We start from the raw sequence: 44,009 nt of genomic DNA on the forward strand, positions 1-44,009 counted from the left end.
TTTCTGGCTAGGATGCAGGAGGGGTCGGTTCCCCAAGGTGTCTCAAATGTGGTGGCCAATTACACCTTCTTGACGCTTCCCAGGGCCTCCTGCTATAGTGCCTAGTGCGGTCGGTCCGCGGTAGCTCAGCAGGTAGAGCGGCCGGCTGTTAACCGGTTGGTCGCAGGTTCGAGTCCTGCCCGCGGAGCCATATGGGGGCCTTAGGGCCCCCTGGGTCTTTTTTTAGGGGAGGCGAAAGGGTATAATCTTAACTCGTGCGGCCTGCCCGGCCCGGAAAGGAGGTGTGGATGCGCAAGTACGAGGTGAACATCATCCTGAGCCCCAACCTGGACCAGACCCAGCTTGCCCTGGAGAAGGAGATCATCGGGAAGGCCCTCGAGGCCCATGGGGCCCGGGTGGAAAAGGTGGAGGAATGGGGCCTTCGCCGCCTGGCCTACCCCATCGCCAAGGACACCCAGGGCTACTTCCTCTTGTACCAGGTGGAGATGCCCGAAGACCGGGTGAACAACCTGGCCCGGGAGCTTCGCCTGCGCGATAACGTGCGCCGGGTCATGGTGGTGAAAACCCAGGAGCCCCTCCTCACCAAGGCGTAGACTGTTCCCATGGCAAGAGGCCTGAACCGCGTTTTCCTTATCGGTACCCTTACCGCCCGTCCGGACATGCGCTACACCCCGGGGGGTATGGCCATTCTGGACCTGAACCTGGCGGGCCAGGATGCCCTCCTGGATGCCTCCGGCCAGGAACGGGAGGTGCCCTGGTACCACCGGGTGCGCCTTTTGGGCCGGCAGGCGGAGATGTGGGGAGACATCCTGGAAAGGGGGCAGCTGGTCTTTGTGGAGGGCCGGCTAGAGTACCGGCAGTGGGAGCGGGAAGGGGAGAAGCGGAGCGAGGTCCAGATCCGGGCGGACTTCATTGACCCCCTGGAGGGGAGGGGCCGCGAGACCCTCGAGGACGCCCGGGGCCAGCCCAGGCTCCGCCACGCCCTAAACCAGGTGATCCTCATGGGCAACCTCACCCGCGATCCCGATCTGCGTTACACCCCCCAGGGGACGGCGGTGGCCAGGCTGGGCTTGGCGGTGAACGAGCGCCGCCCGGGCCAGGGGCCGGACGGGGAGAGGACCCACTTCATAGAGGTTCAGGCCTGGCGCGACCTGGCCGAGTGGGCCTCCGAGCTCAAGCGGGGCGAGGGGCTTTTGGTGATCGGCCGTTTGGTGAACGACTCCTGGACGAGCTCTACCGGGGAGAGGCGCTTCCAGACCCGTGTGGAAGCCCTCAGGTTGGAGCGACCCACCCGTGGGCCTGAAAGGACCGGCGGAAGCAGGCCCCAAGAGCCAGGGCGCTCTGTCCAGACGGGTGGGGTGGACATCGACGAAGGACTGGAAGACTTCCCGCCGGAGGAGGATTTGCCGTTTTGAGCACGAAGAACGCTAAACCCAAGAAGGCGGTAAAAGAGGCGCAGAAGCGCCCTTCCAGGAAGGCCAAGGTCAAGGCCAGCCTGGGGGAGTTTGACCTTAAGGATTACCGCAACGTGGAGGTGCTGAAGCGGTTCCTGTCGGAGACGGGGAAGATCCTTCCCCGCCGCCGCACGGGGCTTTCCGCCAAGGAGCAGCGCATTCTGGCCCGCACCATCAAGCGGGCGAGGATTCTTGGGCTTCTTCCCTTCACGGAGAAGCTGGTGCGCAAATAGGGGGTGGACATGAAGGTCATCCTGCTGGAACCCCTGGAGAACCTGGGCGATGTGGGCCAGGTGGTGAACGTGAAGCCCGGCTACGCCAGGAACTACCTCCTGCCCCGGGGCCTGGCGGTCTTGGCCACGGAGAGCAACCTGAAGGCCCTCGAGGCCAGGATCCGTGCCCAGGCCAAGCGCCTGGCGGAGAGGAAGGCGGAGGCGGAGAGGCTTAAGGAGATTCTGGAGAACCTCACCCTTACCATTCCGGTGCGGGCGGGGGAGACCAAGATCTACGGCTCCGTGACCGCCAAGGACGTCGCTGAGGCCCTTTCGCGTCAGCACGGCATCACCATCGATCCCAAGCGCCTGGTGCTGGAAAAGCCCATCAAGGAGCTGGGGGAGTACGTCCTCACCTACAAGCCCCACCCCGAGGTGCCCATCGCCTTGAAGGTGAGCGTGGTGGCCCAGTAGGGGCCATGGGCCCGGCAGGCTGCGGGGACCCCTGGCATCCCAGGGGTCCTTAAGCTTTACCTATGGGGGCTGTGCTGATCACGGGAGCGGGTAGCGGCATCGGCCTGGCCACGGCCCGGCTCTTGGCGGAAAGGGGTTTTCGGGTCTATGGCGGGGTGCGCAAATCTGAGGATGCGGAGGCCCTTCGCGCCCTGGGGGCGGTGCCCCTTTTCCTGGATATAACCCAGGAGGAAAGCCTTGTGCAGGCCAGGAGGCTTCTGGAAGGGGAAGGGTTGGGGGGATTGGTGGCCAATGCGGGGGTGGCGGTGGCGGGGCCCTTGGAGCTTATTCCCCCTTCCGCTTTCCGCCAGGTGCTGGAGGTGAACGTCCTCGGGGCCTTCGCCACGGTGAGGGCCTTTTTGCCCCTTCTCCGAAAGAGCCGGGGGCGGGTGGTGCTCATGGGCTCGGTTTCCGGCCTGGTGGCCCTGCCCCTCATGGGGCCCTACGCCGCCAGCAAGTTCGCCCTCGAGGCCCTGGCGGATGCCCTGAGGGTGGAGCTCCTTCCCTTTGGGGTGAGGGTGGTCTTGGTGGAACCAGGACCCGTAGCCACCCCCATCTGGGAACGTTCGGAACGCTGGGCGGAAACCTATTTGGAACCGCCTCCCCCCGGTACGGAAAGGGTGTACGGCCGCTACCTGGAGGTGGTCCGCAGGGCGGCCCGGGCCAGCGCCAAAAGGGGCCTGCCCCCCGAGAGGGTGGCGGAGGTGGTGCTTAAGGCCCTCCAAGACCCAAGGCCCAGGGCCCGCTACCTGGTGGCCCCTAGGGGGTGGCAGACCCTTCTTCTCCGCCGCCTCCCTGAGGCCTTACGGGACCGGCTCCTGGCCCGCTTTCTGGCCTAGGCCAGCTCCAGGCTCACCAGAAGGATCAGGTGGCCCTCCTGCCGCTTCAGGATGCCCTCGAGGCTCCGTACGGGAAGGTGCTTGCGGAAGACCGCCAGCACCTCATCCATGAGCCCCTCCGCCAGCCCAGGGTCCAAGGCCTCGGGGTCAAGCTCCAAGAGCATCTCCAGCTGGGTTTCCGGGTTCATGGCCCTAGCCTAGGTCCCTCGGGTCAGAAGGCGGTCATGGCGGCTTTGCCCCATGGGCAAACAGGTTGGCGGCGCTGTGAGACCCCATACTTTAAGGGGGCTTTTCCCTGGCGTATGCTTAGGGACGTGGAGTTTCTGGTGGAGGACCTGGGCCTTTTGCCCTACTCCCAAGCCTGGGAGTACCAGAAAAGGGTGCACAAGGAGGTGGTGCGGGGCGAGCGCCCTCCCACCCTGCTGCTTTTGGAGCATCCCCGGGTGATCACCCTGGGCCGGAAGGCCACGGGGGAGAACCTCCTTTTCCCCGAAAACTGGTACCGGGAAAACGGCTTTGAGGTCTACTGGGTGGAGCGGGGTGGGGACGTCACCTACCATGGGCCCGGGCAGCTGGTGGGCTACCCCATCTTTCCCGTGGGCCGGGAGGTGCGCCGCTTCCTTCGGCAGATAGAGGAGGCCATCGTCAAGGTGGCGGCCTCCTATGGCCTAAAGGCCTACCCTACCCCGGGGTACGCGGGGGTCTGGGTGGGGGAGGACAAGCTTTGCGCCATCGGGGTGGCGGTGAAGGAGGAGGTGAGCTTCCACGGCTTTGCCCTCAACGTGAACACCGACTTAAACGACTTCTCCGTCATCATCCCCTGCGGGCTAAAGGGGAAGGGGGTCACCTCCCTGGAGCGGCTTTTGGGCCGCAAGGTCCCTATGCCGGAGGTGAAGGGCAGGGTGGTGCGGGCCTTCGCCGGGGTTTTCGGAATGGAGCCCCGTGTAAAGGAGGACCATCGTGAAGCCCAAGTTTGAAACCGTGGAGCTCCTTGCCCCCACCGGGGAGGTGGTGGAGCTCAAGGTGGTGAAGCACGGCCTAGCCCAGGCCCGGCCCGAGCCCGTGGACCGGAATAAGCCCGCATGGCTTAGGGCCACCCTGCCCACGGGGGCCAAGTACCAGGCCCTGAAGGCCACGGTGAACGAGCTCAAGCTCCACACCGTCTGCCAGGAGGCCCTTTGCCCCAACGTGGGGGAGTGCTGGAGCCACGGCACCCTTACGGTGATGATCCTGGGGAGCATCTGCACCCGGGCCTGCAAGTTTTGCGCCGTGGATACGGGAAACCCCAGGGGCATTGTGGATCCGGAGGAGCCCAGGAGGGTGGCCGAGGCCATTGCCCGGCTCCATATCCGCTACGTGGTCCTCACCAGCGTGGACCGGGACGACCTTCCCGATGGCGGGGCGGCCCACTTCGCCGCCACCATTCGGGCCATCAAGGAGAAGGCCCCTGGGGTCTTGGTAGAGGCCCTCACCCCCGACTTCCAGGGGGACCTTAAGGCAGTGGAAACGGTTTTGGATGCCGGTCCGGAGGTCTATGCCCAGAACCTGGAGACCGTGCGCCGCCTCACCCCCAGGGTGCGGGACCCCCGGGCGGGGTACGACCAGACCCTTGGGGTCCTGGCCCACGCCAAGCGCTACCGGCCTGACGTTCTTACCAAGAGTAGCCTCATGCTGGGCCTGGGGGAAACGGAGGAGGAGATCCTCGAGGCCATGCGGGACCTGAGGGCGGCCGGGGTGGATATCCTCACCCTGGGCCAGTACCTGCGCCCCACCCCCGCCCACCTGCCCGTGGAGCGCTACGTGCCCCCGGAGGACTTCAAGCGCTACGAGGCCTGGGGGTACGGGCTGGGCTTTAAGGAGGTCTTCGCCGGGCCCCTGGTGCGGAGCTCCTACCGGGCGGATAAGGTCTTCCTGGAGGCTTCAAAGAAGTAGAGGGCCTTTCCACCTGGTAGGCTAGAGCCATGACCGGAGGCCGCACCGCTGGCATGCCGCTTTTTCTTCTAGACCTCTTGGCTCTTCTCCTCTTTGCCGGAACCGGGCTTCTTTCCCATGGGCTTCCCATCACCCTGGGGGGCCTGGCCCGGAACGTGCTCCCCGTGCTTTTCGTCTGGCTCCTCCTTGCCCCCTTCCTCGGCACCTACCGCAGGCCCACCTGGGCTAACCTCCTCCTCACCTGGGCCATTGCCTTCCCCGCGGGGCTTTGGCTTAGGCAGATGGTCCTGGGCGGGGGCTTTGGGGTGGGGTTTTTCGTCTTCCTGGGCGTGGCCATGGCCTTTGGCCTTCTCTTCCTCCTCCTTTTCCGGGGCCTCGCCAAGCTTGTAAAGGTCTGGTAAAAAGGGGGCATGGAGAAGCTGGCCTTCCTCGGTCTTGGGGCCGTGGGCTACCCCATGGCCGGCCATCTGGCCAAGAGGTTTCCCACCCTGGTCTGGAACCGCACCTTCGCCAAGGCCTTAAAGCACCAGGAGGAGTTCGGCTCCCAAGCGGTCCCCCTGGAAGGGGTGGCGGAGGCCCAGGTGATCTTCACCTGCCTGCCCACCACCAAGGAGGTAAGCCAGGTGGCGGAGGCCCTCCTGCCCCACCTCCGGCCCGGCACCTACTGGGTGGACGCCACCAGCGGGGAACCCGAGGGAAGCCGCAAACTGGCGGAACGCCTTTTGGAAAAGGGCGTGGTTTACCTGGACGCCCCGGTATCCGGTGGGACCATGGGGGCGGAAAGGGGCACCCTCACGGTGATGATGGGGGGGCCCGAGGAGGCAGTGGAGAGGGTGAAGCCCTACCTGGCCTACGCCAAGAAGGTGGTCCACGTGGGGCCCGTGGGGGCGGGGCATGCGGTGAAGGCCATCAACAACGCCCTTTTGGCGGTGAACCTCTGGGCGGCGGGGGAAGGACTCCTCGCCTTGGTGCGGCAGGGGGTTTCCGCGGAGAAGGCCCTCGAGGTCATCAACGCCTCCAGCGGCCGCTCCAACGCCACGGAGAACCTGATTCCCCAAAGGGTTGTCACCCGGGCCTTCCCCAAGACCTTCGCCCTGGGCCTGTTGGTGAAGGACCTGGGGATCGCCATGGGGGTTTTGGATGGGGAAAAGGCCCCAAGCCCCCTACTTCGCCTCACCCGGGAGGTGTACGAGATGGCGGGGAGGGAGCTGGGCCCGGAGGCCGACCACGTGGAGGCCTTGAAGCTTTTGGAGCGCTGGGGCGGGGCGGAGATCCGCTAAGAATGAGGGAAGGCCTGCGGGCTGCCTGGCCTATTCCACGGCCCGGCCCTGAGGCCCTACCTGAAAGGAGGCCCTCCGGAAGCCTTTTTCCTCACCGACGAGCTCTTCGCCCTGGCCTTAAGGACGCTTCCTGGCCTTTCCCCGGAAAAGAGGCGGGGCTACTTCCTGGGCTTGGGTTTGGGAGCGTGCCTTTCCTGGAACCTGGGCACCGCCTTGGGGGCTAAGGGGCTTCTGGCCTGGCCCCGCCTGGGGGAGGCCCTTGCCTTTGCCCTTCCCGCCCTTTTTCTCCTCCTGGCCCTGCCCCATCTGCGGAACCCGGTGGCCCTTTTGGCGGGCGGAGTGGCCCTGGGGTTTCACCTCCTGGGCCAGACGGCCTGAGGTCTATTCCTGGCAGGGGTGGTGGGGCTTCTTTGGAAGGAACCCTGGAAAGGGCGAAAGGCATGACCCTGGTCCTTCTCCTTCTGGATTTGGGCACCCTTCTCCTCCGCTTCCTGCCCTGGCGGAGGGCAAAAAGCCTGAAGGCGGGCCAGGCAGGGCCCGCCTTGGTGGTGGCCCTTTTCCTGGTCTCCGCCTTTAGCCCGCCTCCTTCTTCCGAGTGGGTCCGGGCGGCCTTGGCCCTTCTTTGCACCTATCTGGGGCTTAGGCTCACCGGGAACCTAGGTGTGGCCGTCTTCCTGGGGGCAGGGCTTTACGGGCTCCTCGGGGCCCTGGGCTTTTAAGGGCCCGGTGGGGCAGAAGCCCCACCGGGGACTCCCAAAGAACCTGGTTGGGTCAACGGTTCAGGATGTGGATAGCCTGCTTGTGGAGGGCTTCTGCCGCCTCCATGAGGCCCTCGGAGAGGGTGGGATGGGGGTGGATGGTGAGGCCCAGGTCGGAGACCGTGGCCCCCATCTCCAGGGCCAAGGTGGCCTCGGCGATGAGCTCCCCCGCCTGAGGACCCACCACGAAGACCCCGAGAAGGAGGTCGGTTTCCGCATCCCCCACCACCTTCACCAGGCCCTCCGCCCCACCCAGGGTAAGGGCCCGGCCGCTGGCGGAAAAGGGAAACTTCCCCACCTTGACCTTATACCCCGCCTTCTCCGCCTCCTCCTCCGTGAGCCCCACCCCGGCCCATTCGGGGCCGGTGTAGACCACGCTGGGCACCTGGAAGTCGAAGAGGGCGTTTTTGCCGGCGGCGTTCTCGGCGGCCACCAGGCCCTCCTTCATGGCCTTGTGGGCGAGAAGGGGCGGTCTGGCCACGTCCCCGATGGCGTAGACCCCGGGGGCCGAGGTTTCCATGCGGGCATTCACCTGGATGAAGCCCCGTTCGTCCACCTTCACCCCGGCCTTCTCCAGGCCGAGCCCTTCCGTGCGGGGCCTGCGGCCCACGGCCACCAGGACCTTGTCCACTACGATCTCCTCTTGGTTTCCTCCCTGGGCGGCCTCGAGGAGCACGTGGAGGCCATCCTTTTTCTTCTCGTAACCCACCGCCTTGGTGCCCGTGCGTACCTTAAGGCCTTCCTTCTCCAGAGCCCTGCGCAGGAGGGCAGCGGTTTCCCTATCCCCTGCGGGGAGGATCTCCGGCATGTATTCGATCAGGGTCACTTCCGAGCCCAGGCGGTGGTAGATCTGGCCAAGTTCCAACCCCACCGCCCCGCCCCCGATCACCAAAAGGCGCTTGGGGATGCCCTCTTCCACCCTTAGGGCCCGGGTGGAGTCCCAGACATCCTCCCCAAAGGGAAAGCCCTTTAGGGGTTGAGGCTCGCTTCCCGTGGCGAGGATGAGAGCTTTGGCCCCATAGGTTTCCCCGTTTACCTCGATCTCCTTGGGCCCCTTGAAGCGGGCGAAGCCCCGCAAAAGCTCCACCTTATTGCCCTTGAGAAGCCCGGCTACCCCCCCGGTGAGCTTTTTCACCACGCCATCCCGCCAGGAGCCAAGCTGATTGAGGTCCAGCTCGGGCTTGGCCTTAAGGCCAAAGCCCTCGGCCTCCTTGAGGTGGCGTACGGTTTCCGCGGCGTGCAAAAGCGCCTTGGTGGGAATGCAGCCCACGTTCAGGCACACGCCCCCCACCTCGGCGGCCTCCACCGCCAGAACCTTAAGCCCGAGCTGCGCTCCCCGGATGGCGGCGTGGTAGCCGCCGGGTCCGGTGCCGATCACGATGAGGTCGTAGGTCTTCATGGGGTCTATCCTACATTTCCAGAAGGAGCAGGTCGGGGTTTTCCAGGAGCCGGATCACCTCCCGGGTGAAGGAGGCGGCCTCCGCCCCGTCCACCAGGCGGTGGTCAAAGGAAAGGGAAAGGTACATGATGTCCCGCGCCTGGATGGAGCCATCCGGCATCACCCAGGGCCGCTTCCGGATGGAGTGCACCCCCAGGACGGCGGCCTCGGGAACGTTGATGATGGGAAAGCTCATCAAAGCCCCCACGGAGCCGATGTTGGTGACGGTGAAGGTAGACCCCGTGACCTCCTCGGGAGAGAGCTTTCCTTCCCGGGCCTTGGTGGAGAGCTCGGCGATCTCCTGGGCTAGCTCCAGGATGTTTTTGCGGTCCACGTCCCGCACCACGGGCACGATGAGCCCCCTTTCCGTGGCCACCGCCAGGCCCAGGTGGTAGTAGCGTTTGTAGACGATCTCCTGCCTTTCCTCGTCCAGGCTGGTGTTCAGCATGGGGAACTTCTTCAAAGCCCGCACCACCGCCTTGAAGATGAAGGGGAGGTAGGTGAGCTTCACCCCCTGGCGTTCGGCCTCGGGCTTCAGGCGCTCCCTCAGGGCCACCAGCTCCGTGAGGTCGGCCTCGTCCACGTTTAGGGTGCGCACGGTGAAGAGGTGGCTCTGCCAAAGCCCCTGGGCGATGGTGCGGCGGATGCCCCTTAGGGGGATGCGCTCCTCCAGGTGCTCGTAGCCCTTGGGGGGGGTGTAGCGGGGTGGGGGCGGGAAGCCCGCGGGCAGGGGTGCTGGGGCCTCCTTGGGGCTTGGGGGTGGGGGTGCGGCCTGGGCCTTAAGCTGTTCGGCATAGGCCCGCACGTCCTCCACCCGGATGCGGCCCATGGGGCCGGAGCCGGGGATGGCCTCGAGGGGAATCCCCAGTTCCCGGGCCAGCTTCCGGGCGGCGGGGACCGCCAGCACCCGGCCTTGGGGCCTGGCCTCCTCTTTGACCTGGCTTTCCTGGAGGAAAGGGTTTTTCACGGCCACCTGGGTGGTGTCCGGTTTGAAGAGGGAGAGATCCTCCTTTTCCTCTTTTGGGGGAAGGCCGGGCTCCACGATGGAGCGCTCCTCCACCGCTTGCACGGGCGGAGCCTCCTCCTTTACCTCCTTTACCCCAGCCACGGCCTCCCCGGGCTCCGCCAGAAGGGCGATGGGGGCGTGGACCTTGACCACCTCCCCTTCCTTGGCCAGTTTTTTCAAAAGCACCCCCTCGTAGGGGGAGGGTAGCTCCACCGTGACCTTGTCGGTCATCACCTCCACGAAGGGCTGGTCCTTCTTGAGGTAGTCCCCTTCCTCCACCAGCCACTTGAGGATCTCGCCTTCCACCACGCTTTCCGCCAGTTCGGGCATGAGGATTTCCTTGGGCATAGGCCTCCTTACAGGTCTAAAAGCTTAAGAAGCTCTTCCCGCGTTAGGTTTCGCGCCTCCGCAATCTCCCATGGGATCCCCGCCAGGGTGGCCAGCTTAAGGGGATGGTGGCGGGGGATGGTGAGGTGGTGCTCCTGGCCTCCTTCGTTCCAGGTGGGGCGAATGTGGCTTCCCGTCTGCCACACCGCCTGGTAGTCCAGGCGGGACAAGCGCTTTGCCGGCTCCCCCCCATGGAGATCCCGGAGAAGCTTCACGGGGCCAGAACCTCCTCCCGGACGAAGAGCAAGCGGATGACCCTGGGGGCTTCCCCTTCGGGGAAGGGGCAACGCACGGCATCCTGCACCATCTCCTTAAGCTCCTCCCAGGTTTTCCCCTGGGTCAAGATGGGTTCCTCGAGGGCCCGGGCCACGTAGCCTCCCTCCTCCGCTTCCTCCACCATAAGCTCCTTGGGCATATCAGTAGTCTAACGCCCGCTTGGCGGCGTTGAGGATGCGGGTGACGGTGGGCAGGTACAGCTTGTCCTGGGCGTAGGGGTACGGGGTGTCAAACCCCGTCACCCGGATGGGAGGGGCGAGAAGCATGTCCAGGATGTCCTCGGCGAGGGTGGCCGCCACCTCGCTGACGAAGCTGGCGTGCCGGGGGGCGTCGGATACCAGCACGGCCCTTCCCGTTTTGGCCACGGAGTTCATCACCGCCTCGTAATCCCAGGGCATGAGGGTGCGGAGGTCCAGAACCTCGGCGGAAACCCCCGCCTTCTCCAGCTCCTCCGCCGCCTGGAGCACCTCGGGCATGACCGTGCCGTAGCCGATGAGGGTGAGGTCCTTCCCCTCCCGCCTGATGGCGGCCTTGCCCAGGGGCAGGACGTAGTCCTTCTCCGGCACCTCCTCCTTCACCGAGCGGTAAAGCCTTTTGGGCTCCAGGAAGACCACGGGGTCCTCGTCGCGGATGGCTGCCTTTAAAAGGCCCTTGGCGTCATAGGGGGTGGAAACCGCCACCACCTTGAGCCCGGCGGTGTGGACGAAAAGGGCCTCCGGGCTTTGGGAATGGTGGTGCCCTCCCTTGACCCCGCCCCCGGAGGGCATCCGCACCACCAGAGGGGCGGTGAACTGCCCTCCCGAGCGGTAGCGGAGCTTGGCCACCTGGCTCACCAGCTGGTCGAAGCCGGGGAAGATGTAGTCCGCAAACTGGATCTCGGCCACGGGCCTTAAGCCGTGGGCGGCCATACCCAGGGCGGCCCCCACGATGGCCGCCTCGGAAAGGGGGGCGTCCATAACCCGGTCGGGGCCGTACTTCTGCAAAAGGCCTTCCGTCACCAGGAAGACCCCGCCCCTCTTGCCCACATCCTCTCCCAGGACCACCACCCGGGGGTCCAGGGCCATCTCCTCGTCCAGGGCCCGGTTCAGGGCTTGCACCATGGTCATGAGGGCCATGGGGACCTCCTTAAAGCTCTTCCTTGAGAAGGGCCTCCTGGCGCTTTAGGTGCCAGGGCTTTTCCGCAAGGACGTCGTCGAACATCCACTCGGGGGGTACGGCGCCGGCCTCCTCGGCTTCCTTCAGGCCCCGCTCCAACTCGGCGCGGATCTCCGCCCTCAGGTCCTCCTCCCATTCCAGGTTCCAGAGGCCCCTTTCCTCCAGGAAGCGCTGGAAGCGGAGGATGGGGTCCCGTTTCCGCCAGGCCTCCACCTCCTCCTTGGGGCGGTAGCGGCTGTCGTCGTCCGCGGAGGAGTGGGGGCCATAGCGGTAGACCCTGAGCTCCACCAGGCTCGGGCCCTCTCCCATGCGGGCCCGCTCCACCGCCTCCTTCACCACGTAGTAGGAGGCCAGGACGTCCATGCCATCCACCAGATAGCCGGGGATGCCGAAGGCATGGGCCTTGTCGGCGAGGGTGGGGCTATGGGTCTGGCGGCTATAGTCCACGCTGATGGCGTAGAAGTTGTTCTCGGCGATGAAGACGGCAGGGGCGCCCTGCACGGCGGCGAAGTTGATCCCCGCATACCAGTCCCCCTCGCTGGTGGCCCCGTCCCCGAAGGTGCAGACCACCACCTGGCCCGTGCGCAAGAGCTTCATGCTGATGGCCGCCCCGGCGGCGGGGGGTACGTGGGAGGCGATGGGGCTGGCCACGGTGAAGTAGTTGAGGGCCTTGGACCCCGGGTGCTCGGGCATCTGCCGGCCCTTGTTGGGGTCGGCCTGGGTGGCCAGCATCTGGCCGAAAAGCTCCTTGGGCGGCAGGCCCAGGGCCAGGGCCAGGCCGTGGTCGCGGTAGTAGGGGAAGACCCAGTCAAAGCCCCTTCGAATGGCGTGGGCGATGCCCACCTGGGCGGCCTCGTGCCCGGCCGAAGGGGCGATGAAGCTGGTCTTGCCGGTGCGGATGAGGATGGTGTAGCGCTCATCCAGCATCCGGGCCGCCAGCATGTCCCGGTACAGGCGGCGTAGCTTATCCTCGTCCAGATCCAAGGGGAAGTCCCCCAGCCACTCCCCCTTCTCCCCGAGGAGCCTTATGGGCTCGGGGGTGAAGGGCTGAAGCCGGTGGGTGTCCTTTACCATAAAACCCTCCTTTTTCGGCGCTTTTGGCGCCCTTAGAGCCTGCCCTGGGTAAGGGCCTGAGGCTCCTTTATCGGGGTGGGCGAGGTCCCACTTTCCCTTCGCCTTGAGTATACCGGTCCTAAAATGGGGAGGTGCGCCTTAGGGTGGTGGCGGTGGGCAAACCCAGGTTGGATTACGCCCGGATGGGGGTGGAAGAGTATGCCATGCGCATCCGGAAATATGCTCCCCTCGAGGTCCACTTCGTCAAGGAGGCCCAGGACCTCCTGCCCAAGGCGGAAGGCCACCGCAAGGTGGTCCTGGACGAAAGGGGAAGGCTCTTCACCACGGAGAGGCTTCTGGAAGAGTTGAGGCGCTGGGAGGGGGAACGGTTGGCCTTTTTGGTGGGGGGCGCCGAAGGGTACCCTGAGGGGGTACGTGAGGGAGCCGACCTCCTCCTTTCCCTTTCCCCCCTTACCCTGCAGCACGAGCTGGCCCTTCTGGTCCTCATGGAGCAGCTTTACCGGATCCTCACCTTAAGGGCCGGGCATCCCTACCATCGGCCATGACCTACGAGGCCTTTGTGGCGTTGGTGGAAAGGCTTTGGGCGGAGATCCCCGAGGCCTTCAAGCGGGAGCTTCAGGGGGTGCACGTGTTTCCCCAAGCCAAACCGGAGCCTGGGCTAAGAGGGGTGTGGCGGCTTGGGGAGTACCTGGACCCCGGCCCCCCTTCCACCTTCCGGGGATTTGAGGGGCTCGGGCGGCACATCGCCCTCTACTATGGCTCCTTCCGAAGGGTGGCGGGCCCGGGGTTTGACTGGGAAGGGGAGGTCTGGGAAACCCTCCTCCACGAGTTAAGGCACCACCTGGAGTCCTTGGCGGGCCAGGACGACCTGGTGCGGGAGGACCTTATGCGCCTGGCCGAGTTTCGCCGGGGCGGGAGGCCTGGGGGAGAAGGCCGTTAGTTTCTCCCTTTAAGGGGCGCCGCTCGGCAAACCCCCCCGCCAGGGGATGGTAGTGGGCCACCTCAGGCTCGCCCTCCTGCCAGCAAAGGAAGACCACCTCGCCTCCAACCCGGGCGGGGAAGTCCACCAGGCCCCGGTCCAGGTCCTTGAGAAAGACCCCTAAGGAGGCCAGGTAGCGGGCGTCCGCCTCCAAGGAGCCCAGGAGAAAGCGCGCTTCCTCCTCGAGGTTCCTGCGCTCCAGCCCCCGGGCCTCGGGAAGCCGGGCCTGCACCTCGGAAAGCTCCTTCCGAGCCTGCCGCATCTGGGAGAGGACCCGCTGGATCTCGGGCAAGAGGGCGTCGGCCTCTTCCTTGGTGAAGATGCGGGCAAACATACCTGGCCTTATCCTAGCACAACCATTTTGAAAAATCTAAGCCTGGGATACTCAAGCATCGGGGGCCTGGGGTAGGAGGTCCACCTCCCCCGCCCCCACCCGTACCCCTTCCACCTGGAGGCTTCCATCGGGGAGTACGTCTTCCGCCACGCCCTCCACGAGGCCCCTTGCGGTGTGGACCCGCACCCTTTGGCCTAGGGTGTAGGAGGCCTTCCGGTAGAGGGGGAGGAGGGTTTCCGGGCTTTCCAGAAGGGGGAGGAGGCTTTCCAACTGGAGCAGGAAGCCCAAAAGCACCTCCCGCCGGGAAAGGGGAGCGAACTCCCTCAAGGCGGCGGCACCCTCGGGGGCCCAGTCCACGTTCACCCCTACCCCCAGGAGGACGTAGGCCACCTCCTCCCCCTCGGTCTTGGCCTCGAGGAGCACCCCGGCCAGCTTCCTGCGGTCGGGGGAGAGGAGGTCGTTGGGCCACTTGAGCCCCCCCACCCCCACCGCCCGCCAAAGGGCCAGGCCGGCAAGAAGGGGAAGGAGGCCCACGGAGGAGAGGGGAAGGGTGGGGCGGAGGAGGAGGGAGAAGGTGAGGCTTTCCCCCGGGCTGCTTTCCCAGCGCCTTCCCCGCCTTCCCCGGCCCCTTTCCTGCACCTCGGCCAGGACCAGGGCTCCCTCCTCGACTCCTGCCTCCGCCCAGGCCCTTAGGACATCCTGGGTGCTCCCCACCCGCCCCAGGTAGCGGTAGGGCCGGCCCAATCGCCCCAGGGGATGGAAGAGGTGGGGCAGGGGGGTACCGGGCCGGATGCGGTAGCCCTTCCGGCCCATCTCCACGGGGAAGCCCTCGGCGAGAAGCCTTTTCGCCTCCTTGGAAACCGCCTGGCGACTTACCCCAAGCCTTTGGGCTAGGGCCTCGCCGCTTTGGTATGCCTCGGTGAGAAGGTCCAGAAGGCCCGGCATCAGGCCAGTTCCACCTGGGAGAGATCCCCCAGGATCAGGCGGTGGGCCCGGGGGAGGCCATCGCGGTTTTTCACCTGGGCCCCTACCCCCAGGATGCTCTCCTGCAGGCGTAAGGCCACGTCTTCCAGGATGGCGTGGTCCTCGAGGATGGAGTACTCCACCTCCGAGCGCACCACCTTGGCGCCTGGCCCCAAGGAGGTGAAGGGCCCGATGTAGGCTCCTTCCACCACCGCGCCCTCCCCGATGAAGGCGGGGCCGATCACGGTGCTTTTCCGTATCCTAGCCCCTCTCTCCACCACCACCCGCCCGGTGAGCTGGCTTTCCACCACCTCCCCCTCCACCCAGGGTTCCAGTTCTTCCAGGATGAGGCGGTTGGCCTCCAGGAGGTCTTGGGGGCGGCCGGTGTCCTTCCACCACCCCTCCACCTCCACCCCCACCACCCTCTTCCCCCGGTCGATGAGGCCCTGGATGGCGTCGGTGATCTCGTACTCTCCCCGGGCGGAGGGCTTGAGCCCCTCGATGACCTCCAGCACCTCCGGGGTGAAGACATAAACCCCGGCCACCGCCAGGTTTGAGGGGGGCTCCTGGGGTTTTTCCAGAAGGCGCACGATCCTTTCCCCTTCCAGCACCGCCACCCCGAACTGGCTGGGGTTTTCCACCCGCACCAGGGCGATCACCGCGCTCACCCCCGGGGTAAAGGCCTGGAGAAAGCGGGCGATTCCCTTCTGGAAGAGGTTATCCCCCAGGTAGAGGACGAAGGGGCTTGGGCCCAGGAAGTCCCTGGCCACGGCCACCGCATGGGCCAGGCCCTGGGGCTCCTCTTGCAGGATGTAGCGCACGTGGTAACCCGAAAGGGCTTCCTGGATGTCCTTTTCCGTTTCCGGGGAAACCACCACCCCGATCTCCTCTATCCCCGCTTGCAGGAGGTTTTCCAGGCCGTAGTGGAGGATGGGCCTCCCCGCCACCCGGATCACCGGCTTGGGCCTTGTGTGGGTGAGGGGACGGAGCCTTGTGCCCCGTCCGGCAGCCAGAATGAGTCCTTTCACGCTAGGGAGTATACCCGTAAAATAAGGAGAAGGATGCCCAAGGCTTCCGTACGCATGGCTTACGCCTACGACCGCCTCCGGGCCTACCCCCCGGAGGTGGCGGGCCGCATCGCCACCGCCATAGGGAATGCCCTGGGGGTGCGGGGGGAGGAGGCGGTGCTCCTGGAGCTTGGGGTGGGTACCGGGCGCATCGCCCTGCCCCTCATCGCCCGGGGATACCGCTACCTGGCCCTGGACAAGGATCCCGGCATGCTGGAGGTCTTCCGCCAGAAGGCGGCGGGGGTTATGCGCAAGGTGCGCCTTATAGAGGCCGATGCCCGGGCCATTCCCCTGCCCGATGAGAGCGTGCACGGGGTCATCGTGGTCCACCTCTGGCACCTCCTCCCCGACTGGCCCAAGGCCCTGGCGGAGGCCTTGAGGGTGCTGAAGCCGGGAGGGGTGCTCCTGGAGGGCTGGGACGAGATGGAGGCGGAGGAGGAGCGCCTGATCCAGGAAAGGTGGCGCTCCCTGGTGGAGGCGGAGGGCGTGGGGGTGGTGCGGGGCTTGCACAGAAAGCGCCTCGAGGAGGTGGAGGAAGCCCTAAAGCGGCTTGGCCTCAGGCCCAAGGCGAAGCCGGTGGTCCAGTGGCGGGAGGAGCGCACCCTGCGCCAGGCCCTCGAGGCCCTGGAGGAAAGGCTTTACTCCTTCACCCAGCTGGTCCCCGAGGAGGTGCACGAGCGCATCATGCCCGGGCTCTGGGCCTGGGCCCAGGGGGAGTTTGGCGATTTGGACCGCTCCTTCACCCTGGAAAGGAGCTTTACCTTGCGGGCCACCCGCATGGCCTGATACCACCCCATGGCAGGGCCACGCTTAAGCTCTTGCTTAAGAGATTTACCTTCTTGGCCCGATAGGCTTAAAGGATGAAGGCCATTCGCATTTCCACCCCCAAGGAAGGTTTGGTGAACATCACCCGCCAGGTGGAGGAGGTCTTGGCCGGGCACACCGGCTTGGTTTACCTCTTCGTTCCCCACACCACCTGTGGCCTTACCGTGCAGGAGGGGGCGGATCCCGATGTGGCCCACGACCTTCTCGCCCGCTTGGAGGAGCTCGCTCCCAGGGTGCATCCCAAGGACCGGCATGCGGAGGGGAACTCCCACGCCCACCTGAAAAGCCTCCTCACCGGGGTGCACCTCCTCCTTCCCGCCGAGGGGGGGAGGCTTAGGCTTGGCCGCTGGCAACAGGTGTTCCTGGCGGAGTTCGACGGACCGAGGCTGCGGGAGGTGTGGGTCAAGCTCCTCTAGCTGGGCCCGCTTAGACCCAGCGCACTTCCTGCACGCTTTTCACTCCCCTTAGGGCCTGGACGAGGAATTCCCGCTCCCCGTCCTGCACGGTGAGGCGGAGGCGGATGCGGGCCAGGGGCCCGAGGATCCGGGTCTCCGAGCCCAGGGCGCTCTTGCCCGCCTCGGCCACCACCTGCATCACGTCCCTCAGGAGGCCCGCACGGTCTTGGGCCAGGACCTCGAGGGTGACCACCTTGCCCCCCACCCCCTCCCAGTAGGCCCCAATGACCCGGTCGGCCTCCGGCCCCTGGAGGATGCGGCGCAGGTTGGGGCAGTCCGCCCGGTGGATGGTGACCCCCCGGCCCCGGGTGACGAAGCCCAGGATGGCGTCCCCCTTCATGGGCTCGCAGCAGGAGGCCAGGCGGATGGGCGCCTGGAGGTCCTGCTCCAGGCGGATCCCCCATTCGTTCTTGGGGATGGCCTTGGGTTTTTCCGGCTTGAGGAGGGCCTTGGGGTAAAGCTTCTCCGCCACCTGCTTGGGGGTGATGCGGTTCAGGGCCAAGGCCAGGTAGAGCTCCTCGGGAGAAGGGGCGATGCCCAGCTTTTTGGCGGCCTCCTCCAGCTGGCTGTCGCTGGGCTTGGGGAGGCTGCGGCGCTTCAGGTAACGCTCCAGGAGGTTCTGTCCCCTCTCCAAGGTTTCCTGGCGCTCCTGGGTGCGGAAGTACTGGCGGATCTTGCTCTTGGCGCTCCGGGTTTTGGCGAACTCCAGCCAGTCCTTGGAGGGATGGGCGCTTTTGCTGGTGAGGATCTCCACGATCTCCCCGTTTTGTAGCTCGTAGGAGAGGGGAACGATCCGCCCGTTCACCTTGGCCCCCACCATGTGGTGCCCCACCTCGGTGTGGATGTGGTAGGCGAAGTCCACGGGGGTAGCCCCCTTGGGCAGATTGATGATCCGCCCCTTGGGGGTGAAGACGAAGACCCTGCCCCCGAGGAGGTCCCGGGTCACCGCCTCCACGAACTCCCGGGAGCTGCTAAACTCCTGCTGCCATTCCTGGATGCTTTTAAGCCAGGAAACCCGCCTTTTTAGCTCCTCGGGGTCGGTGAGGCCCTCCTTGTAAAGCCAGTGGGCGGCGATCCCGTACTCGGCCACGCGGTGCATCTTTTGGGTGCGGATCTGCACCTCCAGGGGAAGCCCCTCCAGGGCGATGACCGTGGTGTGGAGGGACTGGTAGCCGTTGGGCTTGGGCACGGCGATGTAGTCCTTGACCCTTCCGGGGATGGGTTGCCAAAGGGCGTGGACCAGGCCCAGGACGTGGTAGCAAACCTGCTTTTCCCTTAAGGCCCTGCCCTCCTCCGTGGGGGCGGGCCTGGGGTCCAGGATGACCCGGACCGCAAGAAGGTCGTAGATCTGCTCCAGGGCCTTTCCCTCCCGCTCCATCTTCTTCCAGATGGAGTAGAGGTGCTTGGGGCGGCCCGTCACCTCCAGGCCTTGTAGCTGGGCCTGGAGGAGCTCGTCCTTCCTTAGGGCTTCCTCCAGGGTCGCTATGGCCTTTCGGATGATCTGCTCCCGAGCCTCCTGGGTTTCCTGGATGCGGGAGAGGAGGGCGTGGTAGGCCTCGGGGTGGAGGTAGCGGAAGGAGAGGTCCTCCAGCTCCCACTTGAGCTGCCCCATCCCCAGGCGGTGGGCCAGGGGGGCGTAGATCTCCAGGGTTTCCTGGGCGATGCGTCTTTGCTTCTCGGGGGGCATGTGCTCCAGGGTACGGAGGTTGTGAAGGCGGTCCGCCAGCTTCACGATGATGATGCGCACGTCCTCCGCCATGGCGATGAACATCTGGCGGAGGTCCTCGGCCCGTTTCTCCTCCCCCTCGAGGTTGGCCAGCTTGTAGAGCTTGCTGACCTTGGTCTCCCCCTCCACCAGCCTGCGCACCCCTGGCCCAAAGCGCCTTTCCAGCTCCTCGGGGGCCACCCCGCAGTCCTCCAGGGTGTCGTGGAGGAGGCCCGCCATCACGGTATCCGCATCCATGCGCAAGGAGGCCAGGATCTCCGCCACCGCCACCGGGTGGGTGATGTAGGGCTCCCCGCTTCTCCTGAGCTGGCCCCGGTGGGCCTCCTCGGCGAAGAGGTAGGCCTCCCGCACCTTCTCCCGTTCCCCCGCTGGGAGGTAGTCTAGAAGGGGTGCAAGTTTGTCCCAAAGAGCCGAAACGGATACCACCATTCTTTAGTGTAGCACGCTTAGGAGGTGAGTTCCAGGAGGAAGGCGGATAGGCTGGTTTTTCCCAGCACGGCTACCAGGGTGCGGCCTTTGTGCGGGGCCAGGACCAGGGCCTGTTCCCCCAGGAGGATGGCCGCAGGCCCCCGGGTCTGGCCCAGGCTTTTATCCAGCTGGTCCAGGGCCTGGACCAGGGCCTCCAGGGGTTCCCTGGGCAGGGGCAAGGCCTCCCCCAAATAGCCCAGCACCTCCACCCCGGGAAGGCGCAAGGGGGCGAGGTCCGCCTCCAGGTCCATGGGAGAGGGGGCCTCCGGTGCCTTTGCCTGGGCTTGGGCCCTTCCCTGGTCGAAGACCCCCAGGAGAGCCTCGAGGTCCTCGCCCTTGATCTCCTGGAGCACAGCCTTGGCCGCCTCTTGCTCCTTTTCCAGCTCCCGGAGAAGGGCCTCCGCCTGGCCCAGGGTCTTCTCCACCTGGAGGAGGCCTTGGGGTCCCAGGCGGGGAAGCTTTTCCTGGGCGCTTTTCAGCACCGGCAGAAGGGGCCTCAGACGGCGGTTCGTTTCGCTTTGGAACCCCTCGAGGCGGGGGTAAGCCTGGAAGAAGGCGGTGAGGCGGGTGGTGAGCTCCTCCCGCTTCGCCTCCATCCGCCGCTTTAAGGCTTCCAGGGCCCGGGCGATGGGGGTGGGGTCGGGGAGGGGCTTGCCCTTTTCCTCGGCGATGGCCCGCAAGACCCCCTCCCCCCCGAAGCCGCGGAAGCGCTCCGCCAGGGCCTGGAGGCGGGAAAGCTCCAGAAGGGCTTCCTGCCGGGCCTGGGCCTTGGCCTCCTCCAGGCTCTTCCGTAAGGACCCCAGATCGGGAAGGCCTCCCTGGGCCAGGAGGGCCTCCGCCTCCGCCACCTTTTCCTTTAGGCCCAGGGCCAGGGCCTCGGGCTTTAGGGCCTCCAGGGCCTGGGCTGCCTCGGTTAGCTTGGCCCTTAGGGCGTCCTCCTCCCCTTGGGCCTTGAGGAGCTCGGCATATCGGGCCCGCACCTCGGGAAGCCTTTGGGGAAGGGCCTCCAGGGGGAGCGCCCTCAGTTCCTCCATGAGGGGGCGGAAGGCCTCGCCCTTTTCCCTTAGCTCCGCCATTAGGGCTTCCTTTTCCTGGAGGAGGCGCTTTTCCTCCTCCGCCCTGCGCTGGGCCTCCGCCTCGAGGCGCCTCAGCTCCTCCTCCAGGGGAAGGAGGTCGGGGTAGCCCCCCTCCTCCAGGGTTTCCTCGGCCAGCTTTAAGGCCTGCCTCAGGGGGTGCTTGGCTTCCTCGGGCAGGGAGAGGAGGCGCAGGGCCTCCTGAAGCTGGATCAGGCGGGCCCGCTTCTCGGCCCTGAGGTTTCTCTCGGCCTCCTGGAAGGCTTCCTCCAGGGCCTTTAGCTTCTCCCCCACAGGGGTGCCCGCCTCCAGGAGGGCCTGGACCTCGGCGAGCAGGGGGCTTACCGTGGCCCTTTCCACCAGGGGCGCATAGCGGCTTAAGAGCTCCTCCAGCCGGCGCTTCTCCTCCTCCACCTCTAGGGCCAGGATCCGCTGGCTGGCCTCCTGGGATAGGGCCTCGAGGTCCACCAAAAGCTCCCCTTCCAGCTCGGAGGCCTCCTCCACGGTGAGGAAGACGTCCGTGGGGTGGGAGGAAGGGGTTTCCGGGGGTGTTTCCTGGGTTTCAAAGACGATCTCCGGCAAGGTGGGGGCCCTGACGGCGCTGGACTCCAGGAACTTCCTTAGCTCCAGGGCCAGGCTCCGGGCCCGCTCCGCCTCCGCCTGGGCCAGGATGCCCTCCTTCTGAGCCTGGCGGATGGTTTCCACCAGGCTCTCCAGCCGCCGCACCTTGGGCCCTCCCAGGTGGCGCACCCTTTCCAGGGCCTCCTCCAGGTGGGCCAGGTCCTGGGCCTGGCGCAGGAGGGCCTCCTCTAGTTTCTCCTCCAGGGTCTCCAAAAGCTCCTCCCCCTCCGCCAAAAGCCCGGGGTCCGGGGCCTGGCGCAGACGATTGACCAGGGCTCGGAGGCGGGCCACCTCCGGCCAGTCCACGTAGAGCCCGAAGCGCTTCAAGCCCTGTTCCAGCTTGGCCAGCCTAGCCCCTTGGCCCTCTATCTGGGCCAGCACCCCCTCCACCAACCGCCTGGCCTCCTCCGGGCGCATGCGGACCTGGAGTTCGCGGTACACCAAGCCCTTCAAGAGGTGGGCCCCATCCGCCGGGGTGAGCTCGGAAGGCCGTCTGCCCAGGCGCTTTAGCCCCTCCTCCAACACCGCCTCGGCCCGGGCGCCCAGGTGGGGGCGGATGGCCTCCAGGATGGTTTTGTAAACGTCTGGCATCCTTACGCTCCCTTTTCCAGCTTAAGGGGTTCGCCAAAGTAGAGCTTCTGGTGGGGGTAGGGGATCTCGATCCCCTCCCGGTCCAGGCGGTTTTTGATGCGGCGGCGGAACTCCCGGGCCACCGCCCACTGCTGGGCGGGCTTGGTGCTGAAGAGGACCCGGATCACCACGGCGCTTTGCCCCAGGTCCTGCACCCCCAGGACCTCCGGGGCTCCGGTGAACCGGTCCTGCCATTCCGGGTCCTGGTGGAAGCGGGCCACCTCGTCTTGGAACACCGCCAAAACCCGGTCCAGGTCCTCCTTGTAGGCCACGCCCACGTCCACCACCGCCCGGCTCCACTCCTGGGTGAGGACCGTCACCTGGCGGACCTCGGAGTTGGGGAGGAAGTGGACTCGGCCCTCCAGGTCCCGGAGGACGGTGAGGCGCAGGTTGAAGCGCTCCACCTGTCCTCCCACCCCGTTGATGAGCACGATATCCCCCACCCCGTACTGGTCCTCTAGGAGGATGAAGAACCCGTTGATGAAGTCGCGGATCAGGTTCTGGGCAGCGAAGCTGATGGCCAGGCCCACCACCCCGGCCCCGGCCAGCAGGGCGGTCACGTTAAAGCCTAGGTTGGAAAGGAGAAAGAGGCCGCCGATCACCAGGATGCCTACCCGCAGCACCGACTCCACCACTGCTCTCAGGGTTTTCCGCCGCACCGCCTCCCGGGTCAGCTCCCCTTCCGGCTCGGGCAGCCGGGCAAGGAGGAGGGGGATGAGGCGGTAGCCCACAAAAGTGAGGCCCAAGATTACCAGGACGGCCAGGCCCCGGCTTCCCAACCACTGGGTGAGGGCCTTCCCCCAGGTGGCCAGAGGCTCCAGGGGCCAGGCGAGGGCGTGGGCCAAGTAGCTTAGGGCCAGCAGGGCCACCACCCCCCACCAGAGGAAGCCCAGGGCCCGGAAGAAGCGGTCATCCCGCTCCGTGGGGGTGAGGCGCCCCAGGGCGTTCAGGGCCTTGGCCCCATAGCGGCCTAAAAGCCAAGCCAGGAAGAGGGCTAGGGTTACGTGTAGGGCCACCATGGTGGGAGTATATCCCCGAGTATATTGGGGGCATGGAAAGCCATGTTCCGGAGCCGACCTTTACCCTCGAGGGCTGGCACATCCTTCACGACTTCCGCCGCTTGGACCATGCCGCCTGGTTCTCTGCCCCCCAGGAGGAACGGCGGGCGGCCTGGGAGGAGCTTAGGGAGATCCTGAAGGAGTGGGAGAAGGCGGAGGCGGAGGGCAAGGGGTCCTTCGGCGTGTACCAGGTGATCACCCAGAAGGCCGACCTCCTCTTCCTGAATCTGAGGGAGAACCTGGATGCCCTCCTGGAGGTGGAGGCCAGGCTCAACAAGAGCCGTTTCGCCCGCTACCTGAGCCCCGCCTACGGGTTTTACTCGGTGGTGGAGCTGGGGAGCCAGACCGGGCCCTTGGATCCCGAGGCCCCCTACATCAAGCCCCGCCTGACCCCTAAGGTGCCCAAGACGGGCTACGTATGCTTCTACCCCATGAACAAGCGGCGCATGGGCCAGGACAACTGGTACATGCTCCCTGCCAAGGAGCGGGCCGAGCTCATGAAGGCCCATGGGGAGACGGGGAGGAGGTACCAAGGGAAGGTGTTGCAGGTGATCAGCGGGGCCCAGGGCCTGGACGACTGGGAGTGGGGGGTGGACCTCTTCAGCGAGGACCCCATCCAGTTCAAGAAGATCGTGTACGAGATGCGCTTTGACGAGGTATCCGCCCGCTTTGGCGAGTTCGGGCCCTTCTACGTGGGCAAGTACCTTACCGAGGAGGCCCTGGGCCGCTTCCTGGGGGGGCTATGAGGCTTTGGTCCTTCAGCCTGTTCCGGGTGGTGCCGGAGTTTCGGCGCCTCGAGGCCGAGCACCAGGAGCACCTTAAGGAGGAGTTCGCCCAGTTTCTGGCCCGCTGGCAGGAAAAGGAGGGCTTCCTCCGGGTTTACAGCCAGGTGGGGCTTTCCGCGGAGGCCGACTTCCTCCTCTGGCAGGGGGCCTTGCACCCCAGGGCCCTTCAGGCCCTTAGGCGGGAGATGCACCGCACCCGCCTCATGGGGTTTCTGGAGCCCGTGGCCCTTTACCTGGACCGGGGGGAGGGGGAGCCAGGGGAGGAGTTTTTGGCCCTTTTCCCCTTCGGCCTGGAGGGAGGCCCCCCCGAGGGGGCGAGGGTCTTCCAGGGGGAGGGGCTTTTGGTCCTCGAGGGGCCTTGGGAGGTGCTCTTCCCCCTGGCCCTGCGGGAAGGGGGGTACCTCGCCGCCCGGCGCACCCCCAGGGAGCTTCTGGACGAGCTTTAAAGGGAGGCCCAGAGGGCTAGGCCCCCGAAGAGGAGGAGGCCTAGGGCCAGGGTGAGGAGGGCCGCCCGCCTCGTCTTCCGCAGCAAAAGGCCAAGGAGGAGGCCGGTGAGGCTCACCAGGGCCAGGAAGAGGGCGGAGGCGTCCAGGGCCCACCGCCAGGCCCCGGGGGTGTCCCGGCCCTTGTGCAGGTCGTTGAGGGCCGCCACCAGGCCGGCCTCCGTGAGGCTTAGGGTGTACGCCCCCGTCTTCAGGTCCACCTGGGCATCGGCTCCGTAGCCGGGGGCCCGGAAGGAAAGCCAGGCCTGGGCCCCGCTTTGGCCGTACTCGGAGACCCGCCCCCTGAGCCCGAGGGCCCGGAGGTCCTCGGAAAGCCTCAGCCAGTCCACGGCCTCCCCCTGCAGGTAAGGAGCACCGGGCAGGGTTCCGGTGAGCTTCCTCACCCGCCCCTCCCCGAACCACTCCGGGTGGTTCAGGGTGAGACCGGTGAGGGCGAAGAAGAGGAGGGCGAGGAAGGCCAACATGGAGAGGTAAAGGTGGAGGGTCCGGGCCCAGGCGTAAAGCCGGGCCCGCAAGGGGCCCACCCTACCCCTAGCCCTTCCTACCGTAATCAAGGACCACCTCCTTGAGCTCCCCCTGAAGGGGATAGGCCCTCTGGAAGGGCTTGTCCCCCATCTCCACCTTTTCGCGGAAGAGCTCGTAGGGGCCGTGTTCCCGGGCGTACTCCACGCACACGTAATAGGCGCCCTGGGCCACCGTCCTTCCCCGGTCGTCCTTGCCATCCCAGGCCAAGGTGTAGCGGCCCGGGGGGCGGGTGGGGCCGGAGAGGGTGCGCATCCTCTCCGGGTCGGAAAGGCCAAAGTAGCGCCTTAGCTCGTTCCACCAGCGCTCCCCCTTCCCCGGCATGAGGAAGAGGGCCAGGGTCCGGACCAGGTTCCCCCGCTCGTCCTCCACGTAGACCGCCACATAAGGGGCCCGGTAGCGGAACCCTCCGCCCTCGTAGGTAAAGCTCACCCGGAGCTCCATCCCCTGGGGCCAGGGTCGTCCCTGGGCTCGGGCCAGGCCCAGGGCCAGGGCCCCGCCCAGCACCCGCCTAAAGAAGCTTCGCCGGCTGTAGTAGCGTTTGAGCATCGCTCCCTCCTTCTGGGCCGGGCACGGGGCCTTCCGGGGCGAAGAGGACCCCTTTGGCCCCGAAAGCCGCAAGCAGGGGAAAACCCTTCCTCCCCAGGACGAAAAGCGCCTTGGCCAGGCCATCCGCTAAGGCGGCGGAGGGGCCCAGGACTGTGGCCTGGAGGCCAGGGGCGGGCCTGCCGGTGCGGGGGTCCAGGAGGTGGGGGCCCTTGTGCCGCAGGCCGCTGGTGGCCACCCCGCCCTCCTCCAGGGGGAGGACCAGGGCAGGGGGGGCGTTGTCGGGGCCCAGGGGGTCTTCTACCGCTACCTCTGCCCGCCCTGGCCCCTTGCGGGCCAGGTCGCCGCCCAGGTTCACCAGGACGGCCCTTGCCCCCGCCCTCAGGGCAGCTTCCGCCGCCCGGTCGGCGATGTAGCCCTTGGCCAGCCCGTCCAGGTCCAGGGGGGCCAGGATCTCCACCTCTTTCCCCTGGAGGCGCAGGGCCTCCCCTCCGTGGCGGGGGGCGGGGTGGAAGGCCCCGCCCGTGGCCTCCTGGAGCCTCAGGGCCAGGGCCAGCACCTCCCGCATCTCGGGGCTTGGCCGGCCGCCGCCCCGGCGTACCAGGCGGGTGAGTTCGCTCTCCCGGTGGCGGCTGAAGACCGCTTCCAAGCGTTCCACCTCCGCCAAGACCGCCCGGAGGGCCCCTGCCCCCCGCCAGGGCGGGGCGAGGACCTGGACCTCGAGGAAGCTTCCCAAGACCCCTTCCCACCTGGCCCCGTACCGGCCCATGCCCTAGAGGGTAGGGGAGGGCGGTTAGGTGAGGGTTAGCCCGGCCCATAACCCCCGCCTAACCGCAGGGGGGCATACTGGAGGCGTGCAGGTGCTCCTTCTGGAGGACGAGCCCCGCCTGGGCCGGGCGGTGGAGGGGGCGCTTTTGGCCCAGGGGTACGGGGTGCGCTGGGCCAAGGGTTTAGAGGAGGCCCGGGAGGCCTTCTTGGAGCTGGAGCCCGACCTCATGGTGCTGGACGTGCGCCTGCCCGAGGACCCGAACGGGGGCTTCCGCTTTGCGGAGGAGGTGCGGGAGGCGGGCTACCGGGGGCCTATCCTCTTCCTCACCGCCCGGGATACCCTCGAGGACCGGGTCTTCGGCCTGGACCTGGGCGGGGATGACTACCTGGTGAAGCCCTTCCACCTGGAGGAGCTTCTCGCCCGGGTGCGGGCGCTCTTGCGCCGGGCGGCGGAGCCTAAGGCGAGCCGGGTGCGCCTGGGGCCTTTGGAGGTGGACCTGGCGGGGCGGAGGGTTTTGTACGGGGGGCGGCGGGTGGACCTTTCCTTAAAGGAGTTCGCTCTCCTAGAGGTCCTTCTCCTCCACCCAGGCCGGGTCTTCTCCCCGGAGGAGCTGGCGGAAAAGGTCTTCGGCGACGGGGAAAAGGTGGGGGCGGTGAAGGTCTACGTGCACTACCTGCGGCAGAAGCTCCACCCTGGGGTGGTGCGCACCGTCCCCGGGGGGTACCGGCTTGGCCATGAGCCTTAGGGCCCGTTTGGCCCTCTTCCTGGCCCTTTCCGTGGGGCTTGCCCTCCTCTTCCAGGGGGGCTTGAGCTACCTGGCCTTCCGGCGCCTCCTCGAAGCCGACCTGGACCGCTCCCTGCTCTTCTACGTGGACGCCCTCTCGGAGGGCAGGAGGCCTCCCAGAGGGGAGTTTGCCTTCCGCCTGGTGCAGGGGGAGGAGGCACACCAAAGTCCCAACTTTCCAGACTGGCCGCGGTTTACCCCGGGGGCCTATTGGCGGGAGGGGTGGCGGGTCTTGGTGTTGGAGGTGCCGGGGGGTACCCTCACCGTGGCCCGGTACGACCCGGGGGCGGCGGGGGCCTTGGCCCGCTTCCGCCTAGCCCTTCTGGGAAGTGGCGCCTTGCTTACCCTGTTGGCGGTGCTTCTGGCCTCGAGGGTGGCCGGGGCTGCCCTAAGCCCCCTCTCCCGCCTTACAGAGGTGGCCCGGCGGGTGGCGGACTCCGGGGACCTCTCCCACCGGGTGGCCCCGGGAGGGGGCGGGGAGCTTAAGGCCCTGGCCGAGGCCTTCAACCACATGCTGGAGCGGCTTCAGGCGTTTTTGGAAAGGGAACGCCGCTTCACTCGGGATGCCGCCCACGAGCTCCGCACCCCGGTGGCGGCGGCCCTGGCCCAGCTGGAGGCGGCGGAGGCTGGGTATCTGCCCCGGGAGGAGGCCCAGGAGGCGGTCAAGGAGGAGCTTCTCCGCATGAAGCGCCTGGTGGAGGCCCTTTTGGTCCTGGCCCGGGAGGGTCGGGTGGAGCGGGCGGAGCTGGACCTGGCGGCCCTGGCCCGCCAGGAGGCGGAGGCCTTCGGGGTGCCTTACCGGGGGCCCGAGGCCCTGCCCTTCCACGGGGATCCCCTCCTCCTTGCCCAGGCCCTGCGGAACCTATTGCGAAATGCCTTTTTGCACGGGGAGGGGAGGGGGGTGGAGGTGGTGCTGAGGCTGGAAGGGGAGGGAGTGGTCTTGGAGGTGCAGGACCAGGGGCCAGGGATGCCCGAGGAGGCCTTAAAGGAGGCGGGTAGGCCCTTCTTCCGGGCCTCGAGGAAGCCCGGGGAGGGGCTTGGCCTCTCCGTAGCCCAGAAGGTGGCCGAGGCCCATGGGGGACGCCTAGAACTTTTGCCCCATCGCCCCGCGGGGCTTAGGGCGGGGCTCCGCCTTCCTTTTAACTCCGGGCTAACCCCGTAGCCGTAGGCTGCCTTTGGGATGATGAAACAGGTGTGGTGGCTTTTCCTCTTTCTGCCCGCCTTGGCCGGAGGGGTGGACCTTCTGGCCCTGGTGCGCCAAAGCCCGGCCTTCCGGGACCTGGAGGCGGAGAGGGTGCAAGCAAGGCTTTCCTTGGAGGCAGCCTGGGCGGGGCTTGCCCCCACCTTGACCCCCCAGGGTAGCTATGCCCGGACCCCATTGGGCCAGGAAACCCTTTCCCTGGGGGTGGGGGGAAGCCTGCCTCTTTTGCCCTGGGGGCCAGCCCAGGATAACCTGGAGGCAGCCAAACGGGCCTACCGCCAAACCCTTCTGGACATCAAGGCCCAGGAGAACGCCCTCTTCCAGAAGGTCCTGTCCCAGTACTTGGAGGCCTACCTGGCGGAGTTGGACCTTGGGGTGGCCAGGAAGGCTCTGGAGCTTGGGGAGGCCCAGTTCAAGGCGGTGGAGGCCCAGCAAGCCAGGGGCCAGGCCACTTTCCAGGCATTTCTAGAGGCCCAGGCCAGCCTGGCTCAAGCCCAGGCAGAGACCTTGCAGGCAGAGCTTTCCTGGAACTTGGCCAAAGCCCGCCTCGAGGCCAGCTTGGGCACCCAAGTGGAACCTGTTCCCCTTTCCCTTCCCCAGACCCTGCCCACCCTGGACGAGGCTTTGGCCGCCAGGGAACGGAGGCCCGATGTGCAAAAGGCTAGGCTGGCCCTGGAAGATGCGGAGGCCCTTCTGGCCCAGGCCCGGCGGGACCGGTTTTTCCCCTCCGTGAGCCTGGGTGTAAGTGTGGCGGAAGGGCCAGGGAGTCTGGGGGTCAGCCTGGACCTGAAGACCGGGCAGCTGGGATACAGTCTCCAGTACAGTTCGGGAAAGTCGCAAAGCCAGACCAGCCTCCAACTCCAGGCCAGCCTTCCCCTACTGCAACCATCCCAAGATGCAGCCCTTGCCCTTAGGGAGGGGGCCGTGGTGCAGGCCCGGCGGAACCTGGCCAACGCCTTGGTCACGGCGGAGCTGGACCTTAGGTCCAAGCACCAGGCCCTGCAGCAGGCCCAGGGACAGCTGGAGGTGGTGGCAAAGAGCCTACAGGCGGCGGAAAACTCCTTGGATAATGCCAGGAGGCGCCTGGCGGCAGGTACGGGAACCGCCTTAGAGGTGAAGCAGGCGGAGCTTGGCCTTTTACAGGCCCAGCGGGCATGGGAGGGAGCCAGGGCTGGGCTTTTGCAGGCCTACTACGCCCTTTTGGATGCTATGGGGGAATCCCTTTTAGGAGGTGAGGAATGAGGTGGGCACTGGCGGTTTTGTTCTTGGGTGCCATGGCCCTAGCCCAGTCGGTGTTGGACTGGGGGGGCGCATGGGAAACGGCCTTACAGCATAACCCTGGGTACCAAAATGCCCTCCTTTCCCGGGAAACGGCGAGGATGGAACTTAGGGCCCTAGAGGCCGATCCCAGCACCTTGATCCAGTCCCTCACACAGGCGCGGCAGGCCTTGGCCTTGGCGGAGCTCCAGGTACAGGCGGGCCGCCTTAGCCTTTTGCAGAGCCTCCTTGCCGCCTACACCAACCTCCACGAGGCCCAGGAGAATGAGAAGGTGTTGGAGGCCAACCGGGCGCTGGCGGCAAGAAACCTGGCGGTGGTCCGCGCCCAGCGCCAAGCGGGCAACGCCACCGATTTGGATGTGGCCAAGGCCGAGGCCGCCTTGCGCTCGGCGGAACTGGCCTGGAAAAACGCCCAAGGCCAACGTCCAGCCCTGGTCAAGGCCTTGGAGGCTGTCTTGGGAGTTGTCCTTTCCCAAGAACCTAAGCTTTTCCCCTTGCCTGAGCCCAAGCTCTCGGACCTTAGCCTGGATTCCCTGAAGGAGGGGTTGCAAAACCGCCTTCCCAGCCTTTTACAGGCCAAGCAGGCGGTGGAGCTGGCGGAACTCCAGGTGAGCCTAGCCGATAACGATTACACCCCCCGCCTGACCCTGGAAAAGGCCCGCTCCAGCTTGGAAACCGCCCGCAGAAACCAGGGGAACACCCTGGCTCAGGCCCTCTCCGCTTTGGAGAGCGCATATGCTCAGGTGCAAGCGGCCTGGGGCCAGGTGCTCACCGCCCAGGAAGCCTTGGCTAACCAGGAGAAGACCCTGGGGGTGGCCCGGCGTTCCTTTCAGGCAGGGACCATCAGTCTCCTGCAGCTAGAACAGGAGGAGGCGGGCCGCTTTCAGGCCCAGTACTCCCTCTTGCAAGCGCAAAACGCATACTGGCGGGCTCTGGCAGCTTTGAGCGTGGCGGCGGGGCAGGACCTCACGGGCTTGGGGGTGGAGCCATGAGGCGTTGGCTCCTTTTGGCCTTGGGGTTGCTTCTTGGGATAGGGGGTTACCTTCTTCTCCGTCCCAAGGGCATATCCCAGATCCAGGAGGTTCCCGAGGTCTACACCGTAACCCGGGGAGACGTGCGGGTAGTGGTGGCGGGCTCGGGGAGCCTGGCTCCCTGGCAGACCCTCGAGGTGCGCCCCGAGGTCCAGGGGACCCTCATTTCCGTGGCGGATGAGGGAAAAGAGGTGAAGGAGGGTGAGGTGTTGGCAGAGCTGGACCTGGCCCCTTTCCGCCGAGCCCTGGAGAAAGCCCAAGCCGATTTGCAAAGGGCTCAAGCCGACCTGGCCAACACCCGCACCCAAGGGGAAAGTAGCCTGGCTTCCTTGCGGGCCGGCGTGAAAAGTGCCGAGGTGGCCCACGCCAATGCCCAGGCTTCCTTAGAGACCGCCCGGCGCAACCTAGAGGCTACCCAGTTGCTCTACCAGGCGGGAGGAGCCAGCCGCCAGGCACTTTTGGAGGCGGAAGCCGCCTACACCAACGCCCAGCGCACTTTGGAAAACACCCGGGCTGGCCTCGAGGCTCAACGGGAAAGCCTGCGCCTGCGCCAAGCCCAGTTGCAAGAGGACCTCAAAGCCCAGGAAGCTGCTTTGGCCCAAGCCCGTCTAGCGCTGGAGGAAGCCCGGTCCAACCTGGAGAGGACCCGGATCCGTGCCCCCTTCGCTGGGGTGGTGCTTTCGGTTTCCGCAAACCCTGGGGCGCAGGTGGGTCCGGACAGGTCCCTTCTCACCTTGGGTGACCTTTCCGCCTACACCTTAGTCCTGGAGGTGGATGAGACCGAGATTGCCAAGGTCCAGGTGGGGCAACGGGTGAACGTAACCTTGGAAGGCCTTCCAGGAGAGACCTTTCAGGGTCAGGTAGAGACCATCAGTCCCCAGGGGCAGGTGGTAAATAATATTCCCGTCTTCAAGGTGACGGCGCGCCTTCCTTATGATGCGCGCCTGCGCCCAGGTATGAGCGCCGACGGGGAGATCGTGGTGGAGGAGGCCCGGGGGGTTTTGGTGGTCCCCAAGCGGGCGGTGGAGCGGGTTCGAGGCCGGGCCTACGTGAACGTTCTCCGTCCAGATGGTTCCACGGACACCGTGCGGGTGGTCCTGGGGACGGAGGATGCCCGTATGGTGGCGGTGCTGGAGGGGTTGAAGGAGGGGGACCAGGTGGTTCTGCCCAGGGCTGGGGGGGCATCCCAGACCCCCCGTACCCCTTCATCCCCCTCCCCGGTTCCTCTCCCGGGCTTTGGGAGGTAAAGGTGCTCCTGGAGCTTAAGGGCGTAAAAAAGGTGTACCAAAGCGGAGGGGTTTCGTTTCCAGCCCTGAGGGGCGTGGATCTCAGGGTGGAGGAAGGGGAGATGCTTTCCATCATGGGGCCTTCGGGAAGCGGCAAGAGCACCCTGCTTCACCTCCTTGGTCTTTTGGACCGCCCCACGGAGGGGGAGTACCTCCTTTTGGGTAAACCCACTTCCGCCCTTTCCGAGGAGGAGCGGGCCTATTTGCGAAACCGGTTTGTGGGCTTCGTCTTCCAGGCTTTCTTCCTCCTGCCCCGGCTTTCGGCGGTGGAGAACGTGGAAGTACCCATGGCCTATGCGGGCATTCCCCGGCAGGAGCGGCACCGACGGGCCCTGGCCCTTTTGGAACGGGTGGGTCTATTGGACAAGGCGAAGAGCCTCCCCAACCAGCTTTCTGGTGGTCAGCGCCAGCGGGTGGCCATCGCTAGGGCCCTGGCTTTGAACCCACCCCTTCTTCTGGCTGACGAGCCCACCGGCGCCTTGGACAGCAAAGCCGGAGAAGAGATCATGGCCCTTTTTCAAGCGCTTAACCGCGATGGGACCACGGTTATTATCGTTACCCACGAGCCCTTGGTGGCGGAGAAGACCCGGCGCATCGTGCGGGTGAGGGATGGGGAGATCGTGGCCGATGAAAGGAGGGGACAGGGTGGTGGCCGCTGAGCCTGGGAAAGGAGTCGGTTTGCGGGGAAAGGTAGGGCTCTCCTTGGAAGAGGTGGTGCACATCGCCTTGAGGGCTATTGCCACCAACCCCTTGCGCTCTGCCCTTACCGCTTTGGGGGTAGTGATCGGGGTGGCGGCGGTGGTGGCCCTCACCATGGTGGGGCAGGGAACTACCCAAAGGATCACCTCCCTTTTGGAGGGATTGGGCACCAACCTCCTCACCGTGGGTCCCGCCCAGGGGGGAAGGGGCCCGGGGGGTGGGCTGGTGCGCTTTGGTGGGCCGGCTACTCTTCCCCTTTCCGACGCCCATGCCATCCGGGAGACCTTTCCCCAGGAGGTGGTGGGGGTGGCCCCCGTGGCCCAGGGAAACTTCCAGCTTAAGTATGGAGTGAACAACCTCAGGGCCACCGTGGTGGGTACCTGGCCCGATTTTGCTCAGGTACGCAATGCCGATCCGGAAAGGGGAAGCTTTTTTACCCAAGAGGATGTGGACCTAAGGCGGCGGGTAGCGGTGATCGGTTACGGCGTCGCTCAGGATCTCTTCGTGGGGGAGGATCCCCTGGGACAGCGCCTGCGCATCGGGGGCATGCCCTTTACCGTGGTGGGGGTCTTACCCGACAAGGGGGACCAGGGCTTTGCCAGCGTTAACTACCAGGTTTTTGTTCCCCTTTCCACTTACCTGCAACGCCTGGCCCGCCTCGAGGCGGGAGAGCCCAAGGTAAACGCCATTTATGTGCAAGGAGCAGACCGAAATCACCTGAAGGAACTCCAGGAGCGCCTAACCCAGTTTCTGGCAGAGCGGCGGGGCTTGGTGGACCCTAGCACCTACGACTTCTCCATTACCAACCAGCAGGACGCCCTGCAAAGCGTGAACCAGACCACCTTGGTCATGACCCTTTTCCTTGGGGGAGTGGCGGCTATCAGCCTACTGGTGGGAGGAATCGGCATCATGAACATCATGCTGGTTTCCGTTACTGAGCGCACCCGGGAGATCGGGGTGCGCAAGGCCCTGGGGGCCCGGCCTAAGGACATCCTGGCCCAGTTCTTAGCGGAGTCCGTGGTCCTCTCCGTGGGGGGAGGGGTTCTGGGGGTGGGGCTTGGCCTCCTTATGGCCCGGCTCGTGGGCCAGGCCATCGGGGTAAGCCCGGTGTTCTCCCCCTTGAGCGCAGGGGTGGCCTTTCTGTTTGCCATCTTCGTGGGGGGGTTTTTTGGCCTCTACCCCGCCTGGCGGGCGGCCCGCCTGGATCCGGTGGAGGCCTTGCGGTACGAGTAGGAGGTAAGGGATGGGGAAGAGGGTGGCGACGATTACGGGCTCTTTGTTACTCCTTGGCTTGGCCTTGGCCCAGGGCCAGGCCCCGGGCAGTCTGGACCCAGCGATGCGGGAACGGCTCCAGGCGTACCAGCCGGTTTTTGAACTTTCCAGCACGGTGCGCTTCCTCCTAGAGATGGATGGGCAGAAGGGACTTTCCATCACCAAGGCGCAGGCCCAGAGGCTCTTGCCCCTTCTTAACCGGCTCCAAACCCTTCCCGATTTCAAGCCCAAGGAAGCGGAAAAAATCCTGGTGGAGATTGAGGATAAGATCCTCACCCCCGTCCAGTTGAAATGGCTGGATACCCGCAGGCTGGAACTGAGACGAGAGCGCCAAAAGCGCCAGGGTTCACTCCCTGGCCAGGGGGGGGCAGGGGCTGCGGTCCCCAGGGCAAGGTGGGCAGAGTCCAGGGGGTGGGGGGAGTTCCAGGCCCTCTTGCGGGGGGAGCCCTTCAACCCCTTCCGCCAAGGCAGGGGGGCAGAGGACCTCAAGGCCCTCATCGCCCGCTTGGAGAGGCGCTAGCGCAACCGCTTAAGGGCCTCCTTGATGAGCTCCTGGGCCTTGGCCTGGGGCTTTTGCGCCAGGAGGTCCAGGACCACGCTTCGGGCCTGCCCCTCCTTGAAGCCCAGGGCGGCCAGGGCCAAAATGGCCTCCTCCGCCGCCTGGCTTGCCACCTTCTCCCCGGTGAGGAGCCCCGCAGGCACCTTCCCCTTGAGCTCCAAGGCGATGCGCTCGGCAAGCTTCTTCCCCACGCCGCTGGCCGAGGTGAGGAGCCTCAGATCCCCCTCCGCCAGGGCCTGGGCCAGGAGCTTGGGCCCGAGGGCGGAGAGGAGGGCCAAGGCGGCCTTGGGCCCCACCCCGCTTACGGAGAGGAGGAGCTCAAAGAGGGCGAGGCTCGCCTCGTCGGGGAAGCCATAGAGGAAGAGCCCGTTCTCCCGGAGCTGGAGGTGGGTGTGGACCGTCACCTCCTGGCCCTCTTTGAGGCTTTGCAGAACGGTCTGGGGGGCCTGCACCAGGAAGCCCACCCCATTCACCAGAAGGAGAAACCCCCCTTCCTCCCTCTTCAGGACCGTGCCCTTCAGGTAGCGGATCATCGGCCCTGGAAGCGGGGCGGGCGTTTTTCCCTAAAGGCTCTTACCCCCTCCTCGTGGTCCTGGGTGCGGCCCGCTTCCCCTTGCAGGATGGCCTCGAGGGCCAGGGCCTCCGTGAGGGAAAGCCGGTAGGTTTCCAAAAGGAGCTTCCGCGTGAGGGCGTAGGCCCGGGTGGGTCCTTGGGCGAGCTCTTTGGCCAGCGCCAGGGCCTCCTCCAAAAGCCTTTCCCCCGGCACCACCCGGTGCACCAGCCCCAAGGCCAAGGCCTCCTCCGCGGAGAGCCTAGGGGAGAGGAGGAGGAGCTCCTGGGCCTTGGCCAGGCCCACCAGGCGGGGCAGGAGGAAGCTCATCCCCGAGTCCGGCACCAGGCCGATGCGGGTGAAGGCGGTGGCGAAGGTGGCCTCCTTGGCGGCCAGGCGCAGGTCGCCCCAGAGGGCCAGGCTCATCCCTGCCCCCGCCGCCACCCCGTTCACTGCCGCCACCAGTGGCTTCTCCAGCCCCGCCAGGGCCTCCACCACCCGGTTGTAGCGGCGGAGGTGGGCCTCGTAGTCGGGCTTGGCCTCCCCGAACTCCCCAAGGTCCTGCCCCGCACTAAAGGCCCGCCCGGCCCCCGTGAGGAGGAGGGCTCGGACTTCGGGGTCCTCCTGGGCTTCCTTTAGGGCCTGGTAAAGCTCGTCCAAGAGGGCACCGGTTAGGGCGTTCAGCTTCTCCGGCCGGTTTAGGGTGAGGATAAGGACGCCTTCCCGTCTCTCCTTCAGGACCATGGCCCTATTGTAAAGGTCCTAAAGCACCTACACCGCTTTTTGGTGTAGCCTAGATGAAGGGGGTATGCGCCCCCTTCTTGGGAGGTAGGATGGAGCTCACGTTGGAAAACCAAGGCTACTTGGAGGCCCTCTACCGGGCCTATCTGGAGGATCCCTTCTCCTTGCCGGAGGAGTGGCGCCGCTACTTCTCCGCCCTGGCGCTTGGGGGGGAGGAGGACCGGCGACGAGAACCCGTGCCCGCGGCCCCAGCGGAGGCTTTGGACCTGGCCTTCCTCCTCAAGGTGGAGCGCCTGGTCCAGGCCTACAGGGAGCTTGGGCACCTGGCCGCCCGCATCGATCCCTTGGGGCGGGAGCGGCCGAGGCCCAAGGAGCTTTCCCTGGAGGCCCACGGCCTTTCCCGGGAGGATCTCTTTAGGTCCCTTCCCCCTCTCTTCGGCGCCCCCACCCTGGGGGACCTCCTGGGCCGCCTGGAGGCGGTTTACCTGGGCCCGGTGGGGTTTGAGGTGGTCCATACCGAGCCCGAGGAGCGGGCCTGGCTTCTTTCCCGCATCGAGGCCCCCTGGCCCAAGCCTCCCCGCGAGGTGCGCCGCCGCATGCTGGAGCACCTCATGCAGGCGAGCCTCTTTGAGGCCTTCCTGCAGCGGAAGTACCTGGGGGCCAAGACCTTTAGCCTCGAGGGCCTGGAAGGCCTGGTTCCCCTTCTCTTGGAGGCGGTGGAGGAAGCCGCCCGCCAAGGGGTTAAGGAGGTGGTCCTGGGCATGGCCCACCGGGGGCGGCTCAACGTCCTGGCCCACGTGGTGGGCAAGCCCTTTGAGCGCATCTTCCGCGAGTTCGAGGAGATCTTCCCCGAGGGCTACTCAGGGGATGTGAAGTACCACCTGGGCTTCTCCAACGACCTCCCCACCCCTTACGGGCCGGTGCACGTTTCCCTCAACTTCAACCCCAGCCACCTGGAGTTCGTGAACCCCGTGACCCTGGGGAGGCTTCGGGCCAAGCAGGACCGCTTCGGGGACCGGGAGCGGAAAGGGGGCCTGGCCATCCTGGTCCACGGGGACTCGGCCTTCATCGGGGAGGGCATCGTCCAGGAAACCCTTAACCTCTCCCGGCTTCCCGGCTACCGGGTGGGGGGGACCCTCCACGTGGTGGCCAACAACCAGCTGGGCTTCACCACCCTGCCCGAGGAGTACACCTCCTGCCGTTACCCCACGGACATCGCCAAGATGGTGGGGGCTCCCGTCTTCCACGTGAACGCCGAGGCCCTGGACGAACTCTGGTTTGTGCTGGGCCTGGCCCTGGAGTACTGCCAGCGCTTCGGGAAGGACGTGGTGATTGACCTGGTGGGCTACCGCCGCCGGGGCCACAACGAGACGGACGAGCCCACCTTCACCCAGCCCCCCATGTACGCCCTCATCTCCAAAAAGCCCGAGCCCTGGAAGGTCTATGGGGATAGGCTCCTTGCCGAGGGGGTGGTGGCGGAGGGGGAGCTTAAAGCCAAGGAGGAAACCTACCTGGCGAACCTGGAGGGCGAGTTCGCCCGGGTCAAGGCGGAGCCGGGCCCCGTAGTGCCCCACGGGCTTTCCGGCATCTGGCAGGGGTACGTGGGCGGGCCCGACCACCTGGTGCCCGAGGTGGACACCGGGGTGCCAAGGGAGGCGCTAAAGGAGCTCCTCCTTCGCTTGAGCGCCGTGCCCGAGGGCTTCCAGGTGCATCCCAAGCTGAAGCGCTTCCTGGAGGCTAGGAGGGAAATGGCCGAGGAGAAACGCCCCCTGGACTGGGCGGCGGCCGAGGCCTTGGCCTTCGCCTCCTTGGCCGCCGAGGGGCACCGGGTGCGCCTCACGGGGCAGGATGCCCTAAGGGGCACCTTTACCCAGCGCCACGCCGCCCTTTACGACTACCAGACGGGCAGGCCCTACATTCCCCTGCAGCACCTGGCCGAGGGCCAGGCGGAGGTGGAGATCTATAACTCCCCCCTCTCCGAGGCCGGGGTGCTGGGCTTTGAGTACGGGTACAGCCTGGACTACCCCGAGGCTTTGGTCCTCTGGGAGGCCCAGTTTGGGGACTTCGTCAACGTGGCCCAGGTCTACATCGACCAGTTCCTGGCCAGCGCCGAGGTCAAGTGGAACCGGCTTTCCGGCCTGGTCCTCCTCCTGCCCCATGGCCTCGAGGGCCAGGGCCCCGAGCACTCCTCCGCCCGGCTGGAGCGCTTCTTGCAGCTTGGGGCCAAGGACAACCTCCAGGTGGCCTACCCCACCACCCCTGCCCAGTTCTTCCACCTCCTCCGCCGCCAGGTGAAGCGCAAAATCCGCAAGCCCCTCGTGGTCCTCACCCCCAAAAGCCTCCTCCGCCACCCCGAGGTGGTTTCCAGCCTGGAGGAGCTTGCTCAGGGGCGCTTCCAGAAGGTCATCCCCGAGAGGGTCAAGGGAGCCAGGAAGGTCCTTCTCACCTCGGGGAAGGTCTACTACGACCTCTTGCAGAAGCGGAGGGAGATGGGGGCGGAGGACGTGGCCCTGGTGCGGCTTGAGCTCCTCTACCCCTTCCCCGAGGCCGAGCTTAAGGAGGCCCTGGGCTTCTACCCCAGGAAGACCCCGGTGGTTTACGTCCAGGAGGAGCCGGTGAACCAAGGGGCCTGGTGGTACCTCTCCGCCCGTTTCTGCGGGGAGATCTACGGCCACCCCTTCAGCGTGGTGGCCCGGCCGGAGTCCCCGAGCCCCGCTGTGGGCTCCTCCAAGGTGCACAAGCAGGAGCAGGAAAGGCTTTTGGAAGAGGCCTTCAAGTGAGGAGGTAAACGGTGCAAGAGCTGAAGGTGCCCTCCGTGGGCGAGTCCATCGTGGAAGTGGAGATCGGCGCCTGGCTGAAGAAGGAAGGGGAAGGTTTTGCCCAGGATGAGCCTCTAGTGGAGCTCATCACCGACAAGGCCACCCTGGAGCTCCCCGCCCCCTTTGCGGGAACCCTGGAGCGGATCCTGAAGCGCACCGGGGAAACCGCCAAGGTGGGGGAGGCCATCGCCCTTCTTAAGGCCTCGGGGGAGGCGCTTCCCCGGCCTGAGCCCGAGGCCACAGTACCCCAGGCACCCGAGCCCCAGGAGCCCCTGGCCATGCCCGCCGCGGAGCGGGTTTTGCGGGAGGCAGGGGTATCCCCAGGGGAGGTGGTGGGCACGGGCCTGGGTGGGCGGATCCTCAAGGAGGACGTGGAGCGCCACCTGGAGGAGAAGGCCAAGCAGGCTCCGCCCCAGGCGGTGCCTCCCCGGATGCCGGAGCCCGCACCGCTTCCTGTCCAACCCCCGGCTGACCGCCCCTGGCGGGTGAGCGAGGCGGTGCCCATGAGCCCCTTGCGCCGCCGCATCGCGGAGAGGCTTCTCATGGTGCGGCAGACCACCGCCATGCTCACCACCTTCAACGAGGCGGACATGTCCGCCATCATCGCCTTGAGGAAGGAGCTCGGGGAGGCTTTCCAGAAGAAGCACGGGGTGAAGCTGGGTTTCATGAGCTTCTTCGTGAAGGCGGTGGTCCAGGTGCTCAAGGAGATCCCTGAGCTCAACGCCGAGATCCGGGACAACACCATCCTCTACCACCGCTACTACGACATCGGGGTGGCCGTGGGCGGGGGAGAGGGGCTGGTGGTGCCGGTCATCCGGGACGCCGACCGGCTTTCCTTCGCCGAGATCGAGCGCCAGATCGCCGACTTCGCCGAAAGGGCCCGCGGCAAAAAGCTGAAGCCCGAGGAGCTCATGGGGGGCACCTTCACCATCACCAACGGGGGGGTGTACGGCTCCCTCAACTCCACGCCCCTTCTCAACCCGCCCCAGGTGGGCATCCTGGGCATGCACGCCATCCAGGAGCGTCCTGTGGCCCGGGACGGCCAGGTGGTGATCCGGCCCATGATGTACCTGGCCCTTTCCTATGACCACCGCATCGTGGACGGCCGGGAGGCGGTGACCTTCCTAAAGCGGGTCAAGGAGCTGGTGGAAAACCCCGTGCGCCTGATGCTGGAGGTCTAGCGTGGAGGCCTACGACCTGTTGGTGATCGGGGCGGGGCCCGGGGGGTACGTGGCCGCCATCCGGGCCGCCCAGCTAGGGATGAAGGTGGGGGTGGTGGAAAAGGAGAGGGCCCTGGGGGGCACCTGCTTGCGGGTGGGGTGCATTCCCTCCAAGGCCCTTTTGGAAACCACCGAGCGCATCCATGAGGTGAAAAGGGGTTTGATAGGGGCCAGGGTGCAGGGCCTCGAGGTGGACCTCCCCGCCCTCATGGCCCACAAGGACAAGGTGGTCCAGGCCAACACCCAGGGGATCGAGTTCCTCTTCAAGAAGAACGGCATCGCCCGCCACCTGGGAAGGGCCCGCTTCCTCTCGGACCGGAAGGTTTTGGTGGAGGAAACCGGGGAGGAGCTTTCCGCCCGCTACTTCCTCATCGCCACGGGAAGCGCCCCCCTCCTCCCCCCCTGGGCGGAGGTGGACTTTGAGCGGGTGGTGACCTCCACCGAAGCTCTAAGCTTTCCCGAGGTGCCAAAGAGGCTCATCGTGGTGGGGGGCGGGGTGATCGGCTTGGAGCTCGGGGTGGTCTGGCACCGCCTGGGGGCGGAGGTGGCCCTCCTGGAGTACCTGGACCGCATCCTCCCCACCATGGACGCCGAGGTTTCCCGGGCGGCGGAGCGGGTCTTTCGAAAGGAGGGGCTTAACATCCGTACGGGGGTGAAGGTGCAGGCGGTGCGCCCCGAGGGCAGAGGGGCCCGGGTGGAGCTGGAAGGGGGAGAGGTCCTCGAGGCGGACCGAGTCCTTGTGGCGGTGGGCCGCAGGCCCTACACGGAAGGCTTGGGTCTGGAAAACGCCGGGCTTGCTCCCGACGAACGGGGCCGCATTCCCGTGGACGAGCACCTCAGGACCCGCGTCCCTCACACCTACGCCATCGGGGACGTGGTGCGGGGGCCCATGCTGGCCCACAAGGCCAGCGAGGAGGGCATCGCCGCAGTGGAGCACATGGTGAGGGGCTTCGGCCACGTGGACTACCTGGCCGTTCCCAGCGTGGTCTACACCCACCCCGAGGTGGCGGGGGTGGGGTACACGGAGGAGGAGCTGAAGGAGAAGGGCATCCCCTACAAGGTGGGGAAGTTCCCCTACTCGGCGTCGGGCCGCGCCCGGGCCATGGGGGAGACGGAGGGCTTCGTCAAGGTCCTGGCCCACGCCAAGACCGACCGCATCCTGGGGGTTCACGGGATCGGGGCCCGGGTGGGGGATGTACTGGCTGAGGCCGCCTTGGCCCTCTTCTTCAAGGCCAGCGCCGAGGACCTAGGCCGGGCCCCCCACGCCCATCCTTCCCTTTCCGAAATTCTCAAGGAAGCCGCTCTAGGGGCTTGGGAGAAGCCCATCCACCTCTAAGGGAGTGCTACTCTGACCTCAAGCCGGTAGGGCCCTAAGGTCCAAGACCCCAGGATCTGGTCCAGCGGAATCTGTAAACGAAAGTTCTCTGGTTGATCCAGAAGGACAAGAAGTAGGCCCCGCAAGGGTTTGACAAGGGGTATGGACGTTTCCCCCTTCTCGTCGGTCCTACGGGCCGTACCCTTGGCGTTAGGCAAGCCGTTAGGGGCTACCGGTTGTAGGGTCACCCAGATTCCCGGCTGGGGGTTCCCTCCCTTGAGAACCTGTACGTACATTACCCCATAAGGTGTTGGTTCCCCTGGAGGCATGGGCTTAGGTATGGGCGCCACTCCCTGGCTCCAGGCCACGGTCTGGAAGCCCAAAAGAAAGGCGAGCAATGCTTGGCGGGTCGTGGTCATCTAGCCTCCTGCAAGCTAGCCCGGGCCCCGCGGGACCCGGGCCGAAAGGTTGTGCTTCACTTGCCCAAAAGGGCATTCAAGCTAGCTACTGCATCCACCAATCCGTAGCCGTACTGACCACCGGCTGCGTAATCGGGCTTGGCCGCTTGTCCGGTCAGGGTGGCGTTGGCCCCGCGCTCCAAGGCCAGACGGACCTCCTCGGGTCTAGCTCCCGGCTTAGCCGAGAGCAGGAGGGCTACTACCCCGGTTACATGGGGTGCGGCCATAGAGGTCCCTTGGAGGAAGGCGTAGGGGTCGCTGGGGTTTTGTGCCACAGGTACCGTGGAGAGGATAGCGGCTCCGGGAGCGGCCACGGTCACGTAAGGGCCTGTGTCCGAGAACCCAGCCCGCCGGTTGTCGTTGCTGGTAGCCCCCACGCCGATCACCCCGGGGAGGAGGGTGCTGTAAGAGACCGGGTACGAGGGCCGGTTGCCAGACCGGTAGGAGTTACCCGCCGAGAACACGTAGACCACACCTTTCTGGGTACCGTATGCCAGGACGTCTAGGAAGGCCTTGCTCTTGGCTCCAGAGCCCCAGGAGTTGTTCACCACCTTAGCCCCGCAGTCGGCAGCGTACTTGAGGGCCCGCACCAGCATGTAGTTGGTCCCGCCGAAGTACCCTAGGGCCCGAAGGGCCATGAGCTTGGCTTCGGGGGCTACGCCCACCACCCCTATGCCGTTGACGGCGGCGGCGATGGTGCCTGCTACGTGGGTGCCGTGCCCTCCGGAGTCCGAGGGGTCGGTATCGTCGTCAACGAAATCGTAGCCGTTGTTCCCTGGACAGGAAGGGTTGTTAGGGTTGGGGTTTTGCCAGAGGTTGGCGGCCAGGTCGGGATGGGTGAGGTCGATGCCCTCGTCCACTACGGCCACCACCACCCCCTGACCGCGGTACCCTTGGTTCCACACCTGTGGGGCTTTTACCCGGTATACGCCCCAAAGGTAGGGCACATTCTGGTAAAGGGTACCGTCTGCGCCCGTGGCCTTGAGGGGGTCACCGGGCGGTACCTGCACGAAGTAGGGGTCGGTAATGCTGCCGGTGTAGTCCAAGGGGCGGAGACCCTGCGGGCCAGGGATCTCCAAGGTTCGGACCATTTCCCGGCCAGGATTTTCCACCCAGTAGTTAGGCTCGGCATAAGCCACCCCCTCGAGGGCCCCATAGGCGGAAACGTAGCGGACCTCCTGGCCCTCGGGGACCTTTAGGCGAACCAGGCTGCCCCAGCCCGGCTCCGAGATTTGCTCCAAGACCCGGCTTTCCCCCAGGGTCTGGAGACCCTGGGCCTGAAGGCCTCCGGGGCGGTACTTTACCAGGATCTCCCCGGCTACGGCGGCCTGACCCTGGATCTGGGTGAGGGTGGGTTCCGGGGCAGGGCGTTGACCAGTGGGACTGTTCTGGCCACAAGCGGCCAGGAGAAGGGCAAACAAGGTTAGTTTCCAGATGCGCATGGTTCCTCCTGCATCACTGGACCAGGAAGGTGCGGGTTTCGCTCACGGATTGGCGGTAGCCCCGCTGGAGTAGGTTCTGGTAGGCCCCCTGGGGCACGTACCCTAGCCTTTCCAGGAAGGCTTGGGCCATCCGACCTCGGGCTTGGTTGACGGTGCTCCCCTTGTAACCTTTCAGCCTAGGATAGTGGGCTGGGTCCAAGTAAAGCCGAGCCTGCAGGGCGCTAGGGTCCATCCCGATGTACTCCAGCATCCCCGTTTGGTCGTCGGTGCTCACGTCCCAGGAGTAGGTTGTCCCGCTGGACAGGGGTATGGGCAAGGCGATCTCGGTCTTAGGGGTATAGCCTACCCAGACCAAGTTGCCCGTTTGGTCGTATACTGAGACCACATACACCTGTCCACCAGAGACCTGGGTCCAGGAGAGGGTAGGGTTCGGTCCCAGGGTAGCTCCGTCGTTGACGGTGAGCTTGGGGGTGTCCAGGAAGGAGACGGTGAGGGCCTGGCTCAGGTTGCTCCCGTCCCGCCACTGCTGGACCGAGGAGTAGTCCAGGATACTCTCTGCGGCCGAAAGCCGGACGGCGTGGCTTTGTACCGTGATCTGCTGGGAAACGTCGGTGGGGGGCAGGGCCAGGACCCGGAGGTTTTTGGTGGTTTGCCCCCGGAAGTAGTACTGGCCTAGCTCGATGTCCCCCGAGTGGATGGCGTGGGCGAAGGAGGCCGTGCTGAGGGAGAAGGCGTTCCAGCTGGGGCTCGTGGGGTTAAAGTTGAACCCGGTCAGGGCCCCATAGTCGTGGCTCACGGCGAGGGTAGTGACCCTGGGGTTGCTCTGAGGGTCGAAGGCCTCGAGGGCTACGTTTTGGCTAGTGCTGGTCCCGTTCAAGTAAACCCGCACCTCGGGGATGAGCTGGAACTGGGCCCAGTAGTACTCTGTGGCCGTTTGGCAGTTCCCGGTATCCGTGCCCGTGTAGTTTCCAGCCCAAAGGCTTCCCGAGGCGGCGTACAGGTTGTTGGTGGAGCTTATGGGGATTTGATAACTCCCCGAGGGGCTGGTGGTCACCGTGCGCCCGCCGCCGTAGACCACCAGGCCGTTTTCGCAGGGCTGGGGAGGGTTGAAGAGCTGGGTCAGGTTCCTAGGGGTGGTGCTCGCCACGGGTTGGTTGTTGAAGGTGACGTTGCCTGTAATGGTGCCCGTGCGGGCAGGGTAGCCTGGAAGAATTTTAGAGGCCGGGGCGGGTAGGTAGATGTTCATCTCCGAGGCCGTCCCGTACGGGGAGCGGTAAGCGCTGAGGGGTACCTCAGCAAAGGTCTGGGCAGCTATCCCTTGGCCTGCCGGTGGGATGACGGTAAGGGTAAAAGTGGAGACTCCTCCGGGAAGCGTAAGGGAGAAGCTCCCGTCCAGACCGGTGGTGGTCTTTAGAGTGCTATTGCCCACCTGGACCTGCACTTGGGCCCCATGGATGGGCTGGCCCCCTGCGCTAGGGCTCGTGAACACGTTGCCCTGGAGTTGGCTCTGGGGTGGCGGGGTGCACGCCCAGAGGCCTAGCAAGGAAACTGCCATTGCCGCAATGCCTAGTTTTTTCATGCCTGCCTCCTTAGGAGCTTACGGCCTTTTCATATCAGGCGGATCTGCCCCTTGTCAAGCTTGTGTAGTTGGCCACCACATTTGAGACACCTTGGGGAACCGACCCCTCCTGCATCCTAGCCAGAAA

The 44,009-nt window shown here is 66.0% G+C and carries 47 protein-coding genes, 1 tRNA gene and 1 pseudogene; 29 read left to right on the top strand and 20 right to left on the bottom strand.

The features are described from left to right. Positions 1-114 precede the first annotated feature (114 nt). The 6 genes from C2847_RS10345 to C2847_RS10370 all read left to right on the top strand — a co-directional run bounded on the left by C2847_RS10345 (position 115) and on the right by C2847_RS10370 (position 3,018). A tRNA-Asn gene (locus C2847_RS10345) sits at positions 115-190 on the top strand. Between the two features lie 97 nt (positions 191-287). Beyond that, positions 288-593 carry a 30S ribosomal protein S6 gene (gene rpsF / locus C2847_RS10350; protein WP_105318274.1) on the top strand — a complete coding sequence of 102 codons (306 nt, stop codon included), beginning with the start codon at positions 288-290 and terminating at the stop codon, positions 591-593. A 9-nt stretch (positions 594-602) separates the two neighbouring features. Then, positions 603-1,415, top strand: coding sequence for a single-stranded DNA-binding protein (locus C2847_RS10355; RefSeq protein WP_105318275.1), 813 nt, complete (start codon positions 603-605; stop codon positions 1,413-1,415). Continuing rightward, on the top strand, positions 1,412-1,687 hold the full coding sequence (rpsR, locus tag C2847_RS10360) for a 30S ribosomal protein S18 (RefSeq protein WP_105318276.1): 276 nt from the start codon (positions 1,412-1,414) through the stop codon (positions 1,685-1,687). The genes C2847_RS10355 and rpsR overlap by 4 nt, the downstream gene beginning before the upstream one ends. A 9-nt stretch (positions 1,688-1,696) precedes the next feature. Beyond that, complete coding sequence (gene rplI, locus C2847_RS10365; RefSeq protein ID WP_105318277.1) at positions 1,697-2,140, top strand: 50S ribosomal protein L9; 444 nt, start codon at positions 1,697-1,699, stop codon at positions 2,138-2,140. 62 nt (positions 2,141-2,202) lie between these two features. Then, positions 2,203-3,018: an SDR family oxidoreductase gene (locus C2847_RS10370; protein WP_105318278.1), complete on the top strand. Its 816-nt coding sequence runs from the start codon at positions 2,203-2,205 to the stop codon at positions 3,016-3,018. Here the strand turns inward: C2847_RS10370 and C2847_RS10375 are convergent. Further along, complete coding sequence (locus tag C2847_RS10375; protein ID WP_105318279.1) at positions 3,015-3,206, bottom strand: hypothetical protein; 192 nt, start codon at positions 3,204-3,206, stop codon at positions 3,015-3,017. The two genes, C2847_RS10370 and C2847_RS10375, sit on opposite strands and share 4 nt — an antisense overlap. Positions 3,207-3,332: 126 nt before the next feature. Here C2847_RS10375 and lipB point away from each other — a divergent pair, with 126 nt between their 5' ends. The 6 genes and pseudogenes from lipB to C2847_RS10405 all read left to right on the top strand — a co-directional run bounded on the left by lipB (position 3,333) and on the right by C2847_RS10405 (position 6,949). Further along, on the top strand, positions 3,333-3,995 hold the full coding sequence (gene lipB / locus C2847_RS10380; protein ID WP_105318315.1) for a lipoyl(octanoyl) transferase LipB: 663 nt from the start codon (positions 3,333-3,335) through the stop codon (positions 3,993-3,995). Beyond that, complete coding sequence (gene lipA, locus C2847_RS10385) at positions 3,979-4,950, top strand: lipoyl synthase (RefSeq protein WP_105318280.1); 972 nt, start codon at positions 3,979-3,981, stop codon at positions 4,948-4,950. Before lipB ends, lipA begins: the two co-directional genes overlap by 17 nt. A 53-nt stretch (positions 4,951-5,003) precedes the next feature. Further along, complete coding sequence (locus C2847_RS10390) at positions 5,004-5,351, top strand: DUF3054 domain-containing protein (RefSeq protein ID WP_105318316.1); 348 nt, start codon at positions 5,004-5,006, stop codon at positions 5,349-5,351. 9 nt (positions 5,352-5,360) lie between these two features. Further along, on the top strand, positions 5,361-6,230 hold the full coding sequence (locus C2847_RS10395) for an NAD(P)-dependent oxidoreductase (RefSeq protein WP_105318281.1): 870 nt from the start codon (positions 5,361-5,363) through the stop codon (positions 6,228-6,230). A 30-nt stretch (positions 6,231-6,260) separates the two neighbouring features. Then, positions 6,261-6,674, top strand: a pseudogene (locus C2847_RS12880) (AzlC family ABC transporter permease); the annotation flags it as partial. Further along, a complete protein-coding gene (locus C2847_RS10405) occupies positions 6,671-6,949 on the top strand; it encodes a branched-chain amino acid transport (RefSeq protein ID WP_105318317.1) in 279 nt (92 codons plus the stop codon). The pseudogene C2847_RS12880 and the gene C2847_RS10405, both read left to right, overlap by 4 nt. A 52-nt stretch (positions 6,950-7,001) precedes the next feature. Here C2847_RS10405 and lpdA (C2847_RS10410) read toward each other — a convergent pair whose 3' ends face one another. The 6 genes from lpdA (C2847_RS10410) to C2847_RS10435 are packed head-to-tail and all read right to left on the bottom strand — an operon-like array spanning position 7,002 to position 12,324. Next, positions 7,002-8,387 carry a dihydrolipoyl dehydrogenase gene (gene lpdA / locus C2847_RS10410; protein ID WP_105318282.1) on the bottom strand — a complete coding sequence of 462 codons (1,386 nt, stop codon included), beginning with the start codon at positions 8,385-8,387 and terminating at the stop codon, positions 7,002-7,004. A gap of 10 nt (positions 8,388-8,397) precedes the next feature. Next, positions 8,398-9,780, bottom strand: coding sequence for a dihydrolipoamide acetyltransferase family protein (locus C2847_RS10415; RefSeq protein ID WP_105318283.1), 1,383 nt, complete (start codon positions 9,778-9,780; stop codon positions 8,398-8,400). Between the two features lie 8 nt (positions 9,781-9,788). Beyond that, on the bottom strand, positions 9,789-10,034 hold the full coding sequence (locus C2847_RS10420; protein WP_105318284.1) for a type II toxin-antitoxin system HicA family toxin: 246 nt from the start codon (positions 10,032-10,034) through the stop codon (positions 9,789-9,791). Then, positions 10,031-10,234 (bottom strand): 2-oxoisovalerate dehydrogenase, encoded by a 204-nt coding sequence (locus tag C2847_RS10425; RefSeq protein WP_105318285.1) that lies wholly within the window; start codon positions 10,232-10,234, stop codon positions 10,031-10,033. The genes C2847_RS10420 and C2847_RS10425 overlap by 4 nt, the downstream gene beginning before the upstream one ends. A 1-nt stretch (position 10,235) precedes the next feature. Next, a complete protein-coding gene (locus tag C2847_RS10430) occupies positions 10,236-11,210 on the bottom strand; it encodes an alpha-ketoacid dehydrogenase subunit beta (RefSeq protein ID WP_105318286.1) in 975 nt (324 codons plus the stop codon). A gap of 10 nt (positions 11,211-11,220) precedes the next feature. Next, entirely contained in the window at positions 11,221-12,324 is a 1,104-nt protein-coding gene (locus tag C2847_RS10435; RefSeq protein WP_105318287.1) for a thiamine pyrophosphate-dependent dehydrogenase E1 component subunit alpha, read from the bottom strand. Between the two features lie 131 nt (positions 12,325-12,455). On the opposite strand from C2847_RS10435, the gene C2847_RS10440 reads away from it, so the two are divergent. After that, a complete protein-coding gene (locus C2847_RS10440) occupies positions 12,456-12,869 on the top strand; it encodes a 23S rRNA (pseudouridine(1915)-N(3))-methyltransferase RlmH (RefSeq protein ID WP_105318288.1) in 414 nt (137 codons plus the stop codon). Then, the gene (locus C2847_RS10445; RefSeq protein ID WP_105318289.1) at positions 12,866-13,264 is read left to right on the top strand and encodes a metallopeptidase family protein; all 399 of its coding nucleotides are present in this window, start codon (positions 12,866-12,868) and stop codon (positions 13,262-13,264) included. Before C2847_RS10440 ends, C2847_RS10445 begins: the two co-directional genes overlap by 4 nt. Here the strand turns inward: C2847_RS10445 and C2847_RS10450 are convergent. The 3 genes from C2847_RS10450 to C2847_RS10460 are packed head-to-tail and all read right to left on the bottom strand — an operon-like array spanning position 13,209 to position 15,628. Beyond that, on the bottom strand, positions 13,209-13,637 hold the full coding sequence (locus C2847_RS10450) for a DUF2203 domain-containing protein (RefSeq protein WP_105318290.1): 429 nt from the start codon (positions 13,635-13,637) through the stop codon (positions 13,209-13,211). The genes C2847_RS10445 and C2847_RS10450 overlap by 56 nt on opposite strands. A 51-nt stretch (positions 13,638-13,688) precedes the next feature. Continuing rightward, positions 13,689-14,582, bottom strand: coding sequence for a biotin--[acetyl-CoA-carboxylase] ligase (locus C2847_RS10455; RefSeq protein WP_105318291.1), 894 nt, complete (start codon positions 14,580-14,582; stop codon positions 13,689-13,691). After that, positions 14,582-15,628: a glucose-1-phosphate thymidylyltransferase gene (locus tag C2847_RS10460; RefSeq protein WP_105318292.1), complete on the bottom strand. Its 1,047-nt coding sequence runs from the start codon at positions 15,626-15,628 to the stop codon at positions 14,582-14,584. Before C2847_RS10460 ends, C2847_RS10455 begins: the two co-directional genes overlap by 1 nt. A gap of 33 nt (positions 15,629-15,661) precedes the next feature. Here C2847_RS10460 and C2847_RS10465 point away from each other — a divergent pair, with 33 nt between their 5' ends. Next, positions 15,662-16,453, top strand: coding sequence for a class I SAM-dependent methyltransferase (locus C2847_RS10465; RefSeq protein WP_105318293.1), 792 nt, complete (start codon positions 15,662-15,664; stop codon positions 16,451-16,453). A gap of 74 nt (positions 16,454-16,527) precedes the next feature. Then, the gene (locus C2847_RS10470; RefSeq protein ID WP_105318294.1) at positions 16,528-16,908 is read left to right on the top strand and encodes a secondary thiamine-phosphate synthase enzyme YjbQ; all 381 of its coding nucleotides are present in this window, start codon (positions 16,528-16,530) and stop codon (positions 16,906-16,908) included. A gap of 10 nt (positions 16,909-16,918) precedes the next feature. On the opposite strand, the gene C2847_RS10475 is transcribed toward C2847_RS10470, so the two are convergent. From C2847_RS10475 to C2847_RS10485, 3 genes are read right to left on the bottom strand one after another with little or no spacing between them, the layout of a single operon-like run. Further along, on the bottom strand, positions 16,919-19,102 hold the full coding sequence (locus tag C2847_RS10475; protein WP_105318295.1) for a RelA/SpoT family protein: 2,184 nt from the start codon (positions 19,100-19,102) through the stop codon (positions 16,919-16,921). A gap of 17 nt (positions 19,103-19,119) precedes the next feature. Next, positions 19,120-21,426, bottom strand: a complete 2,307-nt coding sequence (locus tag C2847_RS10480; protein WP_105318296.1) for a coiled-coil domain-containing protein — start codon at positions 21,424-21,426, stop codon at positions 19,120-19,122. 2 nt (positions 21,427-21,428) lie between these two features. After that, complete coding sequence (locus C2847_RS10485; protein ID WP_105318297.1) at positions 21,429-22,484, bottom strand: mechanosensitive ion channel family protein; 1,056 nt, start codon at positions 22,482-22,484, stop codon at positions 21,429-21,431. Positions 22,485-22,516: 32 nt separating this feature from the next. Between C2847_RS10485 and hemQ the strand changes: the two genes are divergently transcribed. Continuing rightward, positions 22,517-23,269, top strand: coding sequence for a hydrogen peroxide-dependent heme synthase (gene hemQ / locus C2847_RS10490; protein WP_105318298.1), 753 nt, complete (start codon positions 22,517-22,519; stop codon positions 23,267-23,269). Beyond that, positions 23,266-23,754: a chlorite dismutase family protein gene (locus C2847_RS10495; protein WP_105318299.1), complete on the top strand. Its 489-nt coding sequence runs from the start codon at positions 23,266-23,268 to the stop codon at positions 23,752-23,754. Before hemQ ends, C2847_RS10495 begins: the two co-directional genes overlap by 4 nt. Here C2847_RS10495 and C2847_RS10500 read toward each other — a convergent pair. Genes C2847_RS10500 through C2847_RS10510 form a run of 3 tightly spaced genes read right to left on the bottom strand, consistent with a single transcriptional unit; the run spans position 23,751 to position 25,648 of the window. Continuing rightward, a complete protein-coding gene (locus C2847_RS10500; RefSeq protein WP_105318300.1) occupies positions 23,751-24,365 on the bottom strand; it encodes a PepSY-associated TM helix domain-containing protein in 615 nt (204 codons plus the stop codon). The two genes, C2847_RS10495 and C2847_RS10500, sit on opposite strands and share 4 nt — an antisense overlap. Next, the gene (locus C2847_RS10505; RefSeq protein ID WP_105318301.1) at positions 24,343-24,882 is read right to left on the bottom strand and encodes a DUF2271 domain-containing protein; all 540 of its coding nucleotides are present in this window, start codon (positions 24,880-24,882) and stop codon (positions 24,343-24,345) included. The genes C2847_RS10500 and C2847_RS10505 overlap by 23 nt, the downstream gene beginning before the upstream one ends. Continuing rightward, positions 24,845-25,648: an FAD:protein FMN transferase gene (locus C2847_RS10510; protein ID WP_105318302.1), complete on the bottom strand. Its 804-nt coding sequence runs from the start codon at positions 25,646-25,648 to the stop codon at positions 24,845-24,847. Before C2847_RS10510 ends, C2847_RS10505 begins: the two co-directional genes overlap by 38 nt. Before the next feature lie 85 nt (positions 25,649-25,733). Here C2847_RS10510 and C2847_RS10515 point away from each other — a divergent pair, with 85 nt between their 5' ends. From C2847_RS10515 to C2847_RS10550, 8 genes are read left to right on the top strand one after another with little or no spacing between them, the layout of a single operon-like run. After that, the gene (locus tag C2847_RS10515) at positions 25,734-26,393 is read left to right on the top strand and encodes a response regulator transcription factor (RefSeq protein ID WP_105318303.1); all 660 of its coding nucleotides are present in this window, start codon (positions 25,734-25,736) and stop codon (positions 26,391-26,393) included. Next, positions 26,383-27,594, top strand: a complete 1,212-nt coding sequence (locus C2847_RS10520; RefSeq protein ID WP_105318304.1) for a sensor histidine kinase — start codon at positions 26,383-26,385, stop codon at positions 27,592-27,594. Before C2847_RS10515 ends, C2847_RS10520 begins: the two co-directional genes overlap by 11 nt. An 18-nt stretch (positions 27,595-27,612) precedes the next feature. Then, complete coding sequence (locus C2847_RS10525) at positions 27,613-28,875, top strand: TolC family protein (RefSeq protein WP_244187442.1); 1,263 nt, start codon at positions 27,613-27,615, stop codon at positions 28,873-28,875. Next, on the top strand, positions 28,872-29,903 hold the full coding sequence (locus C2847_RS10530) for a TolC family protein (protein ID WP_105318305.1): 1,032 nt from the start codon (positions 28,872-28,874) through the stop codon (positions 29,901-29,903). The genes C2847_RS10525 and C2847_RS10530 overlap by 4 nt, the downstream gene beginning before the upstream one ends. Continuing rightward, complete coding sequence (locus C2847_RS10535) at positions 29,900-31,189, top strand: efflux RND transporter periplasmic adaptor subunit (protein WP_105318306.1); 1,290 nt, start codon at positions 29,900-29,902, stop codon at positions 31,187-31,189. Before C2847_RS10530 ends, C2847_RS10535 begins: the two co-directional genes overlap by 4 nt. A 2-nt stretch (positions 31,190-31,191) precedes the next feature. Next, a complete protein-coding gene (locus C2847_RS10540) occupies positions 31,192-31,887 on the top strand; it encodes an ABC transporter ATP-binding protein (protein ID WP_105318307.1) in 696 nt (231 codons plus the stop codon). A 19-nt stretch (positions 31,888-31,906) separates the two neighbouring features. Further along, a complete protein-coding gene (locus C2847_RS10545; RefSeq protein ID WP_105318319.1) occupies positions 31,907-33,160 on the top strand; it encodes an ABC transporter permease in 1,254 nt (417 codons plus the stop codon). Positions 33,161-33,170: 10 nt separating this feature from the next. Then, positions 33,171-33,719, top strand: a complete 549-nt coding sequence (locus C2847_RS10550) for a hypothetical protein (RefSeq protein ID WP_105318308.1) — start codon at positions 33,171-33,173, stop codon at positions 33,717-33,719. Here C2847_RS10550 and ruvA read toward each other — a convergent pair. After that, positions 33,716-34,291 carry a Holliday junction branch migration protein RuvA gene (ruvA, locus tag C2847_RS10555; protein WP_105318309.1) on the bottom strand — a complete coding sequence of 192 codons (576 nt, stop codon included), beginning with the start codon at positions 34,289-34,291 and terminating at the stop codon, positions 33,716-33,718. The genes C2847_RS10550 and ruvA overlap by 4 nt on opposite strands. Further along, positions 34,288-35,052 carry an enoyl-CoA hydratase-related protein gene (locus C2847_RS10560; protein WP_105318310.1) on the bottom strand — a complete coding sequence of 255 codons (765 nt, stop codon included), beginning with the start codon at positions 35,050-35,052 and terminating at the stop codon, positions 34,288-34,290. Before C2847_RS10560 ends, ruvA begins: the two co-directional genes overlap by 4 nt. 89 nt (positions 35,053-35,141) lie before the next feature. On the opposite strand from C2847_RS10560, the gene C2847_RS10565 reads away from it, so the two are divergent. Genes C2847_RS10565 through lpdA (C2847_RS10575) form a run of 3 tightly spaced genes read left to right on the top strand, consistent with a single transcriptional unit; the run spans position 35,142 to position 40,424 of the window. Further along, on the top strand, positions 35,142-37,829 hold the full coding sequence (locus tag C2847_RS10565) for a 2-oxoglutarate dehydrogenase E1 component (protein ID WP_105318320.1): 2,688 nt from the start codon (positions 35,142-35,144) through the stop codon (positions 37,827-37,829). A gap of 11 nt (positions 37,830-37,840) precedes the next feature. Next, on the top strand, positions 37,841-39,049 hold the full coding sequence (gene odhB / locus C2847_RS10570; RefSeq protein ID WP_105318311.1) for a 2-oxoglutarate dehydrogenase complex dihydrolipoyllysine-residue succinyltransferase: 1,209 nt from the start codon (positions 37,841-37,843) through the stop codon (positions 39,047-39,049). Between the two features lies 1 nt (position 39,050). Then, a complete protein-coding gene (gene lpdA, locus C2847_RS10575) occupies positions 39,051-40,424 on the top strand; it encodes a dihydrolipoyl dehydrogenase (RefSeq protein WP_105318312.1) in 1,374 nt (457 codons plus the stop codon). Between the two features lie 454 nt (positions 40,425-40,878). Here lpdA (C2847_RS10575) and C2847_RS10580 read toward each other — a convergent pair whose 3' ends face one another. Together C2847_RS10580 and C2847_RS10585 are read right to left on the bottom strand one after the other, a co-directional pair. Next, the gene (locus C2847_RS10580) at positions 40,879-42,303 is read right to left on the bottom strand and encodes a S8 family peptidase (RefSeq protein ID WP_105318313.1); all 1,425 of its coding nucleotides are present in this window, start codon (positions 42,301-42,303) and stop codon (positions 40,879-40,881) included. Between the two features lie 13 nt (positions 42,304-42,316). Further along, positions 42,317-43,744, bottom strand: coding sequence for a hypothetical protein (locus C2847_RS10585; protein ID WP_105318314.1), 1,428 nt, complete (start codon positions 43,742-43,744; stop codon positions 42,317-42,319). Between the last annotated feature and the right edge of the window lie 265 nt (positions 43,745-44,009).

The sequence above is a fragment of the Thermus tenuipuniceus genome (assembly GCF_002964845.1).
GTDB classification, from domain to species: Bacteria; Deinococcota; Deinococci; order Deinococcales; family Thermaceae; genus Thermus; species Thermus tenuipuniceus.

Coding starts and splice junctions, on each gene's coding strand:
- rpsF (WP_105318274.1), top strand. CDS start 288: ATGCGCAAGTACGAGGTGAACATCATCCTGAGCCCCAACCTGGACCAG.
- C2847_RS10355 (WP_105318275.1), top strand. CDS start 603: ATGGCAAGAGGCCTGAACCGCGTTTTCCTTATCGGTACCCTTACCGCC.
- rplI (WP_105318277.1), top strand. CDS start 1,697: ATGAAGGTCATCCTGCTGGAACCCCTGGAGAACCTGGGCGATGTGGGC.
- C2847_RS10370 (WP_105318278.1), top strand. CDS start 2,203: ATGGGGGCTGTGCTGATCACGGGAGCGGGTAGCGGCATCGGCCTGGCC.
- C2847_RS10375 (WP_105318279.1), bottom strand. CDS start 3,206: ATGAACCCGGAAACCCAGCTGGAGATGCTCTTGGAGCTTGACCCCGAG.
- C2847_RS10390 (WP_105318316.1), top strand. CDS start 5,004: ATGCCGCTTTTTCTTCTAGACCTCTTGGCTCTTCTCCTCTTTGCCGGA.
- C2847_RS10395 (WP_105318281.1), top strand. CDS start 5,361: ATGGAGAAGCTGGCCTTCCTCGGTCTTGGGGCCGTGGGCTACCCCATG.
- C2847_RS10405 (WP_105318317.1), top strand. CDS start 6,671: ATGACCCTGGTCCTTCTCCTTCTGGATTTGGGCACCCTTCTCCTCCGC.
- lpdA (WP_105318282.1), bottom strand. CDS start 8,387: ATGAAGACCTACGACCTCATCGTGATCGGCACCGGACCCGGCGGCTAC.
- C2847_RS10415 (WP_105318283.1), bottom strand. CDS start 9,780: ATGCCCAAGGAAATCCTCATGCCCGAACTGGCGGAAAGCGTGGTGGAA.
- C2847_RS10425 (WP_105318285.1), bottom strand. CDS start 10,234: ATGCCCAAGGAGCTTATGGTGGAGGAAGCGGAGGAGGGAGGCTACGTG.
- C2847_RS10430 (WP_105318286.1), bottom strand. CDS start 11,210: ATGGCCCTCATGACCATGGTGCAAGCCCTGAACCGGGCCCTGGACGAG.
- C2847_RS10435 (WP_105318287.1), bottom strand. CDS start 12,324: ATGGTAAAGGACACCCACCGGCTTCAGCCCTTCACCCCCGAGCCCATA.
- C2847_RS10445 (WP_105318289.1), top strand. CDS start 12,866: ATGACCTACGAGGCCTTTGTGGCGTTGGTGGAAAGGCTTTGGGCGGAG.
- C2847_RS10450 (WP_105318290.1), bottom strand. CDS start 13,637: ATGTTTGCCCGCATCTTCACCAAGGAAGAGGCCGACGCCCTCTTGCCC.
- C2847_RS10455 (WP_105318291.1), bottom strand. CDS start 14,582: ATGCCGGGCCTTCTGGACCTTCTCACCGAGGCATACCAAAGCGGCGAG.
- C2847_RS10465 (WP_105318293.1), top strand. CDS start 15,662: ATGCCCAAGGCTTCCGTACGCATGGCTTACGCCTACGACCGCCTCCGG.
- C2847_RS10470 (WP_105318294.1), top strand. CDS start 16,528: ATGAAGGCCATTCGCATTTCCACCCCCAAGGAAGGTTTGGTGAACATC.
- C2847_RS10475 (WP_105318295.1), bottom strand. CDS start 19,102: ATGGTGGTATCCGTTTCGGCTCTTTGGGACAAACTTGCACCCCTTCTA.
- C2847_RS10480 (WP_105318296.1), bottom strand. CDS start 21,426: ATGCCAGACGTTTACAAAACCATCCTGGAGGCCATCCGCCCCCACCTG.
- C2847_RS10485 (WP_105318297.1), bottom strand. CDS start 22,484: ATGGTGGCCCTACACGTAACCCTAGCCCTCTTCCTGGCTTGGCTTTTA.
- hemQ (WP_105318298.1), top strand. CDS start 22,517: ATGGAAAGCCATGTTCCGGAGCCGACCTTTACCCTCGAGGGCTGGCAC.
- C2847_RS10495 (WP_105318299.1), top strand. CDS start 23,266: ATGAGGCTTTGGTCCTTCAGCCTGTTCCGGGTGGTGCCGGAGTTTCGG.
- C2847_RS10505 (WP_105318301.1), bottom strand. CDS start 24,882: ATGCTCAAACGCTACTACAGCCGGCGAAGCTTCTTTAGGCGGGTGCTG.
- C2847_RS10510 (WP_105318302.1), bottom strand. CDS start 25,648: ATGGGCCGGTACGGGGCCAGGTGGGAAGGGGTCTTGGGAAGCTTCCTC.
- C2847_RS10520 (WP_105318304.1), top strand. CDS start 26,383: ATGAGCCTTAGGGCCCGTTTGGCCCTCTTCCTGGCCCTTTCCGTGGGG.
- C2847_RS10525 (WP_244187442.1), top strand. CDS start 27,613: ATGATGAAACAGGTGTGGTGGCTTTTCCTCTTTCTGCCCGCCTTGGCC.
- C2847_RS10530 (WP_105318305.1), top strand. CDS start 28,872: ATGAGGTGGGCACTGGCGGTTTTGTTCTTGGGTGCCATGGCCCTAGCC.
- C2847_RS10535 (WP_105318306.1), top strand. CDS start 29,900: ATGAGGCGTTGGCTCCTTTTGGCCTTGGGGTTGCTTCTTGGGATAGGG.
- C2847_RS10550 (WP_105318308.1), top strand. CDS start 33,171: ATGGGGAAGAGGGTGGCGACGATTACGGGCTCTTTGTTACTCCTTGGC.
- ruvA (WP_105318309.1), bottom strand. CDS start 34,291: ATGATCCGCTACCTGAAGGGCACGGTCCTGAAGAGGGAGGAAGGGGGG.
- C2847_RS10560 (WP_105318310.1), bottom strand. CDS start 35,052: ATGGTCCTGAAGGAGAGACGGGAAGGCGTCCTTATCCTCACCCTAAAC.
- C2847_RS10565 (WP_105318320.1), top strand. CDS start 35,142: ATGGAGCTCACGTTGGAAAACCAAGGCTACTTGGAGGCCCTCTACCGG.
- C2847_RS10580 (WP_105318313.1), bottom strand. CDS start 42,303: ATGCGCATCTGGAAACTAACCTTGTTTGCCCTTCTCCTGGCCGCTTGT.